The sequence below is a fragment of the Bacillus cereus group sp. BfR-BA-01350 genome (genome assembly GCF_022663775.1).
Classification (GTDB): Bacteria; Bacillota; Bacilli; order Bacillales; family Bacillaceae_G; genus Bacillus_A; species Bacillus_A paranthracis.
In genome coordinates, this window is record NZ_JAKUGD010000003.1 from 1 (window position 1) to 57,185 (window position 57,185).

Below are 57,185 nucleotides of genomic sequence, written 5' to 3' on the forward strand. Positions count from 1 at the left end.
TTAAATTGACATAAATTGTCCCCTTCCTTTGGCCATCATATGTGATGGTCTTATTTTTTGTCTTTCTATCTTCTATTTAAAACTCCCTCTCTCTTTCACTCTATGTTCACATCAAGGTCACACTCACCTTTTATAGTATATGTATCGAAGTTGTTCCTCCCTAATTTATAAGACATTCCCCAGTGTCTTGAACAACTTCCATCCCTAATTAAATTGACATAAATTGTCCCCTTCCCTAGGTCATCCGATGTGATGGCCTATTTTGTTTTTCAAATACAAAATGTAATCCTCTCTACATTAAAATAAAGTGAAACTTTAATCAGTGGGGGGTTCTTCATCCCCCACTGATTATTAGTTGAACCAATCGGACTTTAATGGGCAGCCCGACCCCCACCTAACTTCTTTGCTTTCGCTGAATTTTGAGGTGGGGGTCTTACTGCCCATTAAAGCGGGATAAATATTTTTATACAAAATATTCAGAAAATATTGTCAAAATAGGTATTTTTTCGGTACAATTAATGTAGAAAGCTATTTTACAAAAAATAAGGGGGGATTTTATTGAAACAAACAAAAGCAATCTTAATTGCATTATTTCTCGGTTTAGTTGTCGGACTCACTTTAAATTTAGCTGCACCATCCATTTTTGAACCATTAAATCAATATGTGTTCAATCCACTTGGTCAATTGTTTATTCGCCTCATTAAAATGCTAGTTGTCCCTGTTGTATTCATTTCTATCGTACTTGGAGCTGCTGGTCTTGGGGACCCGAAGCAACTTGGAAGAATTGGTTTAAAATCAATTTCATTTTTTCTAGTAACTACAGCCGTTGCCATCTCTATTGCAGTTACATTTGCACTGATTATACAACCAGGATCTGGTGGTAATTTTAAAACCGAAGGGCTTAAATATGAAGGTGCAAAAACCGAAACATCTTTCGTCGATACATTGCTAAATATCGTACCAGATAATCCAGCAAAAGCGATGGCTGATGGAAACATGTTACAAATTATTGCCTTTGCCGTATTAATTGGACTTGGTATAGCTATTTTAGGAAAACGTGTCCAAGGTATTCATTCATTACTTGAACAGGGCAACGAATTAATGATGTATCTCGTTAATCTCGTTATGAAATTAGCTCCAATCGGAACATTTGGGTTGCTTGCTTCATCCGTCGGTAAAATGGGTCTTGCAGGCGTCGCTGCGATGTTCAAGTATATGATTGTCGTTATGCTAGTACTTATCATTCACGGTGTCTTCGTATATGGTGGCTTATTAAAAGTATTGGCAAAAGAAAGCATTGTCCGTTTCTTTAAACATTTCGGACCAGTAATGGCGATTGGATTTAGTACATCTAGCTCTAATGCATCTCTTCCATTTGCAATGAAAACCGCACAAGAGAAGCTTGGAGTTCCAAAAGCAATCAGCTCTTTTGTACAACCATTAGGTGCAACGATTAATATGGACGGTACTGCCATTATGCAAGGTGTAGCAACTGTATTTATCGCTCAAGTATACGGCGTTGAACTTACTATCTCCCAGTTAGCTGTAGTCGTATTAACTGCTGTACTAGCAAGTATCGGTACTGCTGGTGTACCAGGTGTTGGGCTTGTAATGCTGACGATGGTTTTAAATCAAGTAAATCTACCAGTAGAAGGTATTGCCTTAATTATCGGTATTGACCGCATTCTAGATATGTCAAGAACAGCTGTAAATATTTCTGGTGATGCAATTTGCGCAATGATTGTCGCAAAATCAGAAGAAAAATATAATACGGATCAATCTGCCGCATCTTAAATCAAAAAAGGAGTGAAATGATTCACTCCTTTTTTGATTTACTTCCTTTTTTCGAACGATATTCTTTTCCTTTGTTATCATTACCAGTCTCAAATTCAGCACTAAACTCTTGCTGAAATTGTCCTGATCTCGGTGAGCCTTGATTTCCGCTCCCTTTACTACCATTTCGATTTGTCATATTTTTGCCCCCTTTCCTTTACTAGTAGTATGTTACATATTTTCTTTTTTATAATCTTTTACATACGAAAGAAGACCTCCCTCATATAAGGAAAGTCTTCTCCATCACTACGTAAGCGTTTTCTCACTTGTAATAACTTAAATAAGTTTTTTAGAAATAGATATCATTATATTCATTTCTTCTTCTGAAAGCGTAGAAAATCTTTCTTGTAAATATTGTTTTTTCGCATCTTCCATTTTCGTAACTAAATTTTTTCCTTGCTCTGTAATCTCCAAATATACAACTCGGCGATCTGACGTAGAACGCGAACGAGTTACAAAACCTTTATTAATTAATTTTTCTGTAACAGCTGTAATATGACTATTCGACACATTTAACTCATTCGCTACACGTGATACCATTTCTTTATTCGTACGATTCAATATTCTAAGGACGATGAACTCATTCCACGGTATGTAACCACCAAATATTTTTCCAATATCATTACGCAACGTGCGGAACATAGCAAAAACATTTGTCGATAGTTCTTCCATTAATTGCTCTCGATTTTGAGACAACTTTGACAGCCCCTTTTATTTCATTTAGTTAAATAAAAACCTTATTAATAATTCTACATGAAATCTTACTTTTTGTCACCTTATTTTCCCATAATTCGTAGTTTTTTAATATACATTTCATGATACAATAAAGTTGAATTTCCAAAAAAAGGAGTTAGAGTAGTGAGCGAAGAAGACAAATTTTCTAATCTTAATCTAAAAGATAAGACTATTATTATTAGTGTTGTTATTCTTATTCTCATTATATTCTTTGTATTTATAGGAATCTTTCAAATTACAGGTATAGAATATTCATCAAGAACAGCTCTACTACTCTTTTTTTTACTTATTCTTTTATTAGATGGTATTACATATTTTATATTCATTTTCTTTAAAGTAATCCTACATCCAATGATGACAAGTATGCCCAATTGGCTCTCAATCGCCCTGCTCTCCATCATTGAAATTACGCTAGATTGGTTCGTCATTCATACCGCTGACGATTGGATAGAGAGCGTACAACTGTCCAACATAGCTGAATTATGTGTCGTACTATTCCTTTTCCTATTAAATAAATTATTAAGTGACAAGAAAGAGTAAGAATACAAGCTTTTCTATATAAAAATTGGTACAATGAAAACAAATCATACTAAAGAGGTGTTACTTATGAACTTACAACAATGGGCTGATAAAGGTATGTCCTTTGATACATATGTGAATGAAATGAAAGTAAATCAATACGAGCTACTGCACATTTACAATAACTTTTTAATTCCAAATGAATTACTTCCTGTATTAGAAGAACGTCAAAATGATGGCTGGCGTGTTATCGTATTAACAGCTGATTGGTGTGGCGATGCTCTTTTATGCGTGCCTGTTATGAAACGAATTTCTGAAGTTGCAAATATTGATATGTCATTATTAATTCGCGATGAAAACTTAGAATTAATGGATCAATATTTAACAAACGGAACAGCACGTGCGATTCCAATCTTTATTTTCATTGATAAAGATGGAAACGAACAAGCCGTTTGGGGACCACGTGCTCCAAAAGTACAAGAGTTAGTAACTTCGATGCGCGCTACATTACCTGAAAAAGAAGATCCAACATTCGAAGAGAAACAAAAAGAAATGTACGCTAATTTCCGTGCTACATTAGCTGATGATACTTCTCTTTGGGAACATGTAATGGAAAGTATGATGGAAAAAGTAGTAAAATAAAAAAACTGCCGAACTCGGCAGTTTTTTTATTACATAATGAAGAAATAGAATACCGCAGCTAAAATGAAACGGTAGTAAGCAAACGGTGTTAGTTTTACGCGAGATAATAATTTTAAGAATGAAACAATTGCAAGCATTGCAACAACGAACGCTGTAATAAATCCTGTTGCAAATAACGGTATATCAGCCGCACTTAATATATCCCAGCTTTTAATTAAATCTAAGCCACTTGCTGCTACCATCATTGGTACTGCTAAGATGAATGTATATTCAGCTGCCGCTGTATGTGACACGCGAGCTAATAAACCACCACTTATTGTAGAACCAGAACGAGAAAATCCTGGCCAAAGCGCTAAACATTGGAACATTCCGATTGTAAATGCTTGCTTATATGTGATTTCATCTAATGTTCTTGCTGTACTTGGTTTCGAAAACTTCTCAGCAACAATCATTAAAATACCACCGGCTACTAAACTAATGACAACTGGTCCTGGACCAAATAAAACCTTTTTAATTGCACTATGGAATAATACACCTAATATGCCAGCAGGAATCATTCCGATAATAATATGTAATAAATTTAACGATGGTCCATCTGTTACTTTTCCTATACCTACTAAAGACCATAGACGCTTCCAAAATATAACTACAACTGCTAAAATCGATCCCAATTGGATAACAACTTCGAAAACTTTCGCTCTCTCGTCGTCGAATCCAAGTAAATGACCTGTTAAAATCATATGTCCTGTTGATGAAACTGGTAAAAACTCTGTTAAACCTTCAACAGCACCCATGATTATTCCAATTAACCAATCAGCCACGAGTAGTGCCTCCTTAATAACAAATATGTAATTTTTCACACCTTATCATAATACCTTATCCCCTTTTAAAGTGCATCCTTTTTTTATTGATTGTACATATTGTATACGCGTATTTCTTTTCTATTTTTTGATTAAATTGTATGATAGTTAGAGTTTGTTTTTTAGCGGAAAGGGGATTTTATGAAAGAAACTAATTCATTATCACAAAAATTAAAACAATTTGTATTACTATTTTTCCCGATTTTCGTTACGCAAATGTCATTATTTGCAATGAGTTTTTTCGATACGACAATGTCAGGACATGCAAGCCCTATTGATTTAGCAGGTGTTGCTATCGGAACAAGTATATGGATTCCAGTTAGTACGGGATTAACAGGAATTTTGATGGCTACGACTCCAATTGTTGCACAACTCGTTGGATCTAAGAAAAAAGAGGATGTTCCTCACGTTGTCATACAGGCAGTATATTTAGCCATTTTCGCTAGCCTCGTTGTTATCCTTATCGGTTTCTTTACTGTTACACCTATTTTAAATGGCATGCGATTAGAAGAACCTGTAGAACGTATTGCAGCACAATTTTTAAGTATTATCGCAATTGGAATTATCCCTTTATTTACTTACACAGTTTTACGCGGATTTATTGATGCATTAGGAAAAACTCGTACAACGATGATCATTACATTACTATCATTACCAATTAATGTAGTATTAAATTATGTATTAATTTTCGGTAACTTCGGTTTTCCAAAACTCGGTGGTGTCGGAGCAGCAATTGCTTCTGCAGCAACCTATTGGTGCATTTTAATTATTACCGTTATGATTATTCGTACGAAAGAGCCTTTTGCATCTTTCCATATCTTTAAACAATTATATCACCCTTCTCTTTCGAGTTGGAAAGAATTCTTAAAACTTGGCGTCCCTATCGGATTTGCTATCTTTTTTGAAACGAGTATTTTCGCTGCGGTAACACTTATGATGAGTAATTTTAGTACGACAACAATCGCAGCTCATCAAGCAGCTATGAACTTCGCTTCCTTGCTATATATGACTCCTTTAAGTTTAGCAATGGCCATGACCATCTCTGTTGGATTTGAAGTTGGAGCGAAACGATATAATAACGCAAAACAATATGGATTTATCGGGATTGGCTTAGCACTTGCATTCGCCCTATTATATTCCATTCTTCTTTACTTTTTTGATGATGAAATTGCTTCTATTTATACGACAGATATACAAGTTCATCATTTAGCAAAAGAATTTCTTATATTTGCGATTTTATTTCAAATTTCAGATGCAATTGCAACTCCTGTACAAGGGGCACTACGTGGTTATAAAGATGTAAATGTCGCCTTAATTATGACATTAATCGCCTATTGGGTAATTGGTCTCCCTCTCGGTTACATATTAGCAACCTATACTGATTGGGCAGCAAAAGGATATTGGATTGGTCTTATTATCGGTTTAGCATTTGGCGCCACCTTCCTTCTTATCCGTCTCTTTCAAGTTCAAAGAAAATATACAATAGAAAACCGCCGCTCACGATAGAGGGCGGTTTTCTTTATGCATATTTTTTCTTTAAACGTATAACATAATGAAAAAGAAAGGTGGATACATATGGACGAAAAAGAAAAAAAGCAATCATTCGACGAAGAATTCGCCCCTGAAATTTCACCTGGATATCGGCAAGATGTACATAAACAACCTAAATATAAAAACACTTCGTTTTTAATGGGGATTACCATTTTTGCCGCTGTATTGCTTGTGCTTATCATTTTCGTTTATTTTTGATGGAAGGTGATTTATTATATGAAGAAACAAGATTCCAATCGTTCAAAAAGAACTGTAAAAACAGAAAAAGGGTATGCAGGTGATTCGGTTCTTACTCAGAAACAAGTTGAGCAAGGAAATTTATATATTGCTCAAAAAGAACTTGGTCAACAAAATGAAAATCTTTAGAATCCCTCAAAGAACTGGGGGATTTTTTATTCCACTATTTATAGCACTGATTTATGTTTCACTTTATTGTACGTACTGTTTTTGTTCTAACACCTTTAATGCATGATTAACCTTTACAATTTTCATTTCATAATTCAATTTCATTTCGCTTCTCTTACCATTTTCAGTACCCGCCACGTACGCTACAGTTTTATAGAGAAAACTTTCATCCGTTACTTCACGTATCTCTCCGTTTATAAATTTATACTCTAAATCCTGAAAACGATTTGGATAATAGTTTTTCATTAATTGTTCATACCCACTATTTAAAAATATTTCTTCACCTTTTCGTTTTACATCTTCTTTATTATGAAATCCAAACACTGATAGTTGCTCTGTCACAAAATGTTCTCCTACCTTTTTCATTTCATTATGAGTTAAAACTTCTATACCTTTGTTTTTTAATTCCTTATTTAATCCGTACTGATCAATCGGTTTATAGCTAGCAAAAACTTCTTCTTTATATGACCAAAACAGTCCAAAAACGATACATAGAGAAATGATTACTATTCTTTTCTTCGTAATACTCTCACCCTTCTCCATAATGATAGGTATATTTTAACATATAGAAAGAAAATTCTGATATCATAAAGTAGAATAACTTAAATTAGAAACGAGGTACAAGTATGGACTCTTACAAACAATATATAAAAGAAGCTCTACCTAATCTTTCTATACATTCCTATAAACAAAATGAAGAAGGATGGGATAATGTAGCGATTATAGTAAATAATGAGCTACTGTTTCGTTTCCCGCGAAAACAGGAATATGCAATGCGAATTCCATTAGAAAAAAAACTGTGCACACTTCTCTCTTGTTCACTACATGAAATTAAAGTTCCAAAGTATCACCTATTCTATAAAAAGGAGACTGATACTATTCCGCTTTGTAGTTACTATACTCTCATTCATGGTGAACCTTTAAAAACAGAAATAGTTACTACACTAGAAAAACAAGAACGAAAAGCACTTATTACACAATTAGCTACTTTCCTTGCGGCTCTACATAGCATTCCTCTAAAAAGTGTTACAGCGTTAGGGTTCCCTACCGAAAAAACACTTACCTACTGGAAAGAGCTACAAACTAAATTAAATGAGTATGTTACTAACAGTCTAACTTCGTTCCAGAAATCAACCTTAAACCGTTTATTCGATAATTTTTTTGCCTGTATAGCTACATCGGTATTTCCAAATACAATCATTCACGCTGACTTTACACATCATCACATTTTATTTGATAACCAAAATAAAACCATTTCAGGAATCATTGATTTTGGTGATGCTCAAATTGGAGATCCTGCCTTTGACTTTGCTGGGCTATATGATGATTTCGGACATGAATTTACTACATCAGTATATGAACAATACTGTACACTTACTTCACGCCATGATCCATTACTCATTCACCGTATCACAAGTTTTTATCAATACAGTCCTTTACTACATAATATAATTTATAACTTTGAAACAAAGAATGAACTTGAGTTTTTAGCTGGTATAGAACAACTGAAAGCAATACTACAGGGATGAGATTACATTCTCTCCCTATATTCTCTCTCCTCATATAACATTAACTTTTTATCCATTTCAACAATGACTTTATACAGTTGAAATGCCTGTAAAATTTGCAGTTGAATTCCAAAAGGGGCATTTTGTTCTTTTAACCATTGAAATACTTGCGCTTCATCTTTCATTGATTATTCCTCCCTTTATTAAAATCTGCTACAAATATACGGTAAATGATGAAAAGCTTTTCATGTCAATAACAAAAAAGAATGCAACATTGCATCCTTTAATGTACGATATTTTTCTTCTGTTTCGCTTCTTTCTTTACTTCTTCCCCTTGGCATTCACTACGAAATGCACAACTTATACACTCAGAACGAAAATGACGCTCTGTATAATGCTCAGGTTGCTGTAACATTTCTTTCATTCTAGATAAATGGGCCATTCCAGTTATAATATCTTCCTGTTTCGGAGTGTAGTCATACTTAGTTCCTTCTATTAAATTAATAACTTCAATTTTCCCTGGAAGAATGCCGAAAGCTTTATAACTGAATACTGTCATTAGCTTTTGACAAAGAGCAAGCATTTCCTCATCCGCATCGACAACATACTTTTTAATTACAAACGACTCAGTACTCCACTCACCAACTTCTAATGTCAATGACATGTGGACACCTAACTCTTCCATATATGTTTGAAATTTTTCATATAAAAATAACGGCGGTGTTTGGCTATCATCTCTTTCAACAAACTGTAATAAGTGATCCGTTAGCTTCGCTAACACAATATAATACTCCGTCTTCGAAGCAAACATATTAACCCTTACTTTTTTCCAATACTTTTCTATTAATATTAAAAGTACAATTTTCGTTTGTTGGCCTGCAGGTAGCGTGTAATATTCGTTAATAATTCGATTCACAATCATTTGTGCGATTTGTTGCCATTCAAACGAAGAAGGTTCTCTTCTTTTTATATGACGAAAATAAAATTTATGCGGACAACGCATAAAATCATACAAATGATAATCTGTCATCGTTTTGATTGCGATTTTCTCATGCACTTGCTCTTCATCTCCCTTCTGCCATTAAGAAAGGTGTTTTACAAATTCAGCTCCAAACTGTAAACATTTTTCTACATCTTCATCTTCTGGCGTTAATTCTACTTTTAACCCTTCTAACACAACTGCTGCCCCGCGTTCTTGTAGCTTTTCTATTAAAATGTCAACTGCCACTCCGTATTTTGGATAAGCCGAATCACATGATCCGAATACTGCCGCTTTTTTCCCAGTTAAATCAATGGAATCCATTGCGTCATAAAAATCTAAGAAATCATCAGGAAGGTCACCATCTCCCCAAGTGTATGCCCCTAAAATAATTCCATCATACTGTTCTAATATAGAAGCTTCAGGTGAATCCATAATATCAATCACTTCAATTTCATTTTCAGTTTCACGAATCACGCCGGCAATATGATCAGCCATTTCCTCTGTATTTCCACTCATACTTGCAAAAATCATTACTAACTTACTCAACTGAACCTCTCCCTTTACTTTGTATCTCTTTTTCTGTTTGAATGCTCTTCTTCTCATCTACATATTCAGACCGAATTACATTTCGTTGCCATTCCATATGCTGATCAACATCTTTATTTTTATCTTTTAATCCCCTCCGCAGAAGGTGAAAATTTTTTCTCATTAACATGTCGCATCCATCCTATTGATAATAATTATCAATTTCAACTATATTTAGATTAATTGAAATTGATTATCAATGTCAACAACTATTTTTAAAAAAATGATTAAAATGTACAAGCTTGTCCGTTAGCTATTCATATACTATAAATGAGCATAGTTCTTTCTCAGCCCTCTCTGACGGAAAGAAATAAAAGCAACTGCGATAAAGCGCAGTTGCCTTTTTTTATCCCACTTTAATGGGCAGTAAAACCCCCACTGATTAAAGTTGCACTTTATACTTTTCTATGATTTCAATAATCTCATTGTTGTTTCTAAAAATAATTCCACTCCATAAATGAGAGCTGATTCATCTACATCAAATTTTGGATGATGATGCGGGTAGCAAGTATCTATCTTTTTATTACCAGTCCCTAATTTAATAAAACAACCAGGTGCTTTTCTTAAATATGCCGAAAAATCTTCTCCTCCCATAGAAGGTTCAAGCTTCACAACACGCTCATTTCCAAACAAATGTAGTGCACTTTCTTCTACTACTTTCGTAATATATTCATCATTAATAACCGGATCATATCCATATCGATACGAATATGTATACGACCCTCCATGTGCTTCGGTAATTCCTTTCACGATTTTCTCAATTTTCTCTTCTGCTTCTATCCTTAATGCTTGATTAAATGAACGAACAGTTCCCATTAAAGTTGCTGCACTAGGAATAATATTATCAGCCATTCCCCCATGAAACTGCGTAACCGAAATGACTCTTTGCATAAAAGCACTTGTATTTCTTGATACGATATGTTGTAAATTTGTAATAATCTGTGCTCCGATAGCAATAGGATCTATCGTTTCTTCTGGCCTCGCCGCGTGCCCTCCTTTCCCTTGAATTTCAACTGTAAATACGTCTGGTGCAGCCATCATCGGCCCATACGCAATGCCTATCTTCCCGCTCTCAAGTCCTGACATAACATGTAAACCTATTACATAATCAACACCATCCATTACGCCTGCTTCAACCATTTCTTGTCCCCCGCCAGGATACACCTCTTCTGCATGCTGAAAGAATAGACGAATCTCACCTGCAAAATTTTCCTTTATATTTGCTAGCACTTCTGCTGTACCCAACAAAATAGCCGCGTGAGCATCATGCCCACATGCATGCATTACACCTTTATTCACAGACGTATAAGATTTACTTGTCTCCTCTTGAATTGGCAACGCATCTATATCAGCTCGAATCGCAATCACTTTCCCTTGTTCCGTTCCTCTTTTAATTGCTAGTACACTATACTTCGTCGGTCTCGTTACTTCAAAAGAAGAAAATGAGCATACTGTATCATATATAAATTGCGAAGTTTCTTTTTCATGAAACGATAATTCTGGATACTTATGGAAATACCTTCTCCATTTCACGATATTTTCTTCCGAAATTAGATTCTTCCACACTCTATCCATGATAATTTCCTCCTTTTTAAAAGGGCTAGAAATGTAAAAGTTTACTTTGTCTCGAATGACTCATAAGCACAAATACTATATTTTACGTATTCTTCTAGTCCACTTTTATGTATTCACACAATCCACTTCCTATTTACATATCAAATCCATTACAAATTGATGCTGAATGTAATATAATTGCTAAGTTAGGGATTTTCTTTTTTAGTATTTAGTGCTAATATCAGAAAAGAGCCTTTTGACTTATTTTTACCTAAAATGTGGAATTTTGTTTTTTTCACAATAATGTAGGACATGATACCTACAAAGAGCTATTATTTCATTAAGAGAGGGAAAGACATGGAAAGATTAAAAGAGATATGGTCTCGACCACTCACACAATGGGTTGCAAAGACGGTTTATTACCTTGCAATTTTATTTGCATTACTTTGGTTGTATGGATTCCATGATACAAACACAAGTACATTTATTTACAATGAATTCTAGGGTGGGAACGTTATGAAGTTATTAGAACAAATTGAAAAGTGGGCTATTGAAACGCCTGATCAAACTGCTTTTGTTTGGCGAGATGCGAAAATTACGTACAAACAATTAAAGGAAGATTCTGATGCGTTAGCACATTGGATTTCTTCTGAGTATCCAGATGATCGTTCACCAATTATGGTGTATGGCCATATGCAACCTGAAATGATTATTAACTTTTTAGGATGTGTAAAAGCTGGACATGCTTATATTCCTGTAGATTTATCTATCCCAGCTGATCGTGTACAACGTATCGCTGAAAATTCTGGTGCGAAACTACTTTTATCAGGAACTGAAGTAACTGTAACTGATTTACCAGTTCGCATTGTAAGTGAGGACAACTTAAAAGATATTTTCTTTACTCATAAAGGGAAAACTCCAAATCCTGAACATGCGGTAAAAGGTGATGAAAACTTCTACATTATTTACACATCAGGAAGCACAGGTAATCCGAAAGGGGTTCAGATTACTTATAACTGCCTTGTAAGTTTTACAAAATGGGCTGTAGAAGATTTCAACTTACAAACGGGGCAAGTATTCTTAAACCAAGCACCTTTCTCATTTGATTTATCTGTCATGGATATTTACCCATCATTAGTAACAGGTGGTACACTTTGGGCAATTGATAAAGATATGATTGCACGTCCAAAAGACTTGTTTGCTTCTTTAGAGCAATCGGATATACAAGTATGGACTTCCACACCATCTTTCGCAGAGATGTGTTTAATGGAAGCATCTTTCTCTGAGAGTATGCTACCAAACATGAAAACATTCTTATTCTGCGGTGAAGTGTTACCAAATGAAGTAGCTAGAAAATTAATTGAGCGTTTCCCAAAAGCAACAATTATGAATACGTACGGTCCAACTGAAGCTACTGTCGCTGTAACAGGTATTCACGTTACAGAAGAAGTGCTTGATCAATACAAATCACTTCCAGTTGGCTACTGTAAATCAGACTGCCGCCTTCTTATTATGAAAGAAGATGGTACGATTGCGCCTGATGGTGAAAAAGGTGAAATCGTAATTGTTGGTCCAAGCGTAAGCGTTGGATATTTAGGAAGCCCTGAATTAACAGAAAAAGCATTTACTATGATTGACGGTGAGCGCGCCTATAAAACAGGCGATGCTGGCTATGTTGAAAATGGTCTTCTATTCTATAATGGTCGTCTTGATTTCCAAATTAAGCTGCATGGTTATCGAATGGAATTAGAAGAAATTGAGCATCACCTTCGTGCGTGTTCTTACGTAGAAGGAGCAGTTATCGTTCCAATTAAAAAAGGTGAGAAATACGATTATTTATTAGCGGTTGTTGTTCCTGGAGAACATTCATTTGAAAAAGAATTCAAATTAACATCTGCAATCAAAAAAGAACTCAATGAGCGATTACCAAACTACATGATTCCACGTAAATTCATGTATCAATCTTCTATTCCAATGACACCAAATGGAAAGGTAGATCGCAAAAAATTATTGAGTGAGGTTACAGCATGACCGCATATGGATCATTTTATTTTTTCGCTATAGTGGGCATTTTATTAATACCTACTATCATAGCTGGATTAAAAGGTAAAATGTTGCGCAAATATAATGCAGTTCTAACATTAGTTATGCTTGCTATTATCTTCTCGGATAAACCGAAGCAAGCGATTATGTTAGCCGTATTTATTATTTGGCAATATGCCCTAATTAAAGGCTATTTACTTTTAAGAAAACAAAATAATAGCACATTCACATTCTGTATAGCTGTTATTTTATCAATTTTGCCACTTATTTTGGCAAAAATCGCACCGTTTGCACCCGAACTAAAGTTTATTGTATTTTTAGGAATGTCTTATGTAACATTTAGAGCAGTGCAAATGGTATTTGAAGTTCGCGATGGATTAATTAAGGAACTTTCCTTCTTTAATTTTTGGGAATTCGTTTTATTCTTCCCAGCAATTTCAACAGGACCTATCGATCGTTATCGTAGATTCCAAAAAGATATTCAAAAGCCTCCTAGCGCTGAAGAATATCAAAATTTACTATATACAGGGTTAAACCGCATTTTCCAAGGTTTCTTGTATAAATTTATTATCGCTTACTTAATAAAGCAATATTTTATGGATCCAGCATTTGCTCAGCAAGATACAGTCTTATCGAATATGATTTACATGTATAGCTATAGCTTATATTTATTCTTCGACTTTGCTGGTTATAGCTCATTTGTAATTGGTGTAAGTTATATGATGGGTATTAAAACGCCTGAAAACTTTAATAAACCGTTCATTAGTCGTAACATTAAAGACTTCTGGAACCGTTGGCACATGAGTTTATCATTCTGGTTCCGTGATTTTATTTACATGCGTTTCGTCTTTTTTGCAACGAAGAAAAAGTTAATTAAAAACCGTTACACAATTTCGTATATCGGTGCATTTTTAAACTTTTTCATCATGGGAATTTGGCATATTACTGGTGAGCATGTGTATCAATACATTATTTATGGTCTTTATCATGCCGCACTGTTTATTTTATTCGATATTTTCGAACGAAAAAACAAGAAGCATAAGTTTTGGCCAAACAATAAATTTACACACGTCCTTGCGATTATAATTACGTTCCACGTTGTATGTTTCGGTTTCCTAATTTTCTCTGGACACCTTAACAGATACTTTTAATGCACCCTTCTTATACCATTAAGAAGTTGCACATATAATATATTTCGGATATAAAGGAGATTTTAAAAATGGCAGAATTTAAAGAGCAAGTATTAGATATTTTAGAAGAAGTATGTGAAAACGATATTGTGAAAGAAAACTTAGATGTTCAATTATTTGAAGAAGGTATTCTTGATTCTTTCGCTGTAGTATCTTTATTAGTTGAATTCCAAGAGCGTTTAGATATTGAAGTTTCTATTTCTGATTTTGACCGTGATGAGTGGGCTACTCCAAACATGGTTATTAAGAAGTTGGAAGAAATCCGATGAACAAAGCAAAATTTGGTCCGATGCTTTTAGCATTGGCCCTTTTTGCTGTATTCCTACTTATTCCGACGCGCTTTCTACTCCCGCTTTTAAGTGACGAAAAAGTAGAACAAGCTGCAACTTCTTTAAAAGAAGAAAAGATTCAAAGTATGATTTTACAGCAAAAGATGTTAGCAGACTCGAAATACCTTCCGATGTATGGTTCATCGGAATTCGCACGTATGGATGCTTACCATCCATCAAATTATTTCAAAGTAAAGCCTGAAGGATTCACACCATTCCTACTTGGACGTGGCGGAACACAAGACCTTGTACATGTATTAAACTTTGCATCTACAATGGATCAATTGAAAGATAAGAAAATGGTATTCGTTCTTTCTCCGCAATGGTTTGTACCACAAGGTATTGATGAAACGCACTTTGCACCTAACTTTTCAAAACAACAAGGTTACCACTTCATTTTCAACGATGATGTAAAACCTGAAATGAAAAAGCAAATTGCAAAACGTTTATTAAACTTTGAAATCGTTAAGAAAGAAACTTTGCTTAAAATTTCTCTTGAAGGTATCGTTTATGATGATACAAAGCATAAAATAAAAGCACTTGCTGCTAAACCTTTCGCTTATATTTACCGTAACATTTTAGATCGTAAAGATTTATTTACAGCAATGTTTAATATTAAACCGCACAAAGAAAAACTTGATCCTTCATTAAAACAAATGAACTGGGATGAAGCTCGTAAACATGCAGATCAAACAGGTGCAGCAGAATCTGGATCTAACGAATATGGTATCGAAGATGGTTACTTTAATAGCAAAATTAAAAAGAAATTAAAGCAACGTGAAGGCTACTTAAAAAATGATGCTTATGATCAATCGCCAGAATATGAAGATTTACAAATTGTACTTGATCTATTAAAACAATCTGGTGCAAAACCACTCTTCATTTCTGTTCCTGTAAAAGGGCCTTGGTACGATTACGCTGGCTTCCCGAAAGAACGACGCGAATTGTACTATAAGAAAGTTCATGAGCAAATTGAGAAAGCTGGCTATCCAATTGCCGACTTCTCAAATCATGAGTATGATAAATACTTCTTAAAAGATCATATGCACTTAGGTTGGAAAGGCTGGGTTTATATCGATGAGGCCATCCAACAATTTTATAAAGCAAACTAATGAAAAGACCGCTTGAATTATTCAAGTGGTCTTTTTCTATATACATTTTGCAATTGTTCAATTGCGTTATCTGCTTCTTTCATCACTCTCTCCACTACATGCTGAGCTGATTCTATTCGTGCTAATGACGACGCTTGTCCCGCCCAAAGCGACATATATTCTCCATTATTTTGTTTTGCTGCTTCTTGGCGTATTTTAGAAGTTAATACATTTTGCACCGGATACATCGGAAGCCCTTCTTCTTTCCCTTCATGCTTCTCTATAAATTCATTACGAATACCGCGTGCATATTTCCCGGAAAACGCCCGAGTTACAGTTGTGCTCGTATCTGTACTATGTAAAACTGCTTCTTTATACACATCATGCGTAATACTTTCTTCACTCGTTAAAAAGGCTGATCCCATTTGAACAGCTTCTGCCCCCAGTGTAAATGCAGCAACAAGCCCTTGTCCGTTCATTACACCACCTGCTGCAACAATCGGGATATGCGGAACTGCTGCTACTAGCTGCGGAATTAATGCGAACGTACCAATCATAGCGTCCTGTTCTTTCCCGATAAACGTTCCTCTATGCCCTCCTGCCTCGCTACCTTGACCGACAATAATGTCTACTCCTAATTCAGCAAGCACTTTCGCCTCTGCCACATGAGTAGCTGTGCCGATGACTTTTATTCCACTTCTTTTCAAATCATTTATCTCTTCTTTTTCTAACGTTTGAAACGCAAAGCTAACGACTGGTACTTTTTCTTCTACTAACACTTGTAATTGTTCTTTATAACTTTTTGGAAGCTTTACCTGCTCTTCTTCCTCTATACCGAATTCTCTATTCACTCCGCTAAGTAATCTCTTTGCCAAGTTTATCTTCTCTTCTTCTATCTGTATCTCTTTTGTTAAAAGTAAATTAACACCGAAGGGCTTATCTGTTAGCTCCCTTATTGTATAAATTGCTTCACGAATTTGTTCTGGGCTCATATAGCCTGCTCCAAGAGTACCTAATCCTCCGCTATTACTTACAGCTGCAACAAGTTTTGGCGTCGTAATCGTACCCGCCATACCTGCTTGAATAATGGGATACTTAATTTGTAATAAATCTATGACTCGACTTGTAAACATCATTTCTCCTCCTATTCTCTTTATATCTTCTTTATTTGACAAACTTTTCCCTTCTTTTACAAGGATTGAACTTCCTATGAAGCGAATATATTGAAAGTGAAGGAGGCTGAAAACAATGATATATCCAAATGCATTACAACAAGGTGATACAGTAATGATTATTGCACCGTCCGGCCCACCAACAATTGAAAATGTATTAAAAGGTGTAAAGGTATTACAAGAAATGGGTTTATCTGTAGTAATCGGGAAGAGTGTTTCTGAGAAATATGGATATTTAGCTGGAAGGGATCAAGTCCGGCTTGATGATATACATGAAGCATTTTCAAATCATGAGGTAAAGGCCGTTTTCTGTGCACGAGGTGGTTACGGTAGCGCTCGTCTCCTCCCTCACATTCAATATGAAATCATTCGGCAAAATCCAAAAATCTTTTGGGGATATAGCGATATTACAGCTTTACATACTGCCTTTTCACGTTATGCAAAGCTTATTACTTTTCATGGCCCAATGGTTGAAGAATTAGGGAAAGGTGTAGATTCTCTTTCTTTATCTTCTTTCAACCAACTATTTCATCCGTATTCAACCATCTTATCTGCTTCAGAATGTATCGTACCTAGCTCTTCCCGTACAGTTACAGGTCAGTTAGTTGGAGGCAATTTAGCGGTGTTAACGAGTATCATTGGCTCCTCCTACGAGATAAATACAGCCAATAAACTTTTATTGCTTGAAGACATTGGGGAAGAACCGTATCGCGTTGATCGTATGTTAAATCAGCTACTTTTATCTGGAAAGTTTCATGAATGTAGTGGTGTTATTTTTACAAGTTGTCATGACTGCACTCCTTCTAAACCATCTCAATCATTGCAAACAATACTATATGAATATTTCACTCCATATGCTATACCTGTCCTATTCGGTTTACCGATTGGACATATAAGCCCAAACATCGGAATCCCTCTTGGAGCTACAGCGACAATAAATATAAATAATAAAACACTCTCTATTTCTTCTGGCATAGCTACTCCGTGTTCAAATTAAAAAGGAAAAGCAATTCAGCTTTTCCTTTTATCCCGCTTTAATGGGCAGTAAGACCCCCACATCAAAATTCAGCGAAAGCAAAGAAGTTAGGTGGGGGTCGGGCTGCCCATTAAAGCCCGATTGGTTCAACTAATAATCAGTGGGGGATGAAGAACCCCCCACTGATTAAAGTTTCACTTTATTTATAATAGTTAAAAATTCGTCCAGATGCGATATCTGCAATTTCTTCTGGAATAAATGTTTTACTTATATCAGTACCGACATTTAATACGGCTGTAGCATCTTTCTCAATGCTACTAAATAATTCTTTCCCACGTATCGTAATAAGGGGTGTTCCTTCTGGCAATACATCTTTCACAAATTCCATTTGTGTAAAGAACGGAACGATCCATCTACCCTCTCCTTGGAAATGACGCAAACGAAGTATCCCTTCTGTTGCACCTTCCTCTGCTTCTAGTGAGCCAGCAACATAAAACTCAGTAGATAAGAGCAATTCATAAAATTCCTTTTGCTTTTGTTTGTCATCCCCTGCTACAACAAGTACTTCTTCTATTCTCTTTACCGGAATTTGCTCCATACGATGCCACCCCTATTTTTTAAATGATTGTACTTAGATTATACGAAATATTCTTATTTTTTTCTACATAATTCGCAATTATTTTCTTAAAATAATTTTAATGCTTCTTTTGTCGTCACAATCGTAGCAAACTCTTCATGTAAATTTACAAGTGTCATATTGTGAATATCTTCTGCACTATACTCTTTACCATCTAGACCTTTACGATTAAAAGTAGCCGTCGCATCACGCACTAAATACGTTGTAAATCCTAAATTACCTGCCATTCGTGTCGTAGTCTCCACACAGTGATTTGTCGTTAATCCTACAATCACTACTGCATTACATTTGTTTTCTCTTAATTGCTCTTCTAAATTTGTTCCAATGAACGCGCTGTTAACGGTTTTCTGAATAACCACTTCACCTGACAATGGTTTCACTTCTTCTTTAAAGTTAACCGTTTCTGCTCCCTCATAAAACATTGACTGATCATTTTCTTTATTTACATGTTGAATATGAAAAACTGGTCGTTTCCTTTTTCTCCATTCTGCTAACAAAATTCTCATATTTTCTTCAGCAAAAAGATTATTTCTCTCACCCCAGTATGGTAATTGAAACGCCTTTTGTACATCAATTATAATAAGTGCTATTTGATTATTCATCATTTCCTCCTTCATTCGGCTGCAATTGAAATAGAAAACCAAGTTGTTGTGACGCAGTAATAAAACAAATATACGCGCAAAGCTCTACAATTTCTTTTTCTGTCCAATATTGTTTCAATACATGAAACATAGTATCATCTATCGCCTTTTTGTCATGAATAAATGTATGCGCAAAAGTAACTGCTACACCAATTTCTTCTACCTTTTGCATATCATCAGGCCTTCCCTTTGCCATACAGTACGGGCATTCATTCCCATACGCTAATGTTCTTCTCACTTGCTCCTTTAACTCTGCTGAAAGAGTTCCTTTATTGTATAATGTATTTTCTAATGTACTCCACGAATGTAATATTTCCGGATTATGACCTAATAACCTTTGAAACTTTGTATCTCCTACATTTGATAATGAAATTCTCTCCATTATTTTTCCTCCTATTCCCTTCAGTTTTATTGTAAAATAAATAAAGTTCTCTTTACATTTCATATGAATCTTAATTTATATTTTTCCTTTACAAAAATTATCATTTTACTGGAGGTATATTTACAAATGCAACTAGACCGTGTTGATCGAAAAATTTTAAATGAATTATATAATGATAGTCGCCTTTCTATGCGCGAATTGGCAAAACGAGTAAACTTATCTGCTCCGTCTACTGCAGAACGTGTTCGTAAACTCGAAAGTGAAGGCGTGATTCAAAAGTACACAATCGATATCGATTATAAAAAAGCAGGACTTGTTTTAGATTGTATTTTAGAAATCACTTTAAAAAATGGTGATACAACACGTATGCAACAGTTCATTCAGTCCTATCCATCTGCAAGTTTTTGTTACCGCGTAACAGGAAGCTTGTGCTACATTGTAAAAATCTCTGTTCCTTCACTTGTTGAACTTGAAGAATTTATTAATGATGTTTCTTCATATGCAACGACTGTTTCTCATATCGTATTATCAGAAATATCTCTTACTCCTGATATTGAACATATCTTTCCAGAAGATTAATTAATTTTTATTCATAAAATATATAAAAACCCCTTACAATAAGAATAAAAATAATATATTATGTATTAAAATACATAAAGTTCGAGAAAGGGGCTTTACATTGAAAATCTGGTTTTATGAAAAAACGGCACACTTAGATGACTTGCTTGGCATTTGGGACAATGTTCCGACTATCCCTCGAATTGGTGAAAAAGTTGAGATTTTAAAAGCGGTGCGCACTGTTACAGATATTAAATATGTAAAGAACGGCAATAATTTTCGTGTGGAAATTATTACAAAGTAAAAAGTAGCTCACAAGGAGCTACTTTTTACTTATCTATTATGCGCTTTCTTTATAACGATTTTATCGTCTTCTACAGATACTGTTACATAATCATTTTCTTCTAACCCGAGCTTATTTACAGCCTCATCTGGTAGCTCTACAGCCATCAATCTATCTGTTACAATCACTTGACTATACACTTCATTTTCTTGTGATGCACTCACTACTTTTTCCTTATTTATGAAGCGCACTGGTGGCACACCCACTTCTTTTACCGTACGCCATTGTTTCCAAACGTAAGGAATTAACCAAAGTAATCCAACAACTGTAAGACCGATACCGATCCATAAATTACTTTGCGCTTGTAATTCAGGAATTGAAATTGCGCTACTCTCTTCTCCGCCAACAAATTGCATACTTGTTGCAATTAAATTATTTAGAGCGTGTACAGCGATATTCGTCCATATATTTTGTGTCTTTATGTATAAAAGACACATAACAACACCAAACATGAACGCACCAATAACATCAAAATGTCCTAAGCCAAAAATAATGGAAGATATAATGACAGCTTTTTTAATCCCCCATTTATAAGCCATTCGCTGTAAAAAGAAGCCCCTAAAAATAACCTCTTCCATAATTGGTGCTAATACACATGCTGAAACGAAAGTAAATATCGTCATATATATGTTACTCGTATTAATAACAGTTCCGTCTTCTAACATAGTAACTAAGAAATTCGGTAACGTATGTGCTAATATGTAAAATTGAATATGAGATATACCGACTGAAAAAATCATTCCCATTATCGTTGCTAATACAATTAATCCCCACGGTAAACGTCCTGGCTTATCAAAAAAACTATTAAATACAACATTATTTTTATTGGTTTTTACGTATAACCAAAATAATGGAAATACAAAAAACACAGTTATTTGTGAAATAACCTCCATCGTATTCTCAGAAACATTTGATAGACCTAATGGGATCATCGTAAGGAACAACCCTATGATCATCCATCCAAAAAAGCTACGTAGCCTTATACGTGAAAATGCATAGTGCATATAGAACACCTCCAAAGTTAGTAAAAGTAAATGGGCGGATAACTACATTATAATATGAATATAGTTGAAACTCTTCCTATTGTTCTCAATTACTTTCAAACAACATATCTCTTAAAATACTATATTACTGCTCTTCAAGTTGCACTACCTGAGCAAGTTATGTAATAAAAATCCCCGTTTTTACAAGCGGGGATTTCTTTTATTATAATACGTCACGTTTTTGGAATAATGCACTTGATGCTATAAGTAATACAACAATATACGTAATCACAAGTAATAATGAAGTTGTAAACGTAAATTCTGTGAATGGTGGTTCTGCACCACGATTAATTAATTTATTGCCATCGTAAACATTTAAATTTAAATGGAACAACACAACAAATTTTTCGGAGCCTTTTGCAAGCATCATAAGCATCATCTTAATTGGCTGTTGTAGGAAAAAGAAGAACAATGTAATAATTAATGGCAATACAGATTTTCTAAATACATTTGCTAAGAAAAATGCAAGCGTCGCAAAGAAGAACGGTGAAAGTACTTGGTATAAAATAGATTTCATTACGATTCCTACCGTTAATTCTGTTTTACTACCATCCATTACAATTCCGCCAATAATCATTGCAATTAACGTGCTAGCAAATATGATAAATACTATAGTAAGTAACACTGTAATATATTTAGAGAATAAAACTGTCATTCGTTTTCTTGGACGGATTAATAACTGCTTAATTGTACCTTTTTGAAACTCATCCGTAATCATACGAGAAGCAATTGTAATTCCAAATATCGTTGTAAACAAAGTAATTAAACCAATATCTGAACTTGCAAAATCTAAATATGATCCTTTAAATTCAGTTCCTTCTCCCCATTTCAACATCACTAAAACTCCCAAAATCTCCAATACTGCAATAACACCAATTAAAATATACATTCCTTTTTTCGCATGCAGCTTTAAAAATTCATTTTGAATTAATTTAAACATTACGCTTTCACTCCCCCTGTAATCGCTAAGAACTCATCCTCTAACGTTTTATTTTGAACAGTAACTCCGTATACAAGCACATCGTCATTCACAAGTTTCTTTACAAGTTGCGGAATTTCTTCTTTCGTTACAGATACTACAATGACATTTCCTTGCGCCTTACCTTGAACGATTTCATTTGCTTTCTGTACTTGATCTACTTCAAACGCTACAACTACTGTCTCATCATGTTTTGCTTGTTCATGTAAGTTGTACTCTTGTACAAACTCACCTTGCTTAATAATAACGACGCGATCACACATGAGTTCAATTTCACTTAATAAGTGACTTGATACGATTACAGCAATATTCTCTTCTTTCGCTAAACGTTGTAAATAATCACGAATTTGACGAATACCAGCTGGATCTAATCCATTTGTCGGTTCATCTAAAATTAAAATTTTCGGCTGATGAAGTAATGCCTGTGCAATTCCTAAACGCTGTTTCATACCAAGTGAATATGTTTTCACCTTTTTATGAATCGCATGCTCTAATTCAACCAGTTTTACAATTTCAGCAATGCGCTCTTTACTAATTTGTGTAATTGCCATATTCACAAAATGCTTTAAGTTTTGCATTCCTGTCATATAATCATATAGTTCAGGATTTTCTACAATCGCTCCAATTTTCTCTAGCGCCTTTTCACGCTCCGTGCGAATACTATGACCGCAAATTGTAATATCGCCCTCTGTCATTGAAATAAGACCTGTCATCATACGGATCGTCGTTGTCTTACCGCTACCGTTTGGTCCAAGGAACCCGTATACTTCCCCTTCACGAACTTCAAATGATAAACCGCGAATAATTTCCGTTCCACCAATTTTTTTTCGAACATTCTCTAATTTTACTACTACGTTTCCCAATGCTGATTCCTCCTTTAGACTTCTAGTTTTTTATCGATTATGCGACCTGTTATATAAACAAGTAGAATAAATATTCCTATAGAAAAACTAAGGCTATATAAATTCATAAGTTTTTCCGGATAGAGAAACACATCCGCTCCTGATGATTCATCTATATATACTAATTTTTTTATTAAAGGTGCAGCAGGTGCAAGACCGCCCAACATTCCATATATAGTACCTAATAATTTTGTTACTAGTAAAAATAAGAAAAATACCATTGGATATTTTAACTTCTTCTTTTTCAAAGAAAACACTTTAACGCTTGCTACTGAAAAAAGTAATACTAGCAATATGCTAGATAAATTAAATACATATAACATAGTACTAAAGAGGTGCTTTAGTGGATTGAATACACTTTGAGTAAATAATACTTCATAGAGCTCTGTACCTTTTATTATTTTCATAGAAATACCATATAAAAAAATAGAACCCATTAATTCAAAAATAAGTAAATAAATTACAACGTATAACAATATTGCTAAAACAATCTTTTTACCCGATATCGATGTTAACCGAAATAATGTGCTTTCAGTCATTTTTCCAAATGCAGACACCGCCTGAATAACTATCATTGCTAAAAAAGTTATATATACTAGAATAACGAAACTAACTATAATTGTTTGTCTTACTTCTCCTGATTCTTGCTTAATATAATTCCCCAAACTTACGAAAGCTACAGCGATAACGAATATAAATGATAGCAACGAAATAATAATTTGCTTTTTATTTATATTGTACATGTATATTAAGCTCGGCTTCATCTACTAAACACCTCCTTAAACACATCTGTGACCGCTTTCCCTCTTTGAAAACGTAATTCTTCTACATTTTCATACAATACAATTTCCCCATCTTTTAAAAAGATTACTTCATCAAAAATATTTTCAACTTCATTTATTAAATGAGTCGAGATTAGGATTGTACAATCTTCTCTATAAAATTGTAGAATAAGTTCCAGTACGTGTTCCCTAGAAATGAGATCAATCCCGCCCAACGGTTCATCTAGTACGTATAACTTCGCTTTCCTCGAAAATGTTAAAATGATTTGTAGCTTTTCAACCATCCCTTTTGATAAAGCTGTAATTTTTTCTTCTAACGGTATTTTAAACTCCACAACCGTATCTACCGCTTTTTGAATGTCAAAGTCTTTATAAAAATCACGGTAGAAAAATATAGAATCTTTTACCGTCATCCAATCATCAAATACTGGTTTATCAGACATAAAAGAAACAATTTCTTTCGTTTCTAATCCTACCTTTTTACCAGCGATTGTAATACTACCTTCAGAAGGATGCTGCAGACCAGCAATCATTTTCAATAACGTCGTTTTCCCGCTCCCGTTATCTCCAACAAGCCCAACAATTTTTCCTTCGGTAATCTCTATGTTTAATTCACGAATCACTGCTTTTAATCCGTATCTCTTCCATAAGTTTTCTATTTTTAATAGCTCTGTCATTCGCTCTCCTCCCTTTTCTCATGTAATGAAGAACGAAGGATTGTAAGAATTTCTTCTTCTGAAAAACCTAAATTGTCCATTCCATCTATAAAAGAATGAAGTAATTCTTTCGCCATCTCTTTTCGCAGCTCCATAATTTTCTCCCCTTCATTCGTTACATATCGTCCCATTCCTCTACGCGTTACAACCACTCCATCTCGTTCTAGCTCTTGAAATGTACGCTGAATCGTATTTGGATTTACTTGTAATTCACTCGCTAATTCACGTACAGAGGGAATTTTATCACCAGGCAATAAATGTCCTGTTACGATTTCTTTTTTTATGTATTCCATTACCTGAATGTAAATTGGTGTATTTGGAGAAAACTCTATTTTCATTTCTTCCCTCCTTTTGTATCGGTGTACTAGTTAAATAATACACCGATACAAAAGGATTGTAAATACCCATTTACTTACAAAAAGATTCTATCCGTTAGCTGGATAGAATTTTTCAAACAGAAATCGTTATATGAAAATAATAGTGTTATGTAAACAAAATCATAAAGAAAAGCTGTCTTATCAATGAATAAGACAGCTTTTCTTTATGATCATATATTAAAAATTAAACACGAAGTCATCATCAGATAACTTTTCAACGTTCGTCGCTTTTACGTAACCATTTCCTTTTACAGAGAAGAAATCATGGTTTTTCGTATCTGTACGCAAACCATTTAAAACGATTGGGTTAATTTCTTCTTCTTCAAACTTTGGCTCAAGTCCTAAGTTCATAAGTCCTTTATTCGCATTGTAACGAACGAAACGATTTACATCCTCTACAAGGCCAATAGAAGTGTAAATTTCTTCTGTGTATGCCATTTCAATTTCATATAGTTCCATTAATAACTCTTGCGTTTCTTTTTGCACTTCTTGTTGATCTTCTGCAGAAAGTTCCGCGAAGATTTGTTGTGCTAAAATACCGACGAATACGCCGTGAATTGACTCATCCTTTACCTTCACATAGATTCGCTACTCCTATGCCGTTTATACAGCTTACAGTTTCCTGTAAGAAGAGACTATATCATCTACCTTCTCAGGTAGCCCTCCATTTCGATTTAAGGGATTCTCACCCACCGCTTGGCCCTACTCCTATTGCGGAATTTCACCGCCATTGGGATAGTCGTTGAACGTTCCTTTATCTACGTATCGCACCCACCACTGTTTATACAGTTTTCGGTGTCTGATACGGCTTCCTGTGCCGCTCGATAACCCATGTTTTCTTTCAATGGATGCATTTGATTCACCGGCTTGTAACATCTGAACAATGTCCAAAAACATTTCAAGAGTAACACGTCCCCTTGTTTTCAGTTGGTGCTCAGATTTTACCGGAATATAATTTCGCACTTTTTCCCAAAGATGTTTAAAACGTTTCTTATGTCGAATTAAAGACACATAATTAGGATGAAGATTATATATTTCAGCAATTTCTGGGTTTGTCTTGCCGTCCTTTAATAATTCTACAATCTCAAAAAATTGCGCATCTGTAATTTTGGATTGTGGATTTTTTTCACCTATAACACGTTGTCTTTTCTTTTCTAATTGTTCTTCAGTGAATTTAATTCCACCCAATCCTTCTCCACCTAAAGTTAAATTATAGCCATTATTATAAGAATCATACTGCCAAATATACTGTTGTTCAATCTCACTCAATTCTTCCAATGAACATTCTATCTCCTCTAGAACTCCATATTCTAAGGTGAATTCATATTTACAGTATGCTGCTTGTAAATACCTATTATAATGTGTGCCACTCTTTAACATCCACATATGTTCCTTAATTCGTTTTAAATTCGAAACTTGCACATCTTTACCAATATAATACTTCCCATTGATTTTCAAATAGTAAATTCCGTACATGTTATCGCTAGATAAAGGCTTCGCTGCTGATTGCCCTATCAGCTATTCTCCTTTCCATCCATTGATAGTTAGAGAATAACCTGAATGTATGTATTCATCAATAATATAACAGATAAATTTACAATAGGGGTTCCCAGCAATTAAAAGGGTTTTTCAATTGGTATCTCTACCAAAAGCCGCTATTAGTTAACGGATAATAAGGTTAATAATCTCACCACTTGCTGTTAGTTTTCCTTGACCAGCTAAGTAAAGTGGATAGAAGAATCCACTATAGAATAGGTAACTTTCTAAGAACACACTTGCTACCATTGCCATGTATAACTCTTTTTTCGTTACTTCAGGCTTTAATAAACGACGATAGTAACTTGTAATAATACCAGCCTTTTTCTCAAGTAACGGATGGTTGTCTACCCATTCGAAAATATCATCGATTTCTTCTTCAGTAGCTAACGTTGTGAAAATATGACTGTAACTCTTCGCATGTACTTCTTCCATAGCACCCATGAAAGCTAATACACTTTTTGCTTGTAAATTTTCAAGATGAACAAGTACAAGAGGCATTCCTTCGCCACCTTGTTTCGTATCTAAAAGTGTTAAACCACCTAATACACGCTTATAAGCAATTTGCTCTTCTTTCGATAATTGCACCCAAGTATTTTTGTCAGACGAAACCGCAATTTCTTCTTCTGTCCAAAACTGAGCGATGTTTTGCTTCCAAAACATTAAACTGAAATCGTCTTCTTTTTTATTCCAGTTAACAGCGCGCATTGAATCACCCCTATATCTATTATTGTTCTACTGAACGGTTAAATTTCCATCTAATAATGAAAAGCTAACCGTTTAGTAGAACAAACCAAGTATGAGCAGGGTTCATAACCCTGCTCATACTTTTGGGTTATTCATTTAGTATGGCAATATGCCATTAAACGGTACAAGCCACACACTCTTCCACGCTTAATTTACGTGTTCTCGTATAATACAGACTCTTTAAGCCTTTTTTATGTGCATAGATGTAGTAACGTGCTAATTCACGTGTTGAAATATCACTATTAACGTAAAGAATTGTACTAATACCTTGATCAATATGTTCTTGAATTTCTGCGATTAAATCAATTAATTTAAACTGATTCATATCGTAAGAAGATTTATAGTACCAGAACGTATCTTTTGATAAATACGGCATTGGATAATATGTTGTCGCATTCGCATACGTTCTTGATTCGATTTGACTTACGATCGGCATTACGCTTGAAGTTGCATTTTGAACGTAACTGATCGATTGTGTCGGAGCGATAGCAAGACGATATGAGTTATATAAACCATTCTTCTGCACTTGCTCTTTTAAACTTGTCCAATCTTCTTTTGTTGGAATATGAATTCCTTCAAATAATTGCTGAACTTTTTCAGTTACTGGGCTGTAATCTGTCGTTTCATACTTTTCAAAGTATGTCCCATTCGCATAATCAGATTTATCGAAGTCTTTAAATGTTTCGCCTTTTTCTTTAGCGATTTCCATACTTTTCTCAATAGAGTAGTAATTTAACATCATAAAGAATGTACGAGCGAACTCTTTCGCTTCTGCACTTTCATAAGCGATTTTATTTTTTGCTAAATATCCGTGTAAGTTCATTGCGCCAAGCCCCACTGAATGAAGCTCATCATTTGCTTTTTTCACAGTTGGTGCATTCGGAATGATCGTCATATCAGAAACAGCTGTTAAAGCTTCCATTCCCGCATGAACTGCTTCACGAATTTCTTTATTTTCCATTACATTTACGATATTTAACGATCCTAAGTTACAGTTAATATCACGACGGATAATGTCATCTGTACCATAATCGTTAATTTCAGAAGTTTCTTGAAGCTGGAAGATTTCTGTCTCGAATGTTCAACCGAGTTCGCTACTCCTCAGTCCGTTGCTCATGCAACTGCTGTATGTCACCATACAGGACAGACTATATCATCACCTACAGCATTACCTGATTAGGTGCTCCGCTTTTCGAACGCCAATCGCTTGCGCTCTACTCCCATAAGGGATAGTCGTTAGGCTTTTACTTATCTTAATCTTTCAGAAAGTCTCTTATTACTTTATGTTGTCCCATAACTCTGCTATACAAAATAATAAGATACATTCTGAACTTTTATATTTTCATTCTAAGATAAGATTTAGCACGGTAGGTTACCTCAAATTTGAGGCTTTCCCCGTTTAACGGAGTTTTCGACTAGCATTTCTACTAGAAGGTGCTACATATTTAACACAAGTTCGACATCTTCACAGTTCCAATATCCTTCAATGGATGTTGGTTATTTGCATTTGATTTAAACATTAAATACGGATAACCAGACTCCAGCTGAATCATAGCAATTTTAATAAGCATATCACGTGCACTAATATCTAGCGGCTTCTTCTTCACTTTCGGATTGCTCATTAATTCATCGTACATTTCATCAATATCAATGTCATCTAAATGTTTTCCGTATTCTTTATACACCGTATAAGGCGCGAAAACATGGAAAGGTTCGTTTTTCTCAGCAAGCTCAAAGAACTTACTTGGAACGATAATTCCGATTGATAGAGACTGAATACGGCTCTTCTCATCGGCATTTATTTTTTTCGTATCAAGGAATTCAATAATATCCCAATGGAAAATGTTCAAGTATACTGCGCCAGCACCTTTTCGTTGGCCAAGCTGATTCGCATATGAAAACGAATCTTCAAGTAACTTCATAACAGGTACTACACCACTTGCAGCGTTGTCGATACCTTTAATTTGCTCACCACGTGCGCGTAGCTTAGATAAGTTTAAAGCTACTCCTCCGCCGATTTTTGATAATTGCATTGCAGTATTAATGTTAAAGCCGATTGAATTTAAGCTATCATCCATCTCTAACAAGAAACAAGACACCATTTCTCCTCTTCTGCTTCTTCCCGCATTTAAAAAGGTTGGTGTCGCTGGTTGGTAGTTTTGTTTGACAATCATGCTTGCGAATTGTTTTGCCTTCGCAACATCACCGCGTCCTAAGTATAATGACACAATTGCTACACGATCTTCATAGCTTTCTAAGTATTGTTTTTGATCATTTGTTTTTAACGCATAATCTTTGTAGAACTTAGATGCTGCCATATAAGATTGGAACTCGAAGTTTTCACCATAAGCGATGTTATATACCTCTTCTACTTCCTCCAAGTTATACTCGTCCAGAACGTTGTAATAGTAATCATGTTCTTTCATATACTCCATTCGCTCTGCCACGCTATTAAAATGAACGGTATTCTCTCTAGCTTCTTCCATAAAGACTTCTAATGCCTCTTTATCTTTATGAAGCTGATAAAAACCGTCCTGCATTTGCGTGATTTCATTATTCAGTTCAATGTGTCGCAATCTCCCGCACCCTTTCCTTAAAATATTCTACATCGTTATTTGTTCCTGATAACTCAAATTTTGATACAATAGGCACTTCATATTTAGCAGAAATTTTGTCAGCACTTGCACCGAACATGTCTCCCCAGTTACGATTGCCGCTTGCAGATACGCCTTTTAATTTTTCATTATTGCGCTCTAAAAATTCTAAAACACGTTCTGGTACATTGCCAAAACCTGTTGTATACGTAATTAAAATAAAGTCTTCATCTATTACTAGATCTTCACCAATTTGAACGGCCGGCATATTTAATTTGTGGATGAAACGCTTTACGTTTCCTGTCATAGAATCATATGCAACTAACATTTCCGACCCTCCCTTTTCAATCTATACTCTCTGTATGTTGTTTCTTGATTTCTCTATATATTGTATTACGTTTCAAAATAAGACACAAGATATATGTATAAATTCTTTCTTTTTTTAACTTTTACTTTTCGACAAGACCATCAATTTTTTTCAATACAATGACTATGAAACAACATTCTAAAACTCATGTCAATAAAGTGCTTTTCAAAAAAGTTGTCAACGAATTTAACCTTATTTTTAAAAAAGTTACCAATATATTTTGTCATAAAACGGCAAATGCTGGAGGAATATATTTCTCCAGCATCACGCAAAAAAGAACAGACATGAAACGATAATCTGTTCTAAAAAACGATTACATTTATCAATTTTACTTTATTAAATATTATACATATAGTTTCGGTTCGCGTTACATACTAAAAGATAGCTATTATGGAAAAAGATTATTATTATGGAAATTCAACTTATTTATGAAAAGATTATTCAGAGTGCTCAATACGCAAAATATCTTTTACAAATATATGATGCGGATTTTCATCTTTATCAATCATTGTACATACCGGAGCTTCTTCATCAAAGTATACAATCATTCCTTCTATGTACTGATACGTATGTTGAACTTGTACCGTTACTTTAATTTCTACAGCCTCTTCATATGCTCTTTTTATTTTCTGAAGCATTTTTGTGGAACACTTTCTTTTCTCTGGATACATGACCATCCCCATAAATCGGTTGCCAGTTCTATCTTTCCACATATAATCCCAATGCGGTAATATGCTTTGTTTAAAATCGCCCATAAGTCTCCTCCCCTATATTCTTCTAGTTACGAACGTGGCGTTTCTGAATATGTATAAATGACCTGTCCGCCGCGCTGTGCGTTACCAATGAAATGTTTAAAGTCTTCTCGATTTACTAAAACTTCTCTGAACGTATAAAATACATCTTTCGTAACAACATACTCCTTTATTTCACCATTTTTCAGCTGATCCAAAATTGTATTTGCTAATTCTTTATCCATGTATTTCACCTCTATGCAATATTTTATTTTATCTTATATTCTATAGGTCAACAACTGTAAAATTATCCAGATGCTATACCTTCATTTCATTTTCATTATTTTTCAAAAGATATCTCTTAATTATATGTCCACTAAATATCATATACTAACATAGCTACTTCTCTATATCAAACATTTCGACATGCAATTATGCAAAGTTCCATACCACTATGCTACAATATATAAATAGAACTAGGAGGGATACTATGATTCGGAAAGCAAAAAAGACAGATGCGAAACTGGTAGCACCTTTATTGTATAACGCTCTGCACGAAATTGCTGAAAAAATCACAGGTAGCACAGTTGAGACAGAAGTATTACTAGGACTTGAAACATGGTTCTCAAAAGAGAGAAATCGACTGAGCTATGAAAACTGTTTTGTATATGAGCAAGACGGGGGTGCAGTTGGAGTTATTGTCGCTTATCACGGTAGTGAAGCAACAATGCTTGATGCACCAATTGTACATCACTTAAGAGAATTACATAAAGATGAATCAATTACGTTAGAAAAAGAAGCTGAACTTGATGAATATTACATTGATACATTATCCGTTTCAAATGCATATGGCGGAAAAGGAATTGGTTCTAAATTAATTGAAGCTGCTGAAATTTATGCAACTGAAAAGGATCATGAAAAGATCGCATTACTTGTTAATTTAGAAAACAAACGTGCCTATTCACTATACGAAAAACTAGGTTATAAAAAAGATCAAATCGTTATGCTTGTAGGCGAACCTTATGCACATCTCGTAAAACGATTGAACATCAAAATTTCTATATCTTAAAAAAAGCACACGATTTATATAAATCGTGTGCTTTTATGTTAAATTCGTATTTAATACATTTCCATTCATCGCCTCATGAAACGTATATGTTGTACATCCCCATGGCTCTCTGTGCAAAATAGGAGAACCAGACCATCCCATCGCTCTCAGTTCGGCACCAATCATTACATTCACATAATTATGACCTACAAGAGCAATACTTCCATGTACGAGAGCGTAACGATGTAATAAGTAAGCCGCTTGTCTCGCCCTCTCTCTTACTTCCTTATAAGACTCAACATCTTTATGGTAACCAAGTATCCATAATGTTCGTCCGATAAACATCCATAGGTTAGGTTTACACTTCAACCATTTTGGAGCATAAAAGCTCGTCGGAACTGCAGCTTCTCTAAAGAGAGGATTTTGTATAAACGATAAAGAATCAATTAATTCAGCTGCTGACTGTACAGCACACTTTTGATCACTCGTTACAATCAATTTTGCCGCTTCAACCGCTTCCCTTGTTTCCGTAGGTACTGGTACTTTTTTTGTTATAGTATGTAAGTCATATCCTTTCATCCATTCATGAAAGGATGTAACCGTCATTGGTTCTATAGTACGATTTAAGCGACCATGACGAATAAAAGAAATCTTCATTCTTTCCACTCTCCATTCATCACTTACGAACTCTATTATGTACTATTTTTACATATCATACCACGCAAAAAAAAGAAAGTTATACAACTTTACATATCCCCCCCACTCTCATGTGTGACCCCAGCATGTATCCCATCCATCCCATCAAAATATGTAGTCGTTTCATGATGACGAATCTTTTTTAAATTTATATAAGAAAATACAAATAAAGTTAATACTATAACACTCCCCACAAATTCAAACATCATTTTACCGCCTCTAATTTCTCCCACTTTAGTAGGTTATTGTATGTTTTTATTATACCCCTATATAAAGATGTCTGCATTTAAACCTTTCTTTTTTTCTAATAACATGACATTTTTGCATATTTTCTTACAAAAAGTGAATATTTTTCGAATTTTTACTTTGGAAACATTTACAAAGTGGACAATATGGTTCAAAATAAGAGGAAATAAAAAAACCAAAATTATTCTTTTTTGGGAAAACTGTAACAAGGAGAGTTGCTTATGCAGATCGCAGAAACTGGAGATATCATTGAATTTAAAGGTGGAATGCAAGGCCGTGTTCAAAAAGTAAATCAAAACTCCGTTATTGTAGATATAACAATTATGGAGAATTTTAGAGAACTAGATATGGAACCTCTTACAGTTGTAAGTCATAAAAACTATACTGTCATTAATCAAAATGCATAATATAATAGAAAGAAAGGATCTGTATGTTATACAGATCCTTTCTTTCTATTATATATTAACGATTATCAATTGTTTCTGGATATAAATCATGGTTCATCATGCGGTAGTCAGCCATTTGTTCATACTTCGTTCCTGGGCGACCGTAGTTACAGTAAGGATCAATTGAAATCCCTCCACGTGGTGTGAATTTACCCCATACCTCGATGTAACGTGGATCCATTAATTTAATTAAGTCATTCATAATAACGTTCATACAATCTTCGTGGAAGTCACCATGATTGCGGAAACTAAATAAATATAGTTTTAAAGATTTACTCTCTACCATTCTTTGTTCTGGAATGTAGCTAATATAAATTGTCGCAAAATCTGGTTGGCCTGTTTTCGGACATAAGCTTGTAAATTCAGGACAATTGAATTTTACAAAATAATCACGGTTTGGATGATTATTATCAAAAACCTCTAAAATTTCTGGGCTATATTCAAATAAATATTTTGTATTTTGATTTCCTAATAATGTTACATCTTTTAAATCTTCATCTAATCTTCCTGCCATTTTAAACATCCCTTCTCATTATACTCCGCGTTTATTTCCCCATACTAACGCATGAAGCTGCGGCAATACTTTTGCATTATTCATTTCTTTGCAGTTAACCGCTTTTTCAATAAGCCACTCATACTTATCTAATAGCTTTTTAATCAACATCGCATCATCCACAGTTTTTGTATCATCATTTCCTACTTGTAAGAAAAATGGTACATCTGGATAACGTTCGTGCATCTTAACTGCATACTCAAAATCATAATCGTCAAATACTACTACCTTTAAGCTAATATCTTTTCCTGCTAGCTTCTGAATTACATCATCTAACTTCTGAAAATCAGTATTCATCGTCGAGCTTGGCGGCTTCGGAGAAATCGTTATTTCATCAATTTCAAGTAACCAATCTTGCCATTTGCTCCCTTGCGTTTCGATTGCCGTTCGCATTCCATTCTCTTTTAATATAGAAAGAAGAAACTCAATATTTTTCAACAATACCGGATTTCCACCTGAAATCGTAACATGAGAAAAATTTTCGCCGCCAATTTCTACAAGCTCATTCCAAACGTCTTCTGCTGTCATCTGTCTAATTTGATCTTTAGCCGATCCATCCCACGTAAAAGCAGAATCACACCAAGCGCAGCTATAATCACAGCCAGCTGTACGGATAAACATCGTCTTTTGTCCTACAACCATTCCTTCACCTTGAATAGTCGGACCAAATATTTCTAAGACAGGGATTTTACTCATCGAGCATCCACTCCCGTCTTACTTCTGCATAACTAGTCGGAGTCTCAAATAGACGAACAAATTCAACACGAGCTCCTTTATATTCATTCACACGATTATCTTTTGTTAACGCTTCTGCCATCTTTTCATAAATCCAAACGACCATATTTTCAGCAGTTGTATTCATCGCTGGTAACGTTTCGTTTAAATAACGATGATCTAAATAAATTTCTATTTCATTCTTCCAAATTTCTTTTATATCTCCAAAGTCAATTGCAAGACCGATTTCATTTACATATCCACTAATCCCAAATACAACTTTATATGTGTGACCATGTAAGTTTTTACATTTCCCTTCATAACAGTGTAGATGGTGTGCTGCATCAAATGTAAATTCCTTGCTGACCATTACTCGTTTATTATGATATTTGAGCTGTTTACGCTGAATATCCTTGTCCATTTTTTGCAAATTTTCTACGATGCGAAATCCAAAGAAATTATCCATTAGTTACTCGCTCCTTCGCGTTCTTGTAGGTACGTATCTAATCCTGCTTTACGAAGTTGACATGCTGGACATTCACCGCAACCATCACCAATGATTCCGTTATAACATGTTAATGTTTTTTCTCGAACAAACTCGAATGCTCCAAGTTCATCTGATAATTTCCATGTTTCCGCTTTATCAATCCACATAAGTGGTGTATGAATCACAAACGGATAATCCATGGATAAATTTAAAGTAACGTTTAACGATTTCACAAACACGTCACGGCAATCTGGATAACCACTAAAATCAGTTTCACATACACCCGTTACAATATGACGTGCTCCAACTTGTTTTGCTAATACAGCAGCAAATGATAAGAATAGTAAATTTCGTCCATCTACAAACGTCGATGGTAATTCCCCTTCTTCATGTGTAATCTCCATATCCGTTCTCGTTAACGCATTTGGAGCAAGTTGATTTAATAGACTCATATCTAGTACTGTATGTTTAATTCCTAGCTCTTTTGCAATTTCCGCTGCACAATCAATTTCTAACTTATGACGTTGATTGTAATTAAACGTTACAGCCTCTACTTCTGCAAACTGCTCTATTGCCCAAAATAAACATGTCGTACTATCTTGTCCTCCACTAAAAACAACAACTGCCTTTTCTTTTTTCATTTCACTCATTCTCCTTCTCTACTACGAATAAGAAGAAAGAACGTTCTTGAACTGTCACAATAAAAAAACAAAACAATACCTAAAGATATTGTTGTTTCCATAGTTTTTTATAGAGGGAGTTCGCGAACCTCTCCCGTGCATTGCACGGAATTCCTTCTTTCATTGACAAAGCTTATTGTAACATATTGTATACTACCAGAAAAAATTTCTGATTTTTCCGCTATTTCTCATTTCATTTCTTTCATTTTATAGTATGATTAATTTACTATAAGAAGAGAGGAGGCATCCCACTGAAATCCTTTATTATTTATCTCTTTCTAAATATATTATTCATCCTTGTTACAATGCTCGTATACCATTTATTTTGGAATCAAAAAGGGAAACGCTCTCCTAAATTAAATTCAGCTATATTTATTGTATTATGCTGCCTCGTTACTATACTATGTATCACTTTCGCAGCAAAAACAAATTATGGATTTCAATTTGATATGCGTCATATCGTATTAGTTGTCGGTACATTAACCGGAGGTCCTATTGCTGGTGGATCAATATTAGTTGTATTAAATATATATCGCTTCTTATTAGGAGGAATAGGTGTTTTCCCATCGCTTATCGGTTCTATCCTTCTATTTATTGTTCTACTATTTACATACAAATTTTTCAATCGAACTTCTAATCGTATAAAAATAATACTCGCTATTATATACAGTCTCACATACGGATTGAGTTGGATACCTTTCTTCCTTTCAAAGGTTACAAATAAGACTGATTATATACCACATATTATTGTGTATGAGTTATGTACGATACTTGGTACGATTCTTATTTTATATTTACTACACATATTACAAACTCAAGTTCGTCTCCAAAACGAACTTATGAATGCTGAAAAATTTCATTTAATTGGCGAAATGGCAGCGTCCATCTCTCATGAGATTCGCAATCCGTTAACTTCAACAAAAGGATTTTTACAACTTTTGCAGTCAGGTACATGCACTGAGCAAGAGCGAAAATTATATATTGACATAGCCATCAACGGAATCGAACAAGCAAATCACGTTCTTACAGATTATTTAACCTTTGCAAAACCAAGTATTGAAAAAGAACAAACATTACAGTTAGAAGAAGAACTACTGCATGCATTATCGTTAATTACACCGCTTGCTAATTTAACAAATGTGCGTACACATTATATAAAGCAAAGTACTTCTTTTTTTATCGCGGGAGAAAAACAAAAACTAAATCAATGTTTGTTAAATATTTTAAAAAACTGCATTGAGGCCATGCCAAAAGGCGGTGATCTTTATTTCACATTAGTTCCTGATCATAAACATATTCAATTATATATAAAAGATACAGGAGTTGGTATGGATCAAGAACAAGTAAAACGTCTTGGATCCCCTTTCTATTCAACAAAAGAAAAAGGTACTGGTCTTGGAATGATGGTCGTATTCAGTGTTGTGCAAGCTATGAACGGAAAAATTGATATTATAAGTGAAAAAGGTACAGGTACAACTTTCTTATTAACTTTTCCACTCATACAAAAAACGTGATGAAATACTCATCACGTTTTTTCTGTTCCTTCAACTAATTCAGCAAAAGCTTTCACTTTTCCATGTGGTTTTTGATTTTCTTTACGTGCTTTCCAAGCGCGCTCTTCTTCTTTCTTTTTATTGGACATACTTTTCAACTCCTTCTTTTCTTTCTCTCTGTAGTATTCCAAAATAAGAAGAAAAACTATGCACATATGAAAAAGAAGTGGTCTCCCACTTCTTCCTAATTATCGCTGTAAAATTGCGTGTTTCGCTTCTTTTAACTGCGTAAGATGTCTTTGTTCATGCAAATCAAGAAATTGAACCCACTGATATAAATTCAGATCATTAAAAACAGGATGCTTTAACCCATTTTCAAATAGGTCTTTTTCATCTATAACGCTATGAAGCGCATGTAATAGTTCTTGTCGTGAATGTTCTAGTAATTGGATTCCTTGCTGTTTTTTCATTAGCGTTTCTGTTGGTTTCATCTGCTGAGGAGCTTCTCGTTTATGTGTGCGATCCAGCGTAAGTTGGAGGTCTTTAAATGGAGTCGTGTTTCTTTCATTTTTTTGTAAGGCATATACAAGGGCAGACGTGACAGATTGTTCAACTAAATGCAAGTGATGCAAAATTTGAATAATACTCCATTTATCACGACGTGGCTTTACATTCACTTCTGTATCATTTAACATTTCAATTTCTGACAATAGCGTGCTTCGGGTAGACTGTAATGAGTTCACTAAACTTTCTAAACTCACATCCATATTAGATTGAAGCATACTTCTTTCCCCCCTTTTGTTGGTGAAAAGAGGCGCTCCTTATTAGAAACACCTCTTTAGTATTCTGAATTTTCTTTTATTATCTCATCATTTTCTCATTATGTCGATGTTAAACATGTGAAAAAAAGCGCATGTTTTTTACAATTTTGTGTCGTCAATTGCTTGTAGCCATGCTTCAATTTCTGTAATAACACTTTTCACACAGCCTTCAGCAAATGGTGATGTTAAATTGGCAACTTCTACTAATTCCAAGAATGATTTACTTCCACCTTGTTGGCACAGATTCACATAATCTTCCCACGCCTCTTGTCTATTATCTCTTGCACGTTTCCAAAATTGCAGTGCACAAATTTGTGCTAACGTGTAGTCAATATAGTAGAACGGCGAGCTATAAATATGTCCTTGACGTTGCCAGAATCCACCGCGCTCTAAATAATCATTATCTTCATAATCACGATGCGGTAAATACTTTTTCTCTATATTACGCCATGCTGTCTTACGATCTTCTGGTGATGCTTCAGGGTTTTCATATACATAATGTTGATATTCATCAACAGATACACCATACGGTAAAAACAGAAGTGCTGAACTTAAGTGAGAGAAGTAATATTTATCTGCATCTTCTTCAAAGAATAACTTCATCCATGGCCATGTGAAGAATTCCATACTCATAGAGTGAATTTCACACGCTTCATATGTTGGCCAATTATATTCTGGAATTTCAAATTTACGACTTTCGTATACTTGGAAAGCATGGCCTGCTTCATGTGTTAATACGTCAATATCACCAGACGTTCCGTTAAAATTCGAGAAGATAAACGGCGCTTTATAATTCTCAATATATGTACAATATCCACCGCCAGCTTTTCCTTTTTTCGCAACTAAATCTAATAAATCATTATCTAACATGAAATTGAAAAATTCATCTGTTTCAGCCGATAACTCTTTATACATCGTTTTTCCATGATTAACAATCCAATCCGCATCTCCTTTTGGAGTTGGGTTACCTGTAGGGAATTCAAAGTTTTCGTCGTAATATGCTAACTTCTCTACACCGATACGTGCTTGTTGACGTTTTCTTAATTCCGTTGTAACGGGAACGATATAATCTAGCACTTGCTGACGATAATTTGCTACCATTTCCGCATTATAATCTGTACGGTACATTCTTGCATATCCAAGTTCAACAAAGTTTTTGAAACCTAAAGATTTGGCGATTTTCGTTCTCACTTTAACAAGCTCGTCATAAATACGATCTAACTCTTCTTCATTCTCAGCTAAAAATCCGTAATACGCCTCACTTGCTGCTTTACGTTCACTTCTCTCTTTCCCTTGCATAAATGGAATAAGCTGTGATAAAGTTCTTTCTTCTCCTGCAAAATCAATTTTTGCAGATGCTAATAATTGTGTATATTGTGAAGACAATTTATTCTCTAATTGTAAATCCTTCACGACTTCATCAGAATATGTTTTTAAATCACACTCCGCAAGAGCAAATAATTGCTTCCCATAATACGCTTCTAATTCTTCACGGAATGGAGAATGAATTAACGCATTATAATACTTTGTACCATATCCTTGTACAACTGGAGAGAATTCATCAAAGAAATCTTGCTCTTTCTTATAAAAAGCATCTGTTGTATCAACAGAATGACGAATGTAACAAAGATTCCCCATTGTACCAAAATCATTACGAATTTCGTTAATTGAATGAATGACTTGTTTTTGTTCCTCTACAGTTTTTGCGTTATCAAACCTCTCTAAAGCAGCTGTAAACTTCTCTTTTAATTCTTCAATATTTGGCCTTTTATATTCATAGTCTTTAAATGACATGAACGAGCCTCCTCTCCATTAAATGCATCCTTTACTATAATTCAATACTTACTTCCAAATCTCCTCTTATTCTTCAACAAAATACGGCATATACTGCCATCATTACATGTAAACAAAAAAGCTTTGGATTTCTTTATCCAAAGCTCCTTTGGAACATATTATTACTTTTCATACTTTCCAATCTTTTTTAATAGATCCAGTAATTCGTCCTTTTCCTCTTTCGTTAACATTTCAAAAGACTGATGAATAACTTGCTCATGCCCTGGAAAAATAGAAGAAATAAAGTTCTCTCCAGATTCAGTTAATTGTGCATAAATAACACGTCGGTCATTCGGGCATGGAATTCTCTTTACTAGTCCCTTTTTCTCTAACTTATCTACAACATATGTAATGCTGCCACTAGCTATTAAAATACGCTCACCAATTTGCTGAAGTGGTTGACCGCCTTTATGATATAGCAGTTCTAATACAGCAAACTCAGTTGGATTTAAACCGTTACTTTGTATAGACTTATTTGTCGTATCCATAACAGAACGATGTACACGAGATAATGCAATAAATACTTTTAAAGATTGAGAAATATCTTCTCGTTCATTATTTGATGTCATACAACTTTCAACCCTTCATTTAAATTCTCAGTAATAAAAAGAACAAAATAGTACTTCATATAAATTCCGAATGAGTATTCACTCATTCATTATCTCTCCCCAAATATATTATGAATGATTCTTGAATAAAAACATGACAATTTTAACATAGTTTATATATAATGATAATAAAAAAGAAGGAGTACCAAATTTGAAATTCAAATTCCACAGCATAGTTTTATATATATTGCTTGTTATCCTACCAACAACAGGGATTGGTGCTACATTTTATTCATATCATTCGTATAAAATGAAACAAGAAAATAAACAAGTTGCCCATACGGTTCTCTTTTTATATAGAGACTATTTAGATCACCACCTTGGCGAAGCAATTTCTGCCCTAGAAATGCTCGCAAAGGTCGTAGGAACCGAGACTGGAAATATTAATGGGATGAAAGAAATTGTACATGATACAGATGGAAACGATGCACGTTTTTCTGGTCTATATTACGCTACACCAGAAGGTATCATTACAATCGCATCGGAAGGTGACCAACCACCTGTTGATGTCTCAGATCGTAAATATATTCAAAACGCATTACAAACTAAGAAAACAACTGTATCATCCGTCATTACAGATCGTGTTCTTGGCCATCAAGCTATTATGATTGCTTCCCCCATTTTTAATAAACAGAAGGAGCTCTCAGGCTTATTGTTAGCAAGTTTACGCTTTGACTACATTTCATCATCTTTAAATGCCATTAAGCCACAATACCATTTTGAAGTAACTGATAAGTATGATGTAGTTTTTCTAACCGATGATAATAACGAAACAAGTGATGCACATTCTAATATGCTTACTACTCCACTCCAAAGATTAGATTGGAAGGTCTCTGTTTCTCCGTTACCTATTCATCAAAAAACTTTAAACCAGTGGGTTGCCGTAGAATGTATAGCTACTTTATTTTTAATGTCAATTTTATTTTTACTCGCTCAATATATGTTGTTAAAACGACAAACAAAACTAGAAAGACAACAAAATGAACTACAAAAAATTGAATTAGTTGGAACTTTTGCAGCTAGTACCGCCCACGAAATCCGTAATCCACTTACCGGAATTAAAGGGCTCGTCGCTCTATTAAAAGAGAAATATAAAGATGAACAAGATCAGTTCTATTTTTCCATCATCGAACAAGAAATAGGACGAATTAATGAAATTGTAAGTGAATTTCTTATTCTTGGAAAACCAACTGCAATCATTGAACAAACATATGATGTGAGAACCATTCTAAATGAGGTAGCATTAATTATTCAATCTGAGGCGAATCTACATAATATTGTATTCCATTTACATTTGCCAGACCGTCCTGTTCATATCCGGTGCTCAAAAGACCATATGAAACAAGTGGTTTTAAACATTACAAAAAATGCAATTGAAGCTATGACTTCTGGCGATACACTAACTATTTTCGTAACAAACAATGAAACACACGCACAATTGCAAATTATAGATACTGGAAAAGGGATTCCAAAACATATTCAAAAACACCTCTTTCATCCGTTCTTTACTAATAAAGATACTGGAACAGGTCTTGGACTTATCATATGTAAACGAATTATAGAGATGTACAACGGGCATATTTTTATTAACAGTATAGAAAACGAAGGAACGACAGTTCATATCGAAATTCCGTTACACATAGTATAATTATCCTTATCCCTAAAGGGTAATTATACTTATTTCATAAAACCAGCCACAAGCATTCGCCAAAAATTACTTGATTTCCCTTCATACCCAATTTGAAAAATAGGTACCTTTATAATTGATAACCATTTTGGTGTTTGTTTTTCTTTATAACACTGGTACTGTAAAATAAGCTTGTCCAATTCTTGACTAACTTGAATCGTCTCCGTACTATTTAACCCACTCGTTAAACCTAATTGAATCATCTCTTCACGTTTCATATGAATATCACGTGAAAGCTTTTCTAATGTGTACTTCCTTTTTACAGTAAACATTCATATCCCCCTTATTATACTTCCATGCTCTCTACTTCACTTCTCCATTGAACTTTTAACTGCTTATCATATTTGAATTTGAAGAATCAGAAAATTTAACATTTTCTCCCTGTAATTTACAAATCTTTACCCTCACTTTGAGAATTATTACAAATTATTCTATCTTTGTAAATACATTCGCAATAATAGACAATTTTTTTATCTCCTTTTTTTACAAACACCAATTAAATAGCGGATTCCCTATTTTCCATATACTTTTCTTCGACATTTTTTGTTTAATTTATATAAAAACGCAAACCATAATGGTGATTGATAATATAGAAAGGAAATAGTTATATGCACAAATATACGATTGCATTGCTTATTTTGACTATGTTTTTACCATCCTTCTTGTTTCCTGTTGAGGCCAAGGCCCATACAAATAAAGTAGCTATTGTCATTGATGACTTCGGCAATAATATGAAAGGAACTGATAAAATGTTATCACTTCCTATTCCACTAACTGTTGCTGTTATGCCTTTTCTTCCTTCTACAAAAGAAGATGCGATAGCGGCTCATAAGAAAGGACACGAAGTTATTATACATATGCCAATGGAACCGATTAAAGGTAAAAAAGAATGGCTTGGACCAAAAGCAATTACAACTGATTTAAGCGACGAAGAAATAAATAATCGACTCGAACAAGCGATTCAAGAAGTACCACATGCAATTGGGATGAATAATCATATGGGATCAAAGGTGACTGCAGACGAAAGAATTGTACGACTTATACTCGCAGCTTGTAAAAAACACGGTTTATTTTATTTAGATAGCAAAACAAATCCTAAGAGTGTCGTCCCAAAAATCGGGAAAGAATTAGGAGTACCAATTATTGAAAATCAATTATTTTTTGATGACGTGTACACAGCGGCTCATATTTCAAAACAAGCCCAATTACTCATTAAAAAACTTCAAGAAAAACCGATTATGGTAGCTATCGGACATGTTGGGCCTCCAGGTGAAATTACATCACGTGTTATAGAAACCTCTATTCCTAAAATTCGTGAACATGCAGATTTTATTTTTTTATCCGATTTAGCATTATCTCCGCCTCCTGTTTCAAAATAAGATTCATGACTCAAACTAAAAAAGAGAGCAATCTGCATATAGCAAATTGCTCCCTTTCCTTTTCATCTTAAATATAATCTACATGACTCACCCTGAATCCTTTTTTCTCTATTTTTTCGATTAATTGCTTTAATCTTTTTTCATTTAACTCATCTGTTATATTGACAATAACGCGGCGAATATATTGATCGCCGTTATCTAGCGTAAATAGTCCACCGATATGAAATGCTTTCAACAATGTCCCAAGTTCTTTAATCGTTCCCTTACAATCTTGTGTTGCAATCGTTAATATATAACCACCCGTCCGCATACCAAATGAATCCTCAATAACATCAAATATATTGGAATGCGTTAAGATGCCAACAAATTCATTATAATCATTTAGTACAGCTAAAAACGGCAAACGACGAATAACATAAAATGCTCTGAAAAAAGAGTCCTTTTCAAAAATAAATGCAGTGGAATCTTCCAGCATATGTTCCGTACTTAATTCCTCTAATCCACCATTACACTTCTTTTCTAAAAGATCCACTTTATAAATAATCCCCATGAATTTCTTTTCATCTTCTGCTAATACAGGGATTGCTCGAAATCCCGTTTCATTCATAATTTGCAGAGCCTTCTTACCTGAATCGTTCATTTTGCAAAATGTTACTTGCTGTTTTGGCAGAAAATGATATTTAACTCGCAAAATATGTTCCTCCTTACATGTCAACATGTAATCTATATATAATAAGGAGACCTATATTTTATGAGTAAAATTATTTTTAAAACGCTTTCATTTACTTATTGACTTGTAACGACATCACAAACATTTCATATAACAGAGCTCTTTGCACCTTTTATCATTAACAATTTTACATGGTAGTTCATTAAATATTCTATACCCTCCAACCATTTTTTCGCGTATTCTGGAGTTTTTCCCCACACAATCATGCCATAATTATGAACGAGAACTACTCCTCCACCTTCAATAAAATTCGGCACATTATTCTCTAATAAATCTGCGAATTTTTTCTCATCTTCTACAATGGGAATTGTCATTTCTGTTATACCTTCTTTTCCAAAAACACGTTCCACGCTACGTTTATCGAATGTTACTTCCCCTTTTTCTCCATACAACTCTGATATTAAATGACTATCTACAGTCTGTACTTGTAAAATACATTCTGCACTACTTTTTTTATAAATATCTGCATGCATAAATGATTCCGCAGCTGGTTTTTCTTCATTTTCAAATACTGGTTCACACATACAGTTTACAACAATAAAATCTTCTTCTGAAAATAACCCTTTATCTCTTCCTTCAACGTTTACTAAAAAAGTTAACGGCTCTTTTGACGTACAAAGTGATAAGCTAATTTTTGTACCATAAAACCAATCACGAAGTGCTAGTTCAGATTTCACATCTTTTAATTCATTCCATTTCTTTAGAAAAAATAACATTTCGTCACCCCCGGCGTAATATTCATATAATGTTCGAATCCTTTCTATGTAAAAGGAGTATTTTTTGATTATTCTAAAAATTTAATTGAATTATCACATGAGAACGCCTTTTTGTCAATATAGTTTCACGTCTCTTCTTTAAAAAGGGCTATTCATATGTCTATACTCCTGTATATTGACTATTTCATTTTATACATAAAAAATACGTTATTCTTTTTCAATCAAAGAATAACGTATTTTCTCATCTTTTATTTCATTATTGCGTTATATAAGAACTGTGCATATTGTTCACGTGTTACAAAATCATCACCTAAAAAGTTTCCTTTTCCATCACCTTTTGATATGTTATTGTCCGCTAACGCTTTCACATATTCTTCTGCCCAATGACCAGTTGGTACATCATTAAAGTTCACTTTATTATTTTCATCTTCTTTTAGCTGAAATACTTTATATAATACTACAGACATTTCGTATCGAGTTAATACTCCATCTGGACGAAACTCCCCAGTACCATCTCCTTGCATAATTCCAGCTTGCGCAACTGTAGCAATATCTTGCTCAAACATATGTCCCTTCGTATCTGTAAATCTCTCTTTCTGCTCTACTTTATTTTCTAATTTCAAATACCTTTGTACTAAAGACGCAACTTGTCCACGAGTAATACGATCCCCAAATCCAAATTGTCCATTTCCATATCCCTTAAAAATATTTTCTTTCGCTAAATAATGAATTGCTTCCTCTGACCAATGTCCTTTTGGTACATCTTTAAATTCTACTACTCCTACTTTTTCATCTTCTTTAGAATTATTGTCTTCTTTAGAAGTGTTATCTTCTTTACTTTCTACCACATTTTGAATCACAGATCCTGTGAAGAAGATTCCTGTATCCGCAAATGGATCTTTTACACCAAATTCATATACTTTCTCACCCGGTGTACTCCACTTAACTGCATCATTACTATACGTACCACCTTCGCTCTTTAAACGAATTTTTGTAGAGATTTTACCATCTTTCTCGTATATAGGTACTTTTACTTCTTTATTTACTTCTGTTTCCTCTAAAAATACTTTTTGATTTTGAACATTGATATAGGCTGTTTTACTTAGTTCTATAACTGGTCGAACATCACGAATTTCATTTGCAACAAAACTTAAGAATACTAACTTTTTCAAATTGCTAGCTGGTGTTAAGTCTGAAATATAATTCGCTTCTAAATCAAGCTTTTGTAAGTTTACTAGACTTGATAATGGAGTAATATCCTTTAACTCATTGTTAGGTAAGTGTAATTGTTTTAACTGTGTCATCTTACTTAGAGGAGTAACATCTTTTATTTCATTTTTCCCGATCCACAATTCTTCTAATTGCTTCATTTGCTCAATACCGGATAAATCTTTTACTTTATTACGTGTTAATACTAAGTCTTTTAAAGGTAATGAATATAACGGTTTAATATCTTCGATTTGATTACCTGCTAAAGTTAAATATGTTACATTTTTCAACGCGCTTAATGGCGCAACATTCGTAATTTTATTATTTGCTAAATTCAAGTAATCTAGTTGTTCCATTTTCGCTAATGCTGTTACATCTTCTATTTGGTTGCCTGATAAATATAAACTTTTTACATTTTTCATTTCAATTAATGGTGCAACGTTCGTAATTTTATTATTACTTAAATCAAGAGAATCTAAATGATCCATCTTAACAAGTGGTGTTACATCTGAAAATTCATTACCACGTAAAGCTAAATGTTTCAATTGTTTTAAGCTCGTAAAGAATGATGGATCTTTTATCTTCGCATTCGCAACTGTTAAAGATTTTAAATTTGGCATATATTTTAATGCACTATAATCCAGTATCTCATTCGTATTTAAAAACAAGTCCTTTACTTGTAATAACTCTTCTTTCGTGATTGGTGTATTTAAATCTTTTCTATTAAATACCTTTTTATTAACAAGCTCTCTTAATTTATTATCTGTTATCATATTTTGATTATCAACTGGATGATCCGTCTCCGTATTGCCTGAATTAGAGTTATCATCTCGTTTCTCTGTTTCTTTGTCACCTACAGTTGGATCTTTAATTTCAAATTGAACTTGATATTTGTGATCATATCCAATAGCCGGAATAAGTATATGCATTTGCATATTGTGCTTCTTCTCAAACTCGCCAATTTCAAATTGAACTACTTTCGTTCCATTCTTCCTCTTATCTTCTGACAAAACTTTCACATCATGAAATACGCCAGGTTGGTTTTTATCCTCTATTCTAAGGTATTGAAAATAATCGCTATCTTGCATTGTTACAGTTACAATTTTTTTCCCATCCGCAATCGTTACCTTAGGATCTTTTATATATTGAGAAACCATAGATGGCTCGTCTTTTTGATCCTTATATATTTTAATCTCAGTATCTTATGTACGTTCACTAGCTGCCGCTACCGATTGGTTTGCTTCAATTTTTATTGCTGCTAACGCTGAAGTAGAGTATGCAGCAAATGGAATTGCTAATGTTGTCGCTACTACTAGCGCCTTCATATAATTTTTTTTCAAAATAATATCCCCTATCATATATAATCTTTATAATTGATAAACATTATCAATTACTCATAAATAAATGATAATGAATATCATTATCGATGTCAACGAGAATATTACATTAAATTTATATTTTTAAAGGCAAAAAATATAAAAGCCCTTTATTCAAAGAGCTTTTTTACCTATCGTATGAAGAATTTCATTTTTCTCCTTCTCATTGATGACACCAATTTTTCGCAAAATATTTGCATACAATACAAGTTTATTATATATCCGTTCTGACATACTTCCCCTTCTTTCCTTCGACCAACTTTTTTTGTATTGGTAAATTATATGAAAGAGATGGGAAAATGTGTCCACTTTTTTTGCATAAATACAAATCTTTTATCCCGCTATTTGCAGGCAGTAAAACTCCCACCTCACAATCAGGTGGGAGTTCTACGTATTTAACAAATTGTCCATTGAATATTATGCCTTTTAACTTCCTCTTCAAAACTATAGGGCATTTTCTTATCACAAATTACATGTTGAATGCGCGAAAACGCTGCTATTCGGTAATTTCCTTTTACGCCTACCTTTGTATGATCACATAAAATATATGTTTTCTCTGCTAATTTCATCATCGCTTCTGACAGTTTCGCCTTTTCTAATTCAAAACTAGAAACTCCAAAACCAGGTAATAATCCATCAATCGAAACAAATGCTTTATGAAAATGAAATTGCTGGATAACTTGCTGCGAAATAGATCCTGATACACGTGAATGTTTTGGAGATACCTTTCCACCAATAAATAAAACTTCACCGTGAAACATCTTTTTATTAATAGAAGAAATTAATTGTGTCGCTACTGGAAATGAACTTGTTACAATCGTTAAATTTTTGCGATGTACAAGATATGGTACCATTTGAAGTGGTGTACTTCCGTCATCAATCGCAATAACATCTCCATCTTCTACAAATGTTGCTGCTTTATACCCAATTCGCTTCTTCTCTTCTATATGTAGCATCTCTCGTTCTAACATTGGTGCCTCTATTCCAGCTCCCGGAAGTTGGACGGCTCCACCATACACTTTCTTCAACTTCTTTTCACGATCCAATTCTTCTAAATAACGACGAATCGTCTCTGTTGATACAGCAAACTCTCTCGCTAATTCTGAAACTTTTACCTTCCCTTTAAACTCTACCTTCTCAAGAATGGTTCGCTTTCTTTCTTCACCTACTACAGACATAACCTCACCCCATTGATTTCTACCTCATACACTGCCTTACTTATACAAAGTTATAACTTTCCTTTTCAACGAAAACTTCCTCGTGAATATGAATACCACGCTTTTTTAGTTCATCAAAAATAATTTGTGGTTTGACAAAAGCTTCCTCGGGTGTCACAACACCAACTTTATTTACATTCCCATTTGCGATTAGCTCTGTAGCAATCCCAAATGGAATACCGACGTTTCTCGTATAAGCTCTTAATTTTTCCCATCCTACAACAGATCCATCAGATAACGGGTGTGTATGATATAATACACGTCTTTGTTTCTCATTATTTTTCATACCTATTACTTCTACATGAAGTGCATAACCGTAAATCTCTGTTTCTTGTCCTTCTTTCGATTGCAATAAATACTTCGCAATACAATCCATTATGCCGATTTCTTTTCCATTTATTTCAACTGGATCATTACGCAATATACCATAGTCATACAATGCACGTACGAGCTGCATATTTTGCTTTGGCCAAGTTCCTCTCGTCTCTATTAGTTTAACGCCTTTATTTTCTAATGCTTTTGCTAACGTAATCGTTTCAGAATGCGGTATGATATACTGCGTTGTCTTACCATAAGGCGCCGGTAATTCAATTTCTCTTGGACGCGCAAACGGAAGCACTTGCTTAAACTCACCATCTTCATACACTGTACGCGATGGCAAATGTGGATCATATTCATATGTCGTTGTTTCTGTAATGGATGCAGAAAAAGCAATGGGACGATACGAACCATGACTTACACGAACTGACTCTACAGTATGTAACTGATTTGCTGCATACATCGCCATCATTTGCGTTACACCTGGCGTCATACCAAACCCAGGTAAACATGTTTTTCCGTTTTGAACAAATATAGAATGCGAATCATTTTCTTCACCAAATCCATTTAAATTCACACCGTGACAACCTGCTTCTGCAATACATCGAGTAGATAATCCATTTAACTTAATTGTTGTACCATCCATTACAATGTCATAGCCCTTCATTTTTGCAACCGTATCCTCATGATTCGTTACATCTACTTTCACAAAATCAACGCGAGGATCGTTGAGCCATTCTACTACTTTAAGCCCCTCTTCTTCGTTAAAATCTGCTACTGTAATCGTCTCAAAAGATGAAAATTGCACTAAATCTAAAATTGCTTCACGACAAATTTTACCTGCTCCACCTAAGCAAAATACTTTCAACCTATAACAACTCCTTTAGCGATACTATCAACTAAGCGATGAATATCTGCCTCATGTACATCACCGATATTTCCAATGCGGAATGTATCTACTTTTGAAATTTTACCTGGATATATAACAAATCCATCACGCTTTAATTCATTGTATAATTGCTCAAAATCAAACCATTCTTCTGGATAAATGAAAGATGTAATAATAGGCGATTGATATTTTTCATCTACTAGTGGCTTAAATCCGATTTCTCTCATTCGATTCACTAATAGTTTTTGATTGTTATCATATCGATTGTAACGTGCTTTTACTCCGCCCTCTTTTTCTAATTCAAGTAGTGCTTGATAAAAAGCGTGTACAACATGTGTAGGTGATGTAAAACGCCATTTTCCATTTTGATTTTCCATCGTTTCCCATTGATCGTATAAATCTAAAGATAATGAACGTGCCTGCCCTTTACATTTCAACAATTCATCGCGCTTTGCAATAACAAATCCGAACCCTGGAACCCCTTGAATACATTTATTCGCACTACTAATTAGAAAGTCAATTTGCAACTCAGCGATGTCTATTTCAATACCACCAAAACTACTCATTGCATCAACTAGTGTTACTTTTCCGTATTGCTTCCCTAATTTACATACATCTACAATTGGATTGATAATACCTGTTGTTGTTTCACAATGAACAACTGCAATATGTGTAATCTCTTTATCTTGTTGTAAGATCTTTTCTACTTCTACAATATTAGTAGGCTCCCACTCTTCTGTTTGACTGACCACCACATCTATATGTAACATCTCTGCCATTTGTACAATTCGCTTACCATACGCACCATTTGTACAAACAAGCAGCTTTCCGTTTTTTGGAATGACAGAACCGATTACTGCTTCAACTGAAAACGTACCGCTTCCTTGCATAAGAACAGTCGTATATCTCTCTTCTTCCTTCGTTGCTAACGATACAAGTTTAGCTCTTACCTGTTGCACCATCGTGTTATATTCAACATCCCACGTACACCAATCGTATAGCATAACTTCTTTTACTGTTTTTGTTGTCGTTAATGGTCCTGGCGTTAATAATAAGTAGTGATTTTCAGTCATGATCCTCTTCCCCTTTTATGAAATAATAAGTTGTTGTTTCTCAATATGTTCCATTACACTTTCGAGTTCCTGCATCGTTTCAATCGTAAAGTGCGCTCCATTTTCAACAAAGCGATTACGAACTACTTCTATTTTTTCACGAAGTTCTACTGGATCCATGTTCTCCACTTCCTCTTCACTTAAGCCGAGTTCGCTACTACCAAGAATTACACCAACCGTCCACATACCAGCATTTCTTCCCTCTTTCATATCTGATACCGTGTCTCCAATTTTTATCATATGATTCATCGGGTATACACCAAGTTCTATCGCATTTTTATAGCACATCCACGGATATGGACGCCCAGCAGGAACATCATCTGGTGTTACAAGAAAATCAGGTTTATATCCTTGTAGTGCTGCCTCTTTTGCTACAATGTCCATCATCTCTCTCGTATAACCAGTTGTTGAGCCAATTTTAAGGCCTCTTTTACGTAATGAAGCAACCACTTCTTTCACCCCATCAATTGGCGTGGCATAGTGTGGCAAAATAGTAAAGAGTATTTCTTCAAACTCTTCATACATCTCGTGAATGTCTGCTTCTGTTGGTAAATGTCCGAAAATACGCTCCCACTCATTCGCAATACGAGGCATTTCTGTTAGTGCCCTTACATGATCGATCTTTAATAATCCCATCGGTTTACGGGCTTCTTCATCTGTAATTTTAACACCACGTTTACGAAAAATTTTTATGAATACTTCCAGTGGTGCAAAACATCCGTAATCAACTGTCGTACCTGCCCAATCAAAAATAACTGCTTCTATTTTCATTCAATCCATCACCCTTCTCACTTATCTTTTTTGCCATTGTGAAGTTCGGTTACGAAGTGCTTTCGTTCCCCATTCATATACAACTCTCACTACAATATTTGTAACAACAATAAGTACACTCATTGCAGCTGCTGGCGCTACATTTCCTGCATCATCCATATTTACGATTGATACGGCAGCTAGTTTAAAATCAGCTGCGTATAAGAATACAACCGCTGACACAGTTACCATCGAATTGACGAAATAGTACATCACCATTTCTAAAATTGCTGGTAAACACATCGGTACTGTTACTCTAAAGAATGTTTTATAAAACGGAATGCCCATCGACTGCGAAACAAGCTCAAACTCTCGGTCTAATTTCTTTAAAGCAGTCGTTGCGGTAACGAATGTTACCGAATAAAAATGAATGATATTGACTAGTACTAGCACAGCAATTGTTCCGTATAAAGAATGAAACGGATTCGTTACTGAAAGTCCAAGTATTTGAATCGTTGGTTGACTAAAGAAAAAGACGTATCCCAATCCAAGTACTAAACCTGGGATTGCTAAAGGGACAATCGAGAAAAAGTAGCCTGTTTTTCGGAAAAACTTTAGCTGATCTATTTTCTCAATCGCATATGCGAACATAAATGTTAAAATTGCCCCAATAACTGCTGTAACTGCTGAGACAATCACACTATTTTTAAATGCTTCAAGTCCATCTCCTGTTAAACTCGAAAAATTAAAATGCTCAAATGTAAAACTCATATTATATGGCCATACTTTCACACTTGCAGCAATACCAACCGCCACAAATAAAAGAATAATCATAAGTGTAATCACACTACAATATATGAATGAGACTACATCTCTTTTCTTATTAGCCGTTATTCTATATGGCACTGCTTTGGAAGATAAGAAATTCGCCTGCTTTCTTTGCGTAATGCGATCAACTGCAAATGCAAATATAGCTGGGATTAATAAAATCATTCCTACAGTTGCACCCATCGGCATATTTTGTTGTCCAATTACTTGTTTGTATACATCAGTAGCAAGTACATTATATTGCCCACCAACAATTTTTGGTGCGCCAAAATCAGTAAAACTAAGTGTAAACACAACAAACATCGCACTAATTAATCCATACTTTACACTAGGTAAAGTAACAGTGAGAAATTGCTTTGTTTTACTCGCTCCCAACATATTAGAAGCTTCGTATAAACGATAATCAGAACCTTGGAAAGCAATTAATAATATAAGAAATGCTTGCGGAAATGTATACATGACTTCAGCCATTACAATTCCTACTGGTCCATATAAAGGGATTTGTATACCTTCAAATAAACCAAACATCCCTTTCGTTACTAATCCTTGATTACCAAATAAATATGTAAGTGCGATACCATGCATCATCGTTGGTGCGAATAATGGTAACAACGCGACATATTGAAATACACGCTTTCCAAATACATTCGTACGAGCGATCGCATAGGCGTAAGCGAAAGCGAGTGTTACTGCAATAATTGTTGTTGCACCCGAAACCCATACCGTATTTTGTAATGATTGAACTAGCGTTGGTGTTGTGAAATATTTACTGAAATTCGCAACACCAATGAAAGCTCCATCTTTATCATAAAAAGCTTGTGTAAATAATTGTAATAGCGGCAATACAAGCATAATCAAAAAGGCAAGGATCATACCAATAATTAATAGTCTTTGTACCCACTCTTCTTTACCGATACGTCTCTTAATCTTTTTTTTCGTATTTTCTACCTTTAAATCTTCTAACATCTCCATCTATACAACAACCTTCTTTCCATATGACAACATATGATTTTCTGAGAAAGAGATTTGAATTGGCTTTCCTTTCCTAATGGCTGTTTTTTCTACTTCTGATGCCAATATATCTACAACGATTTTCTCATTATATAGATGCGTTTTCTCATCTATAACGCGCACTTCTGTCCGGTATACAGATCCGCGAAACTCCATGCTTTCTACAATTGTTTTCATACCATTATTTTGTACGACTGTTACATGTTCCGGACGAATTGCATGTTCTTCGTTATTTTTCGAAAAGAAATTAATAGAACCAATAAAATCTGCCACAAACGGATTGGCTGGTCTTTGGTAAATCTCCTCTGGTGTGCCAATCTGCATAATTTCCGCATGATTCATTACAACAATTTTATCAGCCATCGTTAATGCCTCTTCTTGATCATGCGTGACCATAATAGTTGTCACTCCTACTTTTTCTTGCAAATCACGCATTTCTCTACGTAACTTTTCACGTACTTTTGCATCTAAAGCAGATAACGGCTCATCGAGTAACAAAATATCTGGAGACAGAGCGAGTGCACGTGCAAGTGCTACTCGCTGCTGTTGTCCACCAGACATTTGAGCAGGATATTTATCTTTTACATTCAGTAAATCAACTAGTTCTAACGCCGATAGCGCCTTCTCTTTTACTTCTGCTTTTCCATACTTTTTTGTCTTTAAGCCGTATTCAATGTTTTCAAGTGCTGTTAAATTCGGAAATAACGCATAGGATTGAAACACCATTCCGAAATTCCTCTTTCCAGGAGGTAATGCTGTAATATCTTTTCCATTCACAGCTATACTACCTGTTGTCGCCTCTTCTAGCCCTGCTAAAATTCGAAGCAATGTTGTTTTCCCACAACCACTTGGGCCTAATAAACATACAAACTCATTTTTTTTCACAGTAAAAGAAATATCTTTTAACGCTGTAAATGCATCAAACTGTTTTTGAATGTGTTGAATTGATAAATATTCGCTCATTTTTTCTCTCTCCCACTCACTTACTTTTTCGGTTCTGCTTTTTGGCCAAACTCTTTTTCCCATTTTTCTAAAATTTTGTCACGATTTTCTGCTGCCCACTTAAAGTCGTTCTTTTTGTATAACTTTTCCGTCACATCTTTAGGGAATCCGTCTGGAAGTTTATAATCATTTTTAATTGTCGCAAATCCATTTTTCTCGAAGTATAACTTCATTACATCATCAGTAATTGCCCAATCTAAAAATGCTTGCGCTAATTTTTCATTTTTTTCATTATCTTTTTTAATAAGTGCGTTCGCTTCTACTTCCCAACCTAATCCTTCTTTTGGCAATACAACTTCAACTGGTGCACCTTTTTGTTTCTCTTTCAAAGCACTATAAACCATCGATACACCAACTGGATATTCACCCGCACCCGCTAATTTCGCTGGTTTTGAACCTGAATGAGTATAAGTTGCCATATTATCATGAAGTTTCTTCATGTAATCCCAGCCTTTATCTTCACCCATAATTTGTAACCATGCAGAAACTGTTAAAAATCCTGTTCCAGAAGATGCTGGATGTGGCATAACAAGCGTTCCTTTATACTCTGGTTTCGTTAAGTCTTCGTATGATTCTGGCATCGGTAAATTTTTCTTCTTTAATTCTTCTTTATTTATAGCAATCCCCGTCATAAATGCAGTATTTCCTACCCATTTTTCTGGTTGTTTATCATCTTTAAATTGCGGTAAAACGCGATCCGCTCCTTTTGGAGAGTATCCTTTTAACATATCTTTTTTATCTAACGCTAATAGACTTGAAGCTGCAGTTCCCCATACAACATCTGCTTGTGTATTTTTTCCTTCAGCTAGCAATTTTGCTGTAATAACTCCAGTTGAATCACGAACAATATTCAGCTTCACATCTGGATATTTCTTTTTAAAAGAATCAAGATAAATTGGTACAAGTTCTTCTTCAATTGCTGTGTAAACAGTTAATGATCCAGATAATTTATCATCTTTTACTTTTGCCCCAGCACTTTCTTCTTTCTTTGCACCACACCCCATTAATAACGAAAATACCATTCCAGTTGCTACAGCTTTAAAGATTGTTTTTTTCACTATCTCTCTCTCCTTTTACAAATCTTATGTACAACTCAAATATAAACAACTAGTGTAAAAGCAGTATTAAACCAACATTAATCTTTTGTTTGTTGTTTGTTTTTGTGTAATACGTTGCTACTTCTATGTTTTTTCGCATTTTTCTGCTAATAATGAACACTAAATTTACAAATAATTAAAAAAACCTTTATAATCCCACAAAAAAATGAGGCGTTTGTAAAAAACGCCTCACTTTTGTTTACCTTTTTTTGAATTACGATTTGCATACTTCGCGCTATTTTCTCCTTCATACTCTAATGCAAATTCTGCATCTGGTAAGCTTTCTTTCGGAGTTTTATTATTGTTGATTGCCGCATTTTGTTTCACTTTTCTTTTTACCAATACATTCACCTGCTCTCAAAAATTCACTTTCTACTCTAGTTTGAAGCAAGCTAAAATAATTATTACTGGCAAGTGTTAACAAGTACATAAGAACTGCTAGATGGAAATACTACATATGAAGAAATCATAATAAAAAGGAGCTCTTATTTTGAAGAAGAAAGATAAAATCCAGTCACCCATTTTAGATGAAACGCTCCCGCATCAAATGAATTTCCCATCTTTTAAAGGAACAGGAAAGAAGATGCAACAACCTTTCATAAATCAATATGACGTCGTAATCGGAGACAGTAAATATGATTCCGAGAACAGTCCACTTCACAATTGGAGTGATGATGTAGATCCTGCCATTATGGCTGGAGAAGAATGGATCCATCCTACAAATGATATTGGGTGGATTTCAGAAGAAAATCAAGAGTTACTAAAAAAAGAAGGAGATAATAAGAAGGATACTTTTATGCATCCGCAATTTGGCATTAATGACTAAAAAACCATTCTACCTAACATAGGTAGAATGGTTTCATACTATCCAATAATAATTCTCTCTTTCGGATATTTATAGCGAGGTGGCTGTTCTCTTCCGCCACTAG

67 protein-coding genes, 4 pseudogenes and 1 riboswitch (1 of these 72 running past the window's edge) are annotated in these 57,185 nt (G+C 34.5%); of the genes and pseudogenes, 21 read left to right on the forward strand and 50 right to left on the reverse strand.

The genetic code is table 11. The annotated features are described in order from the left end of the window. Positions 1-558: 558 nt before the first annotated feature. A complete protein-coding gene (locus MR147_RS07700) occupies positions 559-1,794 on the forward strand; it encodes a dicarboxylate/amino acid:cation symporter (protein WP_000814817.1) in 1,236 nt (411 codons plus the stop codon). A gap of 22 nt (positions 1,795-1,816) precedes the next feature. Here the strand turns inward: MR147_RS07700 and MR147_RS07705 are convergent, their stop codons facing one another. Both MR147_RS07705 and MR147_RS07710 read right to left on the reverse strand, forming a co-directional pair. After that, complete coding sequence (locus MR147_RS07705) at positions 1,817-1,972, reverse strand: hypothetical protein (RefSeq protein WP_000184934.1); 156 nt, start codon at positions 1,970-1,972, stop codon at positions 1,817-1,819. Between the two features lie 137 nt (positions 1,973-2,109). Further along, positions 2,110-2,529, reverse strand: a complete 420-nt coding sequence (locus MR147_RS07710; RefSeq protein ID WP_139302918.1) for a MarR family winged helix-turn-helix transcriptional regulator — start codon at positions 2,527-2,529, stop codon at positions 2,110-2,112. Between the two features lie 162 nt (positions 2,530-2,691). On the opposite strand from MR147_RS07710, the gene MR147_RS07715 reads away from it, so the two are divergent. Then, positions 2,692-3,108, forward strand: a complete 417-nt coding sequence (locus MR147_RS07715) for a YrvL family regulatory protein (RefSeq protein WP_074610778.1) — start codon at positions 2,692-2,694, stop codon at positions 3,106-3,108. A 33-nt stretch (positions 3,109-3,141) separates the two neighbouring features. Continuing rightward, positions 3,142-3,729, forward strand: coding sequence for a thioredoxin family protein (locus MR147_RS07720; protein WP_125902873.1), 588 nt, complete (start codon positions 3,142-3,144; stop codon positions 3,727-3,729). Positions 3,730-3,758: 29 nt separating this feature from the next. On the opposite strand, the gene uppP is transcribed toward MR147_RS07720, so the two are convergent. After that, positions 3,759-4,550 (reverse strand): bacitracin resistance undecaprenyl-diphosphatase, encoded by a 792-nt coding sequence (uppP, locus tag MR147_RS07725; RefSeq protein WP_000796243.1) that lies wholly within the window; start codon positions 4,548-4,550, stop codon positions 3,759-3,761. 180 nt (positions 4,551-4,730) lie between these two features. Between uppP and MR147_RS07730 the strand changes: the two genes are divergently transcribed. From MR147_RS07730 to MR147_RS07740, 3 genes are all read left to right on the forward strand, one after another. Beyond that, positions 4,731-6,095 (forward strand): MATE family efflux transporter, encoded by a 1,365-nt coding sequence (locus tag MR147_RS07730; protein ID WP_074610776.1) that lies wholly within the window; start codon positions 4,731-4,733, stop codon positions 6,093-6,095. A gap of 69 nt (positions 6,096-6,164) precedes the next feature. Further along, positions 6,165-6,338, forward strand: coding sequence for a hypothetical protein (locus tag MR147_RS07735; RefSeq protein ID WP_000343560.1), 174 nt, complete (start codon positions 6,165-6,167; stop codon positions 6,336-6,338). Positions 6,339-6,356: 18 nt separating this feature from the next. Continuing rightward, positions 6,357-6,506: a hypothetical protein gene (locus MR147_RS07740; RefSeq protein WP_000743739.1), complete on the forward strand. Its 150-nt coding sequence runs from the start codon at positions 6,357-6,359 to the stop codon at positions 6,504-6,506. A gap of 63 nt (positions 6,507-6,569) precedes the next feature. Here the strand turns inward: MR147_RS07740 and MR147_RS07745 are convergent, their stop codons facing one another. Further along, complete coding sequence (locus tag MR147_RS07745; protein ID WP_074610774.1) at positions 6,570-7,088, reverse strand: biotin transporter BioY; 519 nt, start codon at positions 7,086-7,088, stop codon at positions 6,570-6,572. A gap of 83 nt (positions 7,089-7,171) precedes the next feature. Here MR147_RS07745 and MR147_RS07750 point away from each other — a divergent pair, with 83 nt between their 5' ends. Beyond that, positions 7,172-8,074, forward strand: a complete 903-nt coding sequence (locus tag MR147_RS07750) for an aminoglycoside phosphotransferase family protein (protein WP_074610772.1) — start codon at positions 7,172-7,174, stop codon at positions 8,072-8,074. A 2-nt stretch (positions 8,075-8,076) separates the two neighbouring features. Here MR147_RS07750 and MR147_RS07755 read toward each other — a convergent pair whose 3' ends face one another. The 5 genes from MR147_RS07755 to MR147_RS07775 all read right to left on the reverse strand — a co-directional run bounded on the left by MR147_RS07755 (position 8,077) and on the right by MR147_RS07775 (position 11,195). Next, positions 8,077-8,238 (reverse strand): hypothetical protein, encoded by a 162-nt coding sequence (locus MR147_RS07755; protein ID WP_074610771.1) that lies wholly within the window; start codon positions 8,236-8,238, stop codon positions 8,077-8,079. 98 nt (positions 8,239-8,336) lie between these two features. Continuing rightward, entirely contained in the window at positions 8,337-9,110 is a 774-nt protein-coding gene (locus tag MR147_RS07760) for a hypothetical protein (protein WP_074610766.1), read from the reverse strand. A gap of 24 nt (positions 9,111-9,134) precedes the next feature. After that, positions 9,135-9,581 carry a flavodoxin gene (locus MR147_RS07765; RefSeq protein ID WP_000041153.1) on the reverse strand — a complete coding sequence of 149 codons (447 nt, stop codon included), beginning with the start codon at positions 9,579-9,581 and terminating at the stop codon, positions 9,135-9,137. Further along, positions 9,574-9,750, reverse strand: coding sequence for a hypothetical protein (locus MR147_RS07770; RefSeq protein WP_000929023.1), 177 nt, complete (start codon positions 9,748-9,750; stop codon positions 9,574-9,576). Before MR147_RS07770 ends, MR147_RS07765 begins: the two co-directional genes overlap by 8 nt. A gap of 275 nt (positions 9,751-10,025) precedes the next feature. Then, positions 10,026-11,195 carry an amidohydrolase gene (locus MR147_RS07775; RefSeq protein ID WP_074610765.1) on the reverse strand — a complete coding sequence of 390 codons (1,170 nt, stop codon included), beginning with the start codon at positions 11,193-11,195 and terminating at the stop codon, positions 10,026-10,028. A 336-nt stretch (positions 11,196-11,531) separates the two neighbouring features. On the opposite strand from MR147_RS07775, the gene MR147_RS07780 reads away from it, so the two are divergent. The 5 genes from MR147_RS07780 (at position 11,532) to dltD (ending at position 15,848) form a co-directional block, all read left to right on the forward strand. Continuing rightward, positions 11,532-11,678, forward strand: a complete 147-nt coding sequence (locus MR147_RS07780) for a teichoic acid D-Ala incorporation-associated protein DltX (RefSeq protein ID WP_000440293.1) — start codon at positions 11,532-11,534, stop codon at positions 11,676-11,678. A gap of 12 nt (positions 11,679-11,690) precedes the next feature. Next, positions 11,691-13,205 carry a D-alanine--poly(phosphoribitol) ligase subunit DltA gene (gene dltA / locus MR147_RS07785; protein ID WP_000770523.1) on the forward strand — a complete coding sequence of 505 codons (1,515 nt, stop codon included), beginning with the start codon at positions 11,691-11,693 and terminating at the stop codon, positions 13,203-13,205. After that, complete coding sequence (gene dltB / locus MR147_RS07790) at positions 13,202-14,368, forward strand: D-alanyl-lipoteichoic acid biosynthesis protein DltB (protein ID WP_074610763.1); 1,167 nt, start codon at positions 13,202-13,204, stop codon at positions 14,366-14,368. Before dltA ends, dltB begins: the two co-directional genes overlap by 4 nt. A gap of 68 nt (positions 14,369-14,436) precedes the next feature. Then, complete coding sequence (gene dltC, locus MR147_RS07795) at positions 14,437-14,676, forward strand: D-alanine--poly(phosphoribitol) ligase subunit DltC (RefSeq protein ID WP_000807310.1); 240 nt, start codon at positions 14,437-14,439, stop codon at positions 14,674-14,676. After that, positions 14,673-15,848: a D-alanyl-lipoteichoic acid biosynthesis protein DltD gene (gene dltD / locus MR147_RS07800; RefSeq protein ID WP_074610761.1), complete on the forward strand. Its 1,176-nt coding sequence runs from the start codon at positions 14,673-14,675 to the stop codon at positions 15,846-15,848. Before dltC ends, dltD begins: the two co-directional genes overlap by 4 nt. A 17-nt stretch (positions 15,849-15,865) precedes the next feature. Here dltD and MR147_RS07805 read toward each other — a convergent pair whose 3' ends face one another. Then, positions 15,866-16,960: an NAD(P)H-dependent flavin oxidoreductase gene (locus tag MR147_RS07805; RefSeq protein WP_074610760.1), complete on the reverse strand. Its 1,095-nt coding sequence runs from the start codon at positions 16,958-16,960 to the stop codon at positions 15,866-15,868. Between the two features lie 115 nt (positions 16,961-17,075). Between MR147_RS07805 and MR147_RS07810 the strand changes: the two genes are divergently transcribed. Further along, positions 17,076-17,996, forward strand: coding sequence for a S66 peptidase family protein (locus MR147_RS07810; protein ID WP_074610758.1), 921 nt, complete (start codon positions 17,076-17,078; stop codon positions 17,994-17,996). 178 nt (positions 17,997-18,174) lie between these two features. Here MR147_RS07810 and MR147_RS07815 read toward each other — a convergent pair whose 3' ends face one another. The 3 genes from MR147_RS07815 to MR147_RS07825 form a co-directional block, all read right to left on the reverse strand. Next, on the reverse strand, positions 18,175-18,573 hold the full coding sequence (locus tag MR147_RS07815) for an SseB family protein (protein ID WP_000435209.1): 399 nt from the start codon (positions 18,571-18,573) through the stop codon (positions 18,175-18,177). An 86-nt stretch (positions 18,574-18,659) separates the two neighbouring features. Then, positions 18,660-19,214: a cysteine hydrolase family protein gene (locus tag MR147_RS07820; protein ID WP_001064620.1), complete on the reverse strand. Its 555-nt coding sequence runs from the start codon at positions 19,212-19,214 to the stop codon at positions 18,660-18,662. Beyond that, complete coding sequence (locus MR147_RS07825; protein ID WP_139302917.1) at positions 19,207-19,698, reverse strand: carboxymuconolactone decarboxylase family protein; 492 nt, start codon at positions 19,696-19,698, stop codon at positions 19,207-19,209. The genes MR147_RS07820 and MR147_RS07825 overlap by 8 nt, the downstream gene beginning before the upstream one ends. 63 nt (positions 19,699-19,761) lie before the next feature. Here MR147_RS07825 and MR147_RS07830 point away from each other — a divergent pair, with 63 nt between their 5' ends. After that, the gene (locus tag MR147_RS07830; protein WP_001175495.1) at positions 19,762-20,214 is read left to right on the forward strand and encodes an Lrp/AsnC family transcriptional regulator; all 453 of its coding nucleotides are present in this window, start codon (positions 19,762-19,764) and stop codon (positions 20,212-20,214) included. A gap of 100 nt (positions 20,215-20,314) precedes the next feature. Beyond that, positions 20,315-20,497: a DUF3913 family protein gene (locus MR147_RS07835; protein ID WP_074610755.1), complete on the forward strand. Its 183-nt coding sequence runs from the start codon at positions 20,315-20,317 to the stop codon at positions 20,495-20,497. A 29-nt stretch (positions 20,498-20,526) separates the two neighbouring features. On the opposite strand, the gene MR147_RS07840 is transcribed toward MR147_RS07835, so the two are convergent. The 14 genes and pseudogenes from MR147_RS07840 to MR147_RS07905 form a co-directional block, all read right to left on the reverse strand. Further along, a complete protein-coding gene (locus MR147_RS07840) occupies positions 20,527-21,540 on the reverse strand; it encodes a CPBP family intramembrane glutamic endopeptidase (RefSeq protein WP_074610753.1) in 1,014 nt (337 codons plus the stop codon). Positions 21,541-21,742: 202 nt separating this feature from the next. Then, entirely contained in the window at positions 21,743-22,519 is a 777-nt protein-coding gene (locus tag MR147_RS07845; RefSeq protein ID WP_074610751.1) for an ABC transporter permease, read from the reverse strand. Beyond that, positions 22,519-23,421, reverse strand: a complete 903-nt coding sequence (locus MR147_RS07850; RefSeq protein ID WP_074610749.1) for an ABC transporter ATP-binding protein — start codon at positions 23,419-23,421, stop codon at positions 22,519-22,521. The genes MR147_RS07845 and MR147_RS07850 overlap by 1 nt, the downstream gene beginning before the upstream one ends. A 14-nt stretch (positions 23,422-23,435) precedes the next feature. Beyond that, the gene (locus MR147_RS07855) at positions 23,436-24,224 is read right to left on the reverse strand and encodes a hypothetical protein (protein ID WP_000804798.1); all 789 of its coding nucleotides are present in this window, start codon (positions 24,222-24,224) and stop codon (positions 23,436-23,438) included. Next, positions 24,221-24,919: an ABC transporter ATP-binding protein gene (locus MR147_RS07860; protein WP_000137735.1), complete on the reverse strand. Its 699-nt coding sequence runs from the start codon at positions 24,917-24,919 to the stop codon at positions 24,221-24,223. Before MR147_RS07860 ends, MR147_RS07855 begins: the two co-directional genes overlap by 4 nt. Continuing rightward, on the reverse strand, positions 24,916-25,296 hold the full coding sequence (locus tag MR147_RS07865; protein ID WP_000687513.1) for a GntR family transcriptional regulator: 381 nt from the start codon (positions 25,294-25,296) through the stop codon (positions 24,916-24,918). Before MR147_RS07865 ends, MR147_RS07860 begins: the two co-directional genes overlap by 4 nt. A gap of 216 nt (positions 25,297-25,512) precedes the next feature. After that, positions 25,513-25,908, reverse strand: a pseudogene (locus tag MR147_RS07870) (ribonucleotide-diphosphate reductase subunit beta); the annotation flags it as partial. Positions 25,909-26,043: 135 nt separating this feature from the next. After that, the gene (locus tag MR147_RS07875; protein ID WP_001997017.1) at positions 26,044-26,811 is read right to left on the reverse strand and encodes a nuclease; all 768 of its coding nucleotides are present in this window, start codon (positions 26,809-26,811) and stop codon (positions 26,044-26,046) included. Positions 26,812-27,000: 189 nt separating this feature from the next. Further along, a pseudogene (locus MR147_RS07880) lies at positions 27,001-27,579 on the reverse strand (ribonucleotide-diphosphate reductase subunit beta); the annotation flags it as partial. Positions 27,580-27,733: 154 nt separating this feature from the next. Next, entirely contained in the window at positions 27,734-28,684 is a 951-nt protein-coding gene (locus MR147_RS07885) for a ribonucleotide reductase large subunit (RefSeq protein ID WP_074543497.1), read from the reverse strand. 382 nt (positions 28,685-29,066) lie between these two features. Further along, positions 29,067-30,194: pseudogene (locus MR147_RS07890) on the reverse strand (ribonucleotide reductase N-terminal alpha domain-containing protein); the annotation flags it as partial. Beyond that, positions 30,181-30,540 carry a class Ib ribonucleoside-diphosphate reductase assembly flavoprotein NrdI gene (gene nrdI, locus MR147_RS07895; protein ID WP_000959450.1) on the reverse strand — a complete coding sequence of 120 codons (360 nt, stop codon included), beginning with the start codon at positions 30,538-30,540 and terminating at the stop codon, positions 30,181-30,183. The gene nrdI and the pseudogene MR147_RS07890, both read right to left, overlap by 14 nt. A gap of 476 nt (positions 30,541-31,016) precedes the next feature. Continuing rightward, positions 31,017-31,334, reverse strand: a complete 318-nt coding sequence (locus MR147_RS07900) for a hypothetical protein (RefSeq protein WP_074608717.1) — start codon at positions 31,332-31,334, stop codon at positions 31,017-31,019. A gap of 26 nt (positions 31,335-31,360) precedes the next feature. After that, entirely contained in the window at positions 31,361-31,555 is a 195-nt protein-coding gene (locus MR147_RS07905) for a hypothetical protein (protein ID WP_000356683.1), read from the reverse strand. 245 nt (positions 31,556-31,800) lie between these two features. On the opposite strand from MR147_RS07905, the gene MR147_RS07910 reads away from it, so the two are divergent. Next, positions 31,801-32,379: a GNAT family N-acetyltransferase gene (locus tag MR147_RS07910; protein WP_074608719.1), complete on the forward strand. Its 579-nt coding sequence runs from the start codon at positions 31,801-31,803 to the stop codon at positions 32,377-32,379. Between the two features lie 33 nt (positions 32,380-32,412). Here MR147_RS07910 and MR147_RS07915 read toward each other — a convergent pair whose 3' ends face one another. Together MR147_RS07915 and MR147_RS07920 are read right to left on the reverse strand one after the other, a co-directional pair. Beyond that, complete coding sequence (locus MR147_RS07915; protein WP_242303908.1) at positions 32,413-33,015, reverse strand: histidine phosphatase family protein; 603 nt, start codon at positions 33,013-33,015, stop codon at positions 32,413-32,415. An 89-nt stretch (positions 33,016-33,104) separates the two neighbouring features. Further along, positions 33,105-33,260, reverse strand: coding sequence for a hypothetical protein (locus tag MR147_RS07920; RefSeq protein ID WP_070807279.1), 156 nt, complete (start codon positions 33,258-33,260; stop codon positions 33,105-33,107). 261 nt (positions 33,261-33,521) lie between these two features. Here MR147_RS07920 and MR147_RS07925 point away from each other — a divergent pair, with 261 nt between their 5' ends. Then, positions 33,522-33,707, forward strand: a complete 186-nt coding sequence (locus MR147_RS07925; protein ID WP_001165081.1) for a YkvS family protein — start codon at positions 33,522-33,524, stop codon at positions 33,705-33,707. A gap of 55 nt (positions 33,708-33,762) precedes the next feature. Here MR147_RS07925 and queF read toward each other — a convergent pair whose 3' ends face one another. From queF to queC, 4 genes are read right to left on the reverse strand one after another with little or no spacing between them, the layout of a single operon-like run. Further along, positions 33,763-34,260, reverse strand: a complete 498-nt coding sequence (gene queF / locus MR147_RS07930; RefSeq protein ID WP_000918895.1) for a preQ(1) synthase — start codon at positions 34,258-34,260, stop codon at positions 33,763-33,765. Positions 34,261-34,278: 18 nt separating this feature from the next. Next, complete coding sequence (queE, locus tag MR147_RS07935) at positions 34,279-34,995, reverse strand: 7-carboxy-7-deazaguanine synthase QueE (protein WP_000036283.1); 717 nt, start codon at positions 34,993-34,995, stop codon at positions 34,279-34,281. Then, positions 34,988-35,479 (reverse strand): 6-carboxytetrahydropterin synthase QueD, encoded by a 492-nt coding sequence (gene queD, locus MR147_RS07940; protein WP_000368413.1) that lies wholly within the window; start codon positions 35,477-35,479, stop codon positions 34,988-34,990. Before queD ends, queE begins: the two co-directional genes overlap by 8 nt. Next, positions 35,479-36,141 carry a 7-cyano-7-deazaguanine synthase QueC gene (gene queC, locus MR147_RS07945; RefSeq protein WP_000711596.1) on the reverse strand — a complete coding sequence of 221 codons (663 nt, stop codon included), beginning with the start codon at positions 36,139-36,141 and terminating at the stop codon, positions 35,479-35,481. The genes queD and queC overlap by 1 nt, the downstream gene beginning before the upstream one ends. A 93-nt stretch (positions 36,142-36,234) precedes the next feature. Next, positions 36,235-36,278, reverse strand: a riboswitch (PreQ1 riboswitch). 207 nt (positions 36,279-36,485) lie between these two features. Here queC and kinB point away from each other — a divergent pair. Then, entirely contained in the window at positions 36,486-37,694 is a 1,209-nt protein-coding gene (kinB, locus tag MR147_RS07950; RefSeq protein WP_001993722.1) for a sporulation sensor histidine kinase KinB, read from the forward strand. An 11-nt stretch (positions 37,695-37,705) separates the two neighbouring features. Here kinB and MR147_RS07955 read toward each other — a convergent pair whose 3' ends face one another. From MR147_RS07955 to MR147_RS07970, 4 genes are all read right to left on the reverse strand, one after another. Continuing rightward, entirely contained in the window at positions 37,706-37,822 is a 117-nt protein-coding gene (locus MR147_RS07955; protein WP_000066280.1) for a DUF6254 family protein, read from the reverse strand. Between the two features lie 99 nt (positions 37,823-37,921). Further along, the gene (locus MR147_RS07960; RefSeq protein WP_000941973.1) at positions 37,922-38,455 is read right to left on the reverse strand and encodes a DinB family protein; all 534 of its coding nucleotides are present in this window, start codon (positions 38,453-38,455) and stop codon (positions 37,922-37,924) included. A 138-nt stretch (positions 38,456-38,593) separates the two neighbouring features. Then, on the reverse strand, positions 38,594-40,288 hold the full coding sequence (locus MR147_RS07965) for a M3 family oligoendopeptidase (RefSeq protein WP_000008562.1): 1,695 nt from the start codon (positions 40,286-40,288) through the stop codon (positions 38,594-38,596). A gap of 161 nt (positions 40,289-40,449) precedes the next feature. Then, on the reverse strand, positions 40,450-40,896 hold the full coding sequence (locus MR147_RS07970; RefSeq protein ID WP_000203341.1) for a MarR family winged helix-turn-helix transcriptional regulator: 447 nt from the start codon (positions 40,894-40,896) through the stop codon (positions 40,450-40,452). Between the two features lie 190 nt (positions 40,897-41,086). On the opposite strand from MR147_RS07970, the gene MR147_RS07975 reads away from it, so the two are divergent. Beyond that, on the forward strand, positions 41,087-42,583 hold the full coding sequence (locus MR147_RS07975) for a DUF3149 domain-containing protein (protein WP_242303909.1): 1,497 nt from the start codon (positions 41,087-41,089) through the stop codon (positions 42,581-42,583). Between the two features lie 29 nt (positions 42,584-42,612). Here the strand turns inward: MR147_RS07975 and MR147_RS07980 are convergent, their stop codons facing one another. Beyond that, entirely contained in the window at positions 42,613-42,894 is a 282-nt protein-coding gene (locus MR147_RS07980; protein WP_000495540.1) for an aspartyl-phosphate phosphatase Spo0E family protein, read from the reverse strand. Between the two features lie 336 nt (positions 42,895-43,230). Between MR147_RS07980 and MR147_RS07985 the strand changes: the two genes are divergently transcribed. Further along, positions 43,231-44,001 (forward strand): divergent polysaccharide deacetylase family protein, encoded by a 771-nt coding sequence (locus tag MR147_RS07985; RefSeq protein WP_000549803.1) that lies wholly within the window; start codon positions 43,231-43,233, stop codon positions 43,999-44,001. 67 nt (positions 44,002-44,068) lie between these two features. On the opposite strand, the gene cbpA is transcribed toward MR147_RS07985, so the two are convergent. The 11 genes and pseudogenes from cbpA to MR147_RS08040 form a co-directional block, all read right to left on the reverse strand. After that, positions 44,069-44,692, reverse strand: a complete 624-nt coding sequence (gene cbpA / locus MR147_RS07990; protein ID WP_001264219.1) for a cyclic di-AMP binding protein CbpA — start codon at positions 44,690-44,692, stop codon at positions 44,069-44,071. A gap of 125 nt (positions 44,693-44,817) precedes the next feature. Beyond that, positions 44,818-45,447 (reverse strand): class II aldolase/adducin family protein, encoded by a 630-nt coding sequence (locus MR147_RS07995; RefSeq protein ID WP_000895995.1) that lies wholly within the window; start codon positions 45,445-45,447, stop codon positions 44,818-44,820. A gap of 248 nt (positions 45,448-45,695) precedes the next feature. Beyond that, a pseudogene (locus tag MR147_RS08000) lies at positions 45,696-48,014 on the reverse strand (NEAT domain-containing leucine-rich repeat protein). Between the two features lie 413 nt (positions 48,015-48,427). Next, positions 48,428-49,210: a DeoR/GlpR family DNA-binding transcription regulator gene (locus tag MR147_RS08005; protein WP_000117662.1), complete on the reverse strand. Its 783-nt coding sequence runs from the start codon at positions 49,208-49,210 to the stop codon at positions 48,428-48,430. Positions 49,211-49,250: 40 nt separating this feature from the next. After that, on the reverse strand, positions 49,251-50,435 hold the full coding sequence (locus tag MR147_RS08010; RefSeq protein ID WP_242303910.1) for a saccharopine dehydrogenase family protein: 1,185 nt from the start codon (positions 50,433-50,435) through the stop codon (positions 49,251-49,253). Continuing rightward, a complete protein-coding gene (gene phnW / locus MR147_RS08015; protein ID WP_074607947.1) occupies positions 50,432-51,529 on the reverse strand; it encodes a 2-aminoethylphosphonate--pyruvate transaminase in 1,098 nt (365 codons plus the stop codon). Before phnW ends, MR147_RS08010 begins: the two co-directional genes overlap by 4 nt. 15 nt (positions 51,530-51,544) lie before the next feature. After that, positions 51,545-52,339 (reverse strand): phosphonoacetaldehyde hydrolase, encoded by a 795-nt coding sequence (phnX, locus tag MR147_RS08020; RefSeq protein WP_074607949.1) that lies wholly within the window; start codon positions 52,337-52,339, stop codon positions 51,545-51,547. Between the two features lie 21 nt (positions 52,340-52,360). Next, complete coding sequence (locus MR147_RS08025) at positions 52,361-54,118, reverse strand: putative 2-aminoethylphosphonate ABC transporter permease subunit (protein ID WP_139302781.1); 1,758 nt, start codon at positions 54,116-54,118, stop codon at positions 52,361-52,363. After that, on the reverse strand, positions 54,119-55,120 hold the full coding sequence (locus tag MR147_RS08030; protein WP_000006186.1) for a putative 2-aminoethylphosphonate ABC transporter ATP-binding protein: 1,002 nt from the start codon (positions 55,118-55,120) through the stop codon (positions 54,119-54,121). Positions 55,121-55,140: 20 nt separating this feature from the next. Continuing rightward, positions 55,141-56,217: a putative 2-aminoethylphosphonate ABC transporter substrate-binding protein gene (locus tag MR147_RS08035; protein ID WP_000750888.1), complete on the reverse strand. Its 1,077-nt coding sequence runs from the start codon at positions 56,215-56,217 to the stop codon at positions 55,141-55,143. Between the two features lie 228 nt (positions 56,218-56,445). Then, the gene (locus tag MR147_RS08040; RefSeq protein ID WP_000240799.1) at positions 56,446-56,598 is read right to left on the reverse strand and encodes a hypothetical protein; all 153 of its coding nucleotides are present in this window, start codon (positions 56,596-56,598) and stop codon (positions 56,446-56,448) included. Positions 56,599-56,746: 148 nt separating this feature from the next. Between MR147_RS08040 and MR147_RS08045 the strand changes: the two genes are divergently transcribed. Then, a complete protein-coding gene (locus MR147_RS08045) occupies positions 56,747-57,082 on the forward strand; it encodes a DUF3905 domain-containing protein (RefSeq protein ID WP_000725962.1) in 336 nt (111 codons plus the stop codon). A gap of 38 nt (positions 57,083-57,120) precedes the next feature. Here the strand turns inward: MR147_RS08045 and MR147_RS08050 are convergent, their stop codons facing one another. After that, on the reverse strand, positions 57,121-57,185 hold the 3' portion of the coding sequence (locus MR147_RS08050; RefSeq protein ID WP_074607952.1) for a TrkH family potassium uptake protein. The gene runs 1,285 nt beyond the window's last position; the window shows 65 of its 1,350 coding nt (coding positions 1,286-1,350); its start codon lies off the right edge, out of view — the gene reads right to left on this strand; it ends in the stop codon at positions 57,121-57,123.

What these genes read in the sequence shown, in the direction of transcription:
- queD (WP_000368413.1), bottom strand. Translation starts at nt 35,479, where the DNA reads ATGGATAATTTCTTTGGATTTCGCATCGTAGAAAATTTGCAAAAAATG.
- MR147_RS07905 (WP_000356683.1), bottom strand. Translation starts at nt 31,555, where the DNA reads ATGGATAAAGAATTAGCAAATACAATTTTGGATCAGCTGAAAAATGGT.
- MR147_RS07965 (WP_000008562.1), bottom strand. Translation starts at nt 40,288, where the DNA reads ATGTCATTTAAAGACTATGAATATAAAAGGCCAAATATTGAAGAATTA.
- phnX (WP_074607949.1), bottom strand. Translation starts at nt 52,339, where the DNA reads ATGAAAATAGAAGCAGTTATTTTTGATTGGGCAGGTACGACAGTTGAT.
- MR147_RS07780 (WP_000440293.1), top strand. Translation starts at nt 11,532, where the DNA reads ATGGAAAGATTAAAAGAGATATGGTCTCGACCACTCACACAATGGGTT.
- MR147_RS07840 (WP_074610753.1), bottom strand. Translation starts at nt 21,540, where the DNA reads ATGCACTATGCATTTTCACGTATAAGGCTACGTAGCTTTTTTGGATGG.
- MR147_RS07825 (WP_139302917.1), bottom strand. Translation starts at nt 19,698, where the DNA reads ATGAAATGTAAAGAGAACTTTATTTATTTTACAATAAAACTGAAGGGA.
- MR147_RS07970 (WP_000203341.1), bottom strand. Translation starts at nt 40,896, where the DNA reads ATGACATCAAATAATGAACGAGAAGATATTTCTCAATCTTTAAAAGTA.
- MR147_RS07995 (WP_000895995.1), bottom strand. Translation starts at nt 45,447, where the DNA reads ATGTTATTTTTTCTAAAGAAATGGAATGAATTAAAAGATGTGAAATCT.
- MR147_RS08005 (WP_000117662.1), bottom strand. Translation starts at nt 49,210, where the DNA reads ATGTCTGTAGTAGGTGAAGAAAGAAAGCGAACCATTCTTGAGAAGGTA.
- MR147_RS07875 (WP_001997017.1), bottom strand. Translation starts at nt 26,811, where the DNA reads ATGTACGGAATTTACTATTTGAAAATCAATGGGAAGTATTATATTGGT.
- nrdI (WP_000959450.1), bottom strand. Translation starts at nt 30,540, where the DNA reads ATGTTAGTTGCATATGATTCTATGACAGGAAACGTAAAGCGTTTCATC.
- MR147_RS07860 (WP_000137735.1), bottom strand. Translation starts at nt 24,919, where the DNA reads ATGACAGAGCTATTAAAAATAGAAAACTTATGGAAGAGATACGGATTA.
- dltC (WP_000807310.1), top strand. Translation starts at nt 14,437, where the DNA reads ATGGCAGAATTTAAAGAGCAAGTATTAGATATTTTAGAAGAAGTATGT.
- MR147_RS07815 (WP_000435209.1), bottom strand. Translation starts at nt 18,573, where the DNA reads ATGGAGCAAATTCCGGTAAAGAGAATAGAAGAAGTACTTGTTGTAGCA.
- MR147_RS07955 (WP_000066280.1), bottom strand. Translation starts at nt 37,822, where the DNA reads ATGTCCAATAAAAAGAAAGAAGAAGAGCGCGCTTGGAAAGCACGTAAA.
- dltD (WP_074610761.1), top strand. Translation starts at nt 14,673, where the DNA reads ATGAACAAAGCAAAATTTGGTCCGATGCTTTTAGCATTGGCCCTTTTT.
- queF (WP_000918895.1), bottom strand. Translation starts at nt 34,260, where the DNA reads ATGGCAGGAAGATTAGATGAAGATTTAAAAGATGTAACATTATTAGGA.
- MR147_RS07925 (WP_001165081.1), top strand. Translation starts at nt 33,522, where the DNA reads ATGCAGATCGCAGAAACTGGAGATATCATTGAATTTAAAGGTGGAATG.
- MR147_RS07770 (WP_000929023.1), bottom strand. Translation starts at nt 9,750, where the DNA reads ATGTTAATGAGAAAAAATTTTCACCTTCTGCGGAGGGGATTAAAAGAT.
- MR147_RS07980 (WP_000495540.1), bottom strand. Translation starts at nt 42,894, where the DNA reads ATGTTTACTGTAAAAAGGAAGTACACATTAGAAAAGCTTTCACGTGAT.
- MR147_RS07755 (WP_074610771.1), bottom strand. Translation starts at nt 8,238, where the DNA reads ATGAAAGATGAAGCGCAAGTATTTCAATGGTTAAAAGAACAAAATGCC.
- MR147_RS07865 (WP_000687513.1), bottom strand. Translation starts at nt 25,296, where the DNA reads ATGAAAATAGAGTTTTCTCCAAATACACCAATTTACATTCAGGTAATG.
- MR147_RS07985 (WP_000549803.1), top strand. Translation starts at nt 43,231, where the DNA reads ATGCACAAATATACGATTGCATTGCTTATTTTGACTATGTTTTTACCA.
- dltB (WP_074610763.1), top strand. Translation starts at nt 13,202, where the DNA reads ATGACCGCATATGGATCATTTTATTTTTTCGCTATAGTGGGCATTTTA.
- MR147_RS07910 (WP_074608719.1), top strand. Translation starts at nt 31,801, where the DNA reads ATGATTCGGAAAGCAAAAAAGACAGATGCGAAACTGGTAGCACCTTTA.
- MR147_RS07960 (WP_000941973.1), bottom strand. Translation starts at nt 38,455, where the DNA reads ATGCTTCAATCTAATATGGATGTGAGTTTAGAAAGTTTAGTGAACTCA.
- MR147_RS07830 (WP_001175495.1), top strand. Translation starts at nt 19,762, where the DNA reads ATGCAACTAGACCGTGTTGATCGAAAAATTTTAAATGAATTATATAAT.
- MR147_RS07855 (WP_000804798.1), bottom strand. Translation starts at nt 24,224, where the DNA reads ATGAAGCCGAGCTTAATATACATGTACAATATAAATAAAAAGCAAATT.
- MR147_RS08030 (WP_000006186.1), bottom strand. Translation starts at nt 55,120, where the DNA reads ATGAGCGAATATTTATCAATTCAACACATTCAAAAACAGTTTGATGCA.
- MR147_RS07845 (WP_074610751.1), bottom strand. Translation starts at nt 22,519, where the DNA reads ATGTTTAAATTAATTCAAAATGAATTTTTAAAGCTGCATGCGAAAAAA.
- MR147_RS07920 (WP_070807279.1), bottom strand. Translation starts at nt 33,260, where the DNA reads ATGTTTGAATTTGTGGGGAGTGTTATAGTATTAACTTTATTTGTATTT.
- phnW (WP_074607947.1), bottom strand. Translation starts at nt 51,529, where the DNA reads ATGACTGAAAATCACTACTTATTATTAACGCCAGGACCATTAACGACA.
- dltA (WP_000770523.1), top strand. Translation starts at nt 11,691, where the DNA reads ATGAAGTTATTAGAACAAATTGAAAAGTGGGCTATTGAAACGCCTGAT.
- MR147_RS07720 (WP_125902873.1), top strand. Translation starts at nt 3,142, where the DNA reads ATGAAAACAAATCATACTAAAGAGGTGTTACTTATGAACTTACAACAA.
- queE (WP_000036283.1), bottom strand. Translation starts at nt 34,995, where the DNA reads ATGAGTAAAATCCCTGTCTTAGAAATATTTGGTCCGACTATTCAAGGT.
- MR147_RS07810 (WP_074610758.1), top strand. Translation starts at nt 17,076, where the DNA reads ATGATATATCCAAATGCATTACAACAAGGTGATACAGTAATGATTATT.
- kinB (WP_001993722.1), top strand. Translation starts at nt 36,486, where the DNA reads ATGCTCGTATACCATTTATTTTGGAATCAAAAAGGGAAACGCTCTCCT.
- MR147_RS07735 (WP_000343560.1), top strand. Translation starts at nt 6,165, where the DNA reads ATGGACGAAAAAGAAAAAAAGCAATCATTCGACGAAGAATTCGCCCCT.
- MR147_RS07915 (WP_242303908.1), bottom strand. Translation starts at nt 33,015, where the DNA reads ATGAAGATTTCTTTTATTCGTCATGGTCGCTTAAATCGTACTATAGAA.
- MR147_RS07740 (WP_000743739.1), top strand. Translation starts at nt 6,357, where the DNA reads ATGAAGAAACAAGATTCCAATCGTTCAAAAAGAACTGTAAAAACAGAA.
- MR147_RS08025 (WP_139302781.1), bottom strand. Translation starts at nt 54,118, where the DNA reads ATGGAGATGTTAGAAGATTTAAAGGTAGAAAATACGAAAAAAAAGATT.
- queC (WP_000711596.1), bottom strand. Translation starts at nt 36,141, where the DNA reads ATGAAAAAAGAAAAGGCAGTTGTTGTTTTTAGTGGAGGACAAGATAGT.
- MR147_RS07900 (WP_074608717.1), bottom strand. Translation starts at nt 31,334, where the DNA reads ATGGGCGATTTTAAACAAAGCATATTACCGCATTGGGATTATATGTGG.
- MR147_RS07730 (WP_074610776.1), top strand. Translation starts at nt 4,731, where the DNA reads ATGAAAGAAACTAATTCATTATCACAAAAATTAAAACAATTTGTATTA.
- MR147_RS07745 (WP_074610774.1), bottom strand. Translation starts at nt 7,088, where the DNA reads ATGGAGAAGGGTGAGAGTATTACGAAGAAAAGAATAGTAATCATTTCT.
- MR147_RS07775 (WP_074610765.1), bottom strand. Translation starts at nt 11,195, where the DNA reads ATGGATAGAGTGTGGAAGAATCTAATTTCGGAAGAAAATATCGTGAAA.
- MR147_RS07805 (WP_074610760.1), bottom strand. Translation starts at nt 16,960, where the DNA reads ATGTTTACAAGTCGAGTCATAGATTTATTACAAATTAAGTATCCCATT.
- MR147_RS07750 (WP_074610772.1), top strand. Translation starts at nt 7,172, where the DNA reads ATGGACTCTTACAAACAATATATAAAAGAAGCTCTACCTAATCTTTCT.
- MR147_RS07705 (WP_000184934.1), bottom strand. Translation starts at nt 1,972, where the DNA reads ATGACAAATCGAAATGGTAGTAAAGGGAGCGGAAATCAAGGCTCACCG.
- MR147_RS07820 (WP_001064620.1), bottom strand. Translation starts at nt 19,214, where the DNA reads ATGAATAATCAAATAGCACTTATTATAATTGATGTACAAAAGGCGTTT.